Genomic DNA, 45,842 nt, shown 5'->3' with positions numbered 1-45,842 from the left:
CTTATGCCGGCGCACCTGAGATTCGAGGAAACCTCTATCCGCGTCGCTTAGAACGACAAGGTCCGCCTGCCTGCCAGTCATGAATCAAACTCCTGCTCTTGTGACAGAAGCCAAACAAAATGAAGCTTACTTTTGTTCCAGGGGACTAGAATGACGAAGGATAGGGCGGCGTTCTTCGCTACGCTGCAGATAACGCCACCTCCAGCGCCGCCACGCCTCTCACGATCGCCGCCCGTTCCTCCGCACTCAGCCTCGCCAGCAACTCCCTTTCAAACGCCTTTGCCAGCGGCACCATCTCCCGATAGGCCGCGAGACCCGCTTTGGTCAGCGCCAGATGCTCGACACGGCGATCATTCTCGTCCGGCACACGCGTCAACCACCGCCGCCGCTCGAGCTCGGCGACCGCGCGCGACACCTTGGTCTTGTGCATGGCCGACTGCTCGCCGAGCTCCGTGGCCGTCATCGTGCCGCGCTGGCCGATCCCGGAAAGGGTACGCCATTCCGGCCGGGTCAGGCCGTGGCGCTCCTTGTAGATGCGCGAGAATTCGCGGCTGACTGCGTCGGCAAGCCTGTAGAGCCGATAGGGCAGGAAGCTTTCAAGTTCTAGGATTTCGGGTTCCATGATACGCACCGAGGATGCAGCGTTCGCCGTTGATAGTTACATTTTCAATGGTTACAAATGAAACCAATTTGGTCAATCGGGGAGGAAGCGATGGCCTTTTCCTATATGCCGGGTTTCGGCAACGACTTCGAAACCGAGGCGCTGCCCGGCGCGCTGCCGCAGGGGCGGAATTCGCCGCAGCGGCCAGCCTACGGGCTCTATGCCGAGCAACTCTCGGGCTCACCCTTCACCGCGCCGCGCGGCACCAATGAGCGCTCCTGGCTTTATCGCATCAGGCCAAGCGTAAAACACACTGGCCGATTCAAGCCGGCTAACTATCCCTTATGGAAGACAGCCCCCAATGTCGGCGATCATGAACTGGCGCTCGGCCAGTATCGCTGGAACCCGGTGCCGATGCCGAAGGAGCAGACCGATTTCATCCAGGGCATGCGCACCATCACCACGGCCGGCGACGTGCTCGGCCAGACCGGCATGGCAGCCCATGTCTATGTCGCCAACACATCGATGATCGATGATCATTTCTTCAACGCCGACGGTGAGTTGCTGATCGTGCCGCAGGTCGGCGCCTTGCGCCTTGTCACCGAGATGGGCGTCATCGAACTGCGGCCAGGCGAGATCGCCGTATTGCCGCGCGGCCTCGTGTTCAAGGTCGAATTGGTCGACAAGGAAGTACGCGGCTATGTCTGCGAGAACTACGGCGCCAAGCTGACCTTGCCCGACCGTGGCCCGATCGGCGCCAATTGCCTTGCCAATCCGCGCGACTTCAAGACGCCTTGCGCCTGGTTCGAGGAGAAGGAGACACCGTGCCGGCTGACCGTGAAATGGTGCGGCAATTTCCACGTCACCGACCTTGGTCATTCACCGCTCGACGTTGTCGCCTGGCACGGCAACTACGCACCCTACAAATATGATCTGGCGACGTTTTCGCCCGTCGGTGCGATCCTGTTCGACCACCCCGATCCGTCGATCTTCACCGTCCTGACGGCGCCGAGCGGCGAGGAGGGCACCGCCAATATCGACTTCGTCATTTTCCCGCCGCGCTGGCTGGTGGCGGAAGATACGTTCCGGCCGCCCTGGTACCACCGCAACATCATGAGCGAGTTCATGGGCCTGATCCACGGCCAGTATGATGCCAAGGAAGAAGGGTTTGTGCCCGGCGGCATCAGCCTGCACAATCTGATGCTGGCCCATGGCCCGGATGCGCCTGGCTTCGAAAAGGCCTCGCGCGCGGACCTGAAACCGGTCAAGCTCGACAACACCATGGCCTTCATGTTCGAGACGCGTTTTCCGCAGATGCTGACCCGCTACGGCGCCGAACTGGAAACCCGGCAGGACAATTACATCGACTGTTGGGCGGATCTGAAGAAGCGGTTCAATGGCACGCCGGAGGGCGATTGGTCTTGAGGTTCGTCCGATGAGCGACCGGCTGGTGCTGCTGGGCTCCAAGGGCGGTCCGGCGCTGAGGCCTGGCGGACCGTGGCCGAGTTCATCTCTGCTTGAGATCGGCGGGCGAGCTATCGTCGTCGATTGCGGGCTTGGCGTGACGCGCGGTCTGGTCGATGCCGGCATCGGCCTGAAGGCGCTCGACCTGATCTTCATCACCCATCTGCATTCCGACCATGTGCTGGAACTCGGGCCGCTGATCCATACCGCCTGGACGGCCGGACTGGCGACGCTGGTCACCGTGTTCGGTCCGCCCGGCACCGGCCACTACTGGCAGCGCTTCTGCCAGGCGATGGAATTCGACATCGAGATCCGAATTGCCGATGAGGGTCGGCCGGACATCCGCGAACTGGTTTCGATTGAGGAATTCGGCGAAGGCCAGGTGGTCGAGCAGAATGGCCTGAAGGTGACCGCGCTTCGCGTCGATCATCCGCCGGTGACGGACTGCTTTGCCCTGCGCTTCGAGCACGCCCCCAAATGCGTGGTGTTCTCCGCCGACACGGCCTTCTTTCCGCCGCTCGTCGATTTTGCCACAGGTGCCGACATCCTCGTCCATGAAGCCATGCTGGAGCAAGGCATCGAGAGTGTGGTTGCCAGAACCGGCAATGGCGCGCGGTTGAAAGAGCATCTGCTCGCCAGCCACAGTTTTGCCGGGGACGCCGGGCGCATCGCCAGCGATGCCGGTGTGAAGAGGCTGGTGCTCAATCATCTCATTCCCGCCGACGATCCCGGGATCAACGAGGCCGATTGGATCGCCGCTGTCAGGAAAACATGGGCCGGCGACTTGACGATCGCACGCGACGGCCTTGTTGTGGAACTCGCATGATCCCGAAAAGTGGGAACCGGTTTTCGGAAAGGATCATGCGTAAAGCAAAAGACCAAAGCAGCAGCAAAGCTGCACAAGGAGGGGAAATCGCATGAAGCTTGCCACATTGAAGGACGGGACGCGCGACGGAAAACTCGTTGTCGTCTCGCGCGACCTGACGCGCTTCACCGATGCCTCGTTCCTGGCGCGCACGCTGCAGGCCGCCCTCGACGACTGGCGCAGGATTTCCCCGCATCTGGCGACCATCGCGGAATCGCTGGAGAACAATGCGATGCCGTCTGCCCGCTTTCACGAGCACGACGCGCATTCGCCGCTGCCACGCGCCTATCAATGGGCTGATGGATCGGCCTATGTGAACCACGTCGAATTGGTGCGCAAAGCGCGCGGCGTTGAGATGCCGGCGAGCTTCTGGACCGACCCGCTGATCTACCAGGGCGGGTCCGATTCCTTCATTCCACCCCGCGATCCGATCCGCATGGCCGACGAAGCCTTCGGCATCGACATGGAGGCGGAAGTGGCCGTCGTCGTCGACGATGTGCCGATGAGCGCCAGCCTCGATGAGGCGCGCGCCGCCATCCGGTTGGTCATGCTTGTCAATGATGTCACGCTGCGCGCGCTCACCGGGCCGGAGCTGGCCAAGGGCTTCGGCTTCTTCCAGTCGAAACCATCCTCGGCCTTTTCGCCGGTCGCGGTGACGCCGGATGAGCTGGGCGACGCCTGGGACGGCGGCAAGGTCAGCCTGCCGCTGCTTGCCGATCTCAACGGCAAGCCATTCGGCCGCGCCAATGCCGGCGTTGACATGACCTTCGATTTCCCGGCGCTGATCGTGCATGCCGCCAGGACAAGGCCGCTGGTGGCCGGCACCATCATCGGCTCGGGCACGGTCTCCAACAAGCTCGACGGCGGCCCCGGCAAGCCCATCTCGGCTGGTGGCGCCGGCTATTCCTGCATTGCCGAACTGCGCATGATCGAGACAATCGAGACCGGTGAGCCGAAAACGTCGTTCCTGCGCTTTGGCGACACGGTGCGCATCGAGATGAAGGACAAGGCCGGGCATTCGATCTTCGGCGCGATCGAGCAGAAGGTCGAGAAGTACGAGGGGGTAGGGGCTACGAGAGGTTGAGGTTTCATTGATGAACCTTCTGAATCACATGCGCCGCATGGCCGGCAACAATCTCTGGTCGAACGACCGGCTCTATCGTGCCGTACTGTCGCTCCAGCCGGGTGAATTCGAGGCCAAGCGCACCAGCTTCTTTCCGTCGATCAAGGAGACGCTCAACCACATACTGGCGGTGGACCGTCTCTATCTCGATTTTCTGGAAGAGGGCGGCGTCGGGGCAGCAGTCTATGACGATTTCGTGCCGTTCGACGACCCCGTGGACCTAGCGGCGGCGCAGGCCGATTTCGATCGCAGGCTCGTTGCTTTCTGTGATGGGTTGTCGGAGCTCGACCTCGACCGCCGCGTCAACACCGACCGGCGCGAGGATGGCATGATTCCGGAAAAGATTGGGGACATCCTCGCCCATGTCCTCCTGCACGACATCCATCATCGCGGTCAGGTCCATGCGATGCTGTCCGGCACCTCGGTCGCACCGCCGCAGTTGGACGAGTTCCTGCTCGATTATGACGTCAAGGTTAGGCAGGAGGAGGTTGAGAGGCTTCGGCTCTGATACCAACCGCCTGGCTAATCACGCTACAGCGACATCGTAACGGGCCAGATGCGGGTCGGAAGTAAGGATGGTCAAGTTTTCCACTTGCGCCTGCGCGATCAGCAATCTGTCGAACGGATCGCCATGGTGGTGGGGTAGGCCGCTGATGGCATTCGCATGCTGTAACGTCACAACGAGCGGCTGAAATCGCATCTTTGGAAGCAACGTCGGCAGATCATCCGGCGCATTGAGTTTTCCGATCGATCGTTTGATGGCAATTTCCCAGATGCTTGCCGCGCTCGCAAACACCACCGCTTCCGAAGCCAAGATGGCGCGGTGATGCTCGCTGAGACGTCGATCGTCCGAAATCGACCAGAGGATGATATGTGTGTCGGCGAGAAAGGGGCCGACCGTCATTTTACGTACTCGTCCCATTCGGGACCGAGTTCGTCAAAATCGTCCGCAATCCAGATTTTGCCCTTCAATGCGCCGATACGGGGCAGAGGTTCGGCCGCTGCCGGAGGTACAATGCGCGCTGCGACCTTGCCGTGCCGAGTGAGTACGATCTCCTCACCTGCTTCCGCGCGGCTGACGAGTTCGGACAATTTGGCCTTGGCTTCGGCGATAGAAACATTCATGTGCTCGACCCTTCATGACTAGAATTTAGGTCATAATCGGTCGAGCCGCAAGAACTCCCATCTATTCCGCGGCCTGCACTTTGATCACGCCGCGTTTGATCTGGTCCTGCTCGATTGACTCGAACAGGGCGCGGAAATTGCCTTCGCCAAAGCCCTCGTCACCCTTGCGCTGGATGAACTCGAAGAAAATCGGCCCGATCACGGTTTTGGAAAAGATCTGCAGCAGGATCTTGGTCATGCCGCCATCGACCACGCCCTCGCCGTCGATCAGGATGCCGTGCTTCTTCATGCGCTCGATCGGCTCGTCATGGCCGTTAACGCGTTCATGCGACATCTCGTAATAGGTGTCGGGCGGACCTGGCATGAATTTCAGGCCGTTGGTGGCGAGCTTGTCGGTGGCCTCGTAGATTTCGTCGGTGCCGACGGCGATGTGCTGGATGCCTTCGCCATTGTACTTCTTCAGATACTCGGCGATCTGGCTGGTCTCGTCCTTGGATTCGTTGAGGGGAATGCGGATCTTGCCACAGGGCGAGGTAATGGCGCGGCTGACAAGGCCGGTGATCCTGCCGTCGATGTCGAAGAAATGGATCTGCTTGAAGCCGAACAGATTGCGGTAGAAATCCCACCATTTGTCCATCTGGCCGCGATAGACATTGTGGGTGAGGTGGTCGAGGAAATAGAAGCCGACCCCTTGCGGCCGCGGGTCGCGCGCACCGAGCCATTCGAATTCGGCATCATAAGCCGAGCCCTTCTTGCCATAGGCATCGATGAAATAGAGCAGCGAGCCGCCGATGCCGACGATGGCGGGCACGTCGAGCGCCTTGTCGTCGCCTTCGTAGGGCGTCGCACCCTTCGAGACGGCATGCTCGAAAGCATGCCCGGCATCGACCACGCGCCAAGCCATCGAGGCGGCGCAGGGGCCATGCTTGTCGACGAACCTCATCGCATGCGAGCCTGGTTCGGCATTGACGACATAGTTGATGTCGCCCTGGCGCCAGACGGTAATGTCTTTGGTGCGGTGCTTGGCCACCGCCATATAACCCATCCGGGTGAACAGTTCGGCCAGCTTCTGCGGTTCTGGATGCGCGAACTCGACGAACTCGAAACCGTCGGTGCCTGCGGGGTTGTCTTTACTGATTTTTGCGGGCGGGGCGTCGTGCGGGAAGGGACCCATGGCTATCCTCCAAAAATGTGAGGTGGCCGCGTTGGACCACACATAGCGTGAGGATAATGCAAATAGGCTGCACGGTGCTTGCATTCAAACGCTTGAAATGGTCATGTCGTGCGTGAAATATGCACGATAGGAGAAAAAATCGTGGATGAGGCGCGCATCGATCAGTTTGACCGCAAGATAATGGCGCTCTTGCAGGGCGATGCGCGGCTGACCAACAATGATCTATCGGAGCGGGTAAACCTGTCGGCATCGCAATGCTCGCGCCGCCGCCAGCGCCTCGAGGAAGACGGCTATATCAAGGGCTATCGGGCGGTGCTCGACCGCGACAGGCTAGGCTTCTCGCTGGTCAACGTCATTTCGGTGACCTTAGCCACCCACAACCGCGACAATGCCCGGCGCTTCGGCGAATTGGTGGCGCGGTTGCCGGAAGTGCAGGAGGCGCACGCGCTGACCGGCGAGATGGATTACATCTTGAAAGTGGTGACGCCCGACCTGAAGTCGCTGTCGGAATTCGTCAACGGCGTGCTCCTGCCGCACGAATCCGTGCAGCACGTGAAGACGGCGATCGTGCTGGAGACGCTTAAAGAAACCGGCGCGCTGCCGATCTAACCTTTCGATTGCTGGATCAGCCCGTATAGATTGGTGCAGCGGGCGCCGGAGCGGCAATAGGCGAACACCGGGCCTTCCAACTCGTCCAGCGCCTCGGCCTGATCCTCGACATTCTCGGCGGTGATCTGGCCGCTGATCACAGGGATGTAGCGGAAGGCGAGCCCGGCGCCTTCGACCGCCGCCCTGAGCGTGTCCGCCGACGGCTGGCCCGGCTGCTCATCGTCAGGCCGGTTGCAGATGACGCTTCTAAAGCCGGCGGCCTTGATGGCTGCGACGTCTTCGGGCTGGATCTGGCCAGAGACCGAATAATCCTCGCTGATTTCGCGGTATTCCATGGCAGCATCCTCGCAATCTGGTTTGTCGGGGAGTCTTGCCACTCCCCGACGTGGCCGGCAATCCGCGCCGACAGAAATCGTTCAGCGCAGATAGATGTTTCCGGCGAGGAATCCAACTTAAGCCGATCCGGATGGAACGAATCTGTTCGGCATGAGTGGGTGATGGAGATGTTGTTACATCAGTCGACAAGCCACTCGGGTGGAATTGCGGCCTCGAACAGCTTCCTTTCTGGTCCAAGGGGATTTGGCGCCGGCGGCCTTGCCCGAAGCCCATGGCGACTCTAAACAGGCGCGACCCTCAAAACGAAGGAACTTCCCATGAGTATTCGTCGCATCGATGTTGGCCCGCGCATGAGCCAGATCGTCATCCACAGCAACACCGTCTATCTGGCCGGCCAGGTCGGCGAGCCCGGCGGCAACGTCGCCTCGCAGACCCGCGACATCCTGGCGACCGTCGACGAATTGCTTGCCAAGGCCGGCACCGACAAGACCAAGATCGTTCAGGCAATCATCTGGTTGGCCGACATGGGCACTTTCGCCGAGATGAATTCGGAATGGGACAAGTGGGTGCCGCAAGGCCACACGCCCGCCCGCGCTACTGGCGAAGCCAAGCTCGCCGGCCCGGAATATCTGGTTGAGATCATTATCACGGCGGCGATTTAAGCCGACAATGAAGCCGCCAATCTCCCCTTGTGGGGAGATGCCTGGCAAGGCAGAGGGGGGCGCTGTCCCGCCAGCCGTCCCGTCTTCTACATGAGTTCCCGGCAGGCACATTCGAAGTTCGCGCTCTACGGCGTCCTGGCCTGCCGGCCATCTCCCCCCACCAGGGGCAGATCACTCATCCCTGCGAAGGCGTGAACCTTGCCACCAGCGTGTGGCTTTCCGCCGGATAGACGAAGCGTACATGGGTGACCGGGTGCTCCGCGCTCCAGGTGCGGCGCTCGACCACAAGGCAAGGCGCGCCGGGATCGATGTCGAGCGCATCGGCGATAAGCTCATCCGCCGCCATGGCGCGTATCCGATGCTCCGCCTCGCTCCATGGTACACGGCCGATCAGCCAAGGTCCGGCGGCAATTTCCAGAAACTCTTCGTCCCCGGCTTCCGAAACCGCCGAAAGGTTGATCAGGCGCTGCTCGAGCGCGAACGGCCGCTCGCCCGCGAAATGCAGGCCTTCAAGCCATAGCACCGACCCTGCGGCGGACGGTCCGAGCAGCGCCCTGTCTTCAGCGTTGCTGCGCCGCTTCAGGCGCTCCAGCCGCTCGTAGCGGTAGGGCAGGCCGAGCGCTTCGACTTCGATCCTGATGTCGTGGAGTTCCAGCACGGCCGCCTGCGACTGCGGCCGGCGGACAAAACTGCCCGAGCGGCGGCGGCGTTCGATCAGACCGGATTTGGCGAGTTGCGACAGCGCCTTGTTTACCGTCATGCGCGAGCATTTATATTCGGTGGTCAGCTCATGTTCAAACGGGATACGGTGGCCGGGCGCCCAGGTTCCGGACAGGATCTTTTCGCGGATATCGGAAAGAATGCGCTGATGCAGCGAGACTGTCTCGCTGTCCTCCATCTCCGTCGTTTCGGCCATGTTCATCTGGAATCAGCCCTCGGAAAGTGCCGTCATCACCTTGCGGAACCGCTCGCCAACCGCTTCACGGTTCAGGTGCTTGCCGCCGCTCACCTGTTTCTGCCCATGCGCCCAGACGCAGTCGACCTTGCTGCCATTGGCGAAGATCCAGGCGTCGAGGATCGCGTCACCGGTCTTACCGGCCAGCGAGGGGTTGGCGGCGTCGAGCGAGACGAGATCGGCGGTTGCGCCGACGGCGATCTGCGAGGCGCCGGCACCGAGCGCGGTGCTGCCGCCGTCAAGCACGGCGTCGAACAAGGCACGCCCGGTCGAACCGCCGGCCACGGCAAGCACATTGCGGGCGCGATGGGCGAGGCGCTGCGAATATTCGAGCTGGCGCAATTCGTCGGGCAGGCCGATCAGTACGTTGGAATCGGAGCCGATGCCGAAGCGGCCGCCATGCTCCCTGAACAGCGGTGCGGCAAAAGTGCCGTCGCCAAGATTGGCCTCGGTGATCGGGCAGAGGCCGGCGATGGCGCCGCTTTTGGCCATGCCGATGGTTTCGGCGCCGGTCATGTGGGTGGCGTGGATCAGGCACCAGCGCCGGTCGACATCGGCAGCCCCAAGCAGAAATTCGACCGGGCGCGCACCGGCCCAGGCAAGGCAGTCCTCGACTTCCTTCACCTGTTCGGCGACGTGGATGTGGATCGGCCCGTTCGGCGCCAGAGCGGCGACCTCTGTCAGTTCCTCCGGCGTCGCGGCGCGCAGACTGTGCGGGGCGACGCCGACGACAGCGTGATTCAACACGCGAACCGATTCGCGGCTTTTCTCAACAAGCCGCGAGAACCGATTCACATCATTTATGAATCGCCTTTGGCCTTCATTCGGCGCGGCACCGCCGAAGGAGGAATGCGCATAAAACACCGGCAGCAGCGTCAGGCCGATGCCGGTTTCGCTGGCCGCGGCAGCAATCCGTTCCGCCATCTCGGCAAGGTTGGCATAGGGTTGTCCATCGCGGTCGTGATGCAGATAGTGAAATTCGCCGACGCGGCAAAAACCGGCCTCCAGCATCTCGACATAGAGCTGCGCGGCAACCGCCTCGACCTGATCCGGTGTCATCGACAGCGCGAAACGGTACATCACCTCGCGCCAGCTCCAGAAACTGTCGGCGGAGGGGCCGCGAAGTTCGGCGAGCCCGGCCATGCCGCGCTGGAAGGCGTGGCTGTGCAGATTGGGCATGCCGGGCAGCACAATGGCATGACGCTCGTCGTCGGCATGCGCGGCCACGCCGGCATCGATCGCGGAAATCAGCCCTCCGCTCATGGCGATCCGAACATTATTCTGCCAGCCTCCCGGCAGGAGTGCCTGTTCCGCGAAGATTGTCGTCACGCTCGTCTCCGAATCCGGTTCGCCGATAACAATAGCACTTGCAGTGCAAGTTAATATGTATATACATAATCGCCATCCTTTCAAATGGAAAAGATAATGGCTGGAGAGAGCAGGGCAGGAGGACTTCGTCTTTGGCGCAATGCGCGCCTGGCGACCATGGCCGAGAGTGCGGCCGGACTCGGCATCGTCGAGAAGGGCGCGGTCGCGGCGCGAGATGGGCTGATCGTCTATGCGGGCGCCGAGGCCGAAATGCCGATGGCGTTCGCGGGAGGGGAAACCGTCGACTGCGAGGGCCGCTGGATCACGCCCGGGCTGATCGACTGCCACACCCATCTGGTCCATGCCGGCAACCGCGCCAACGAGTTCGAGATGCGGCTGGCCGGCGCCACCTATGAAGAGGTCGCCAGGGCCGGCGGTGGCATCGTGTCATCGGTCAAATCCTTGCGGGCCGCCAGCGAGAACGAACTGGTCGCCCAGTCCCTGCCCCGCCTCGACGCGCTGATCGCCGAGGGCGTAACCACCGTGGAAGTGAAATCGGGCTACGGACTCGACCTCGAAAACGAGCAGAAATCGCTGCGCGCGGCCCGCCAACTTGGCGATCGGCGGCCGGTGACGATCCGCACGACCTTCCTCGGCGCCCATGCGCTGCCGCCGGAAGCCAAGGGCGACAAGGACGCCTTTATCGATCTGGTCGCCAGGCAGATTCTCCCTGCCGTTGCCGCCGAAGGACTGGCCGATGCGGTCGACGGTTTTTGCGAGGGCATAGCGTTTTCGCCGGAACAGATGGCGCGCGTCTTCGACGCCGCCAAGGCCGCAGGCCTGCCGGTCAAGCTCCACGCCGACCAGCTGTCCAACCTGCACGGCGCCGAACTCGCCGCCCGCTATGGCGCGCTGTCGGCGGATCATCTCGAATACACCGATGAAGCAGGCGCCGTGGCCATGGCCAAGGCGGGAACCGTGGCGACGATCCTGCCCGGTGCCTACTACTTCATTCGCGAGACGAAGAAGCCGCCGATCGACCTGTTCCGCCGGCATGGAGTCAAGATGGCGGTCGCCACCGACAACAATCCCGGCACTTCGCCACTGACCTCGCTGCTGCTGACCATGAACATGGCGGCGACATTGTTCGGCATGACGGTCGATGAATGTCTTGCCGGCGTTACCCGCGAGGCCGCCCGCGCGCTGGGGCTGTTGAAGCAGACCGGCACGCTGGGAGCGGGAAAATCCGCCGACCTGGCGATCTGGGACATCGAGCGTCCCGCCGAACTCGTTTATCGCATGGGCTTCAATCCGCTGCATGCCCGTATCTGGAGAGGACAATGAACGAACTGACCTTGAAGCCCGGCAATGCGACGCTGGCCGACTGGCGCGCCATTTACCGTGGTGCCGTGCCGAGACTTGACGATGCTTGCCGTCCAAAGATCAAGGCGAGCGCCGAAGCGGTCGCCAGGATCGTTGCCAAGGGTGAGCCTGTGTATGGCATCAACACCGGCTTCGGCAAATTGGCCAGTGTGCGCATCCCGGCTGGCGATCTCGAAACCTTGCAGCGCAACATCGTGCTGTCGCATGCCGCTGGCGTCGGCGAGCCGATGCCGGTGGCCGTTGCCCGCCTGATGATGGCGCTGAAGCTTGCCAGCCTGGCGCAGGGTGCATCCGGCGTGCGACCCGAGACCATTCAGCTGCTCGAAGCGATGCTCGCCAACGACGTCATCCCGGTGGTGCCGGCGCAAGGCTCGGTCGGCGCGTCGGGCGATCTGGCGCCGTTGTCGCACATGACGGCGGTGATGATTGGTGTCGGCGAATGCTTTACCCCGCATGGCCGTTTCCCGGCCAAGGTTGCCTTCGTCTCGCATGGGCTGGAGCCGGTCACATTGGGCGCAAAGGAGGGTCTGGCGCTGCTCAACGGCACGCAGTTTTCGACGGCCTATGCGCTGGCCGGCCTGTTCGAGGCCGAAGTGCTCTACCAGTCGGCGCTGGTCGCGGGGGCGCTGTCGACCGACGCGGCCAAGGGTTCCGACGCGCCTTTCGATCCGCGCATTCATCTGTTGAGAAAGCACCATGGCCAGATCGAGACGGCGGAGGCGCTGCGCAATCTGATGGCCGGCAGCGCCATCCGTGAATCGCACCGCGTCGGCGACGAGCGCGTGCAGGACCCGTACTGCCTGCGCTGCCAACCGCAGGTGATGGGCGCCGCGCTCGATGTGCTGCGCAAAGCCGCCGATACGTTGGAAACCGAGGCCAATGGCGTCACCGACAATCCGCTGATCTTCGCCGAGGACGACACCGCGCTTTCCGGCGGCAATTTCCACGCCGAGCCGGTCGCTTTTGCCGCCGACATGATCGCGCTGGCCGTCTGCGAGATCGGCTCGCTTTCGGAACGCCGGATCGCCATGCTGGTCGACCCGGCGCTGTCGGGCATGCCGGCCTTCCTGACGCCGAAGCCCGGCCTGAATTCCGGTTTCATGATCCCGCAGGTGACGGCGGCTGCTCTCGTTTCGGAAAACAAGCAGAAAGCCTATCCGGCCAGCGTCGATTCGATCCCGACCTCGGCCAATCAGGAGGACCACGTTTCGATGGCCGCGCACGGCGCGCGCCGGCTGATCGGCATGGTCGAGAACGCCACGGCGGTGATCGGCATCGAACTGCTGGCTGCCGCACAAGGCTGCGATTTCCACCAGCCATTGGCGTCGAGCGATCCGTTGGAGGCCGTGCGCAAGCTGGTCCGGGCCGAAGTTCCCCATCTCGACAACGACCGGCATTTCCATCCCGATATGGAAAAAGCCATCGCCATGGTGCGCAGCGGCGCAGCCGCCAAGGCCGCTGGCGCGGTGGCGCTGCCGTCGATCGCGGGAGCAGCGTGATGGCTGCCGCTCCCTGGCTCACCGTCAGGCAAGGCACGGCGCCGCTGCTGGTGTCGATCCCGCACACCGGTATCGACCTTGCCGACATCGAGAGCCGGCTTGTCTCGACTTGGCTAGGTCGGCGCGACTGCGACTGGTGGATCGACAAGCTCTATGATTTCGCCACCGACCTTGGCGCCACCGTCGTGCACACCGCCATCTCGCGCACCGTCATCGACGTCAACCGCGACCCTTCCGGCGTCTCGCTTTATCCCGGACAGGCGACAACCACGCTTTGCCCGACCGACACGTTCGACGGCGATCCCCTCTATCGCATGGGCGAGGAGCCGACCCCGTCCGAGATCGACCAGCGCCGCGAGACCTATTTCAAGCCCTACCACGCCGCCCTTAAAGCCGAGATCGACCGGCTGCGCGGCATGCATGAAAAGATCGTGCTCTACGATTGCCATTCGATCCGCTCGGTGCTGCCGCGCCTGTTCGAAGGCACGCTGCCGGTATTCAATCTTGGCACCAATGACGGCAAGAGCACGGATCCGGTGTTGCAGGAAAAGGTAGCCGCCATCCTCGCGACGACTGGCGAGACATGGGTGGTCAATGGCCGCTTCAAGGGCGGCTCGATCACGCGCACCTTTGGCCAGCCGCAAAACGGCGTTCACGCGCTGCAGATGGAGCTTTCCAACCGTGGCTACATGCGCGAGCCGGCGGAGAAGGGTTCGCCGGAGAACTGGCCGGTTCCCTACGATCCGACTTATGCCGCTCCAATCCGCGCCACGCTGAAGCAGATTCTCGAAACCGCCATTGACTGGGCCGGGCGCTGACGCGCCGCCATCCGAAAGGGACAATGATGACCAATCCTCGCCATAACATTCGCGAAGTCCGCGCGCCGCGCGGTGACAAGCTCAATGCCCGGTATTGGACGACCGAAGCGCCGCTGCGCATGCTGATGAACAACCTCGATCCCGACGTTGCCGAAAACCCCAACGAGCTGGTCGTCTATGGCGGCATCGGGCGGGCGGCGCGCACCTGGAACGATTTCGACCGCATCGTCGCTTCGCTGAAGACGCTCGGCGAGGACGAGACGCTGCTGGTGCAGTCGGGCAAGCCGGTCGGTGTGTTCCGCACCCATCCGGATGCGCCGCGTGTGCTGATCGCCAACTCCAACCTGGTGCCGCACTGGGCGACCTGGGAAAAATTCAACGAGCTCGATAAGAAGGGCCTGATGATGTACGGCCAGATGACGGCCGGCTCCTGGATCTACATCGGCACGCAGGGCATCGTGCAGGGCACCTACGAGACCTTCGTCGAGGCCGGCCGCCAGCATTATGGCGGCGACCTGAAGGGCAAATGGATCCTGACCGGCGGTCTTGGCGGCATGGGCGGTGCCCAGCCGCTCGCGGCCGTCATGGCCGGTGCCTGCTGCCTGGCGATCGAATGCAACCCGGATTCGATCGATTTCCGCCTGCGTACCCGCTATGTCGACGAGAAGGCCGAGACGCTCGACGAGGCGATGGAAATGATCGAACGCTGGACCAAGGCCGGCGAGGCGAAGTCCGTCGGCCTGCTCGGCAATGCCGCCGAGATCGTGCCCGAGATGTTCAGGCGCGGCATCCGCCCCGATATGGTCACGGACCAGACTTCGGCTCACGACCCCATCAATGGCTATCTGCCGAAGGGCTGGACCATGGCCGAGTGGCGCGAGAAGCGTGTCAGCGATCCGAAGGCGGTCGAGAAGGCGGCGCGCGCCTCGATGCGCGAACATGTCGAGGCGATGGTGGCGTTCTGGAATGCCGGCGTGCCGACGCTCGACTACGGCAACAACATCCGCCAGGTGGCCCTGGAAGAAGGTTTTGAGAACGCCTTCGCCTTTCCGGGTTTTGTGCCGGCCTATATCCGCCCGCTGTTCTGCCGCGGCATTGGCCCGTTTCGCTGGGCAGCCCTTTCCGGCGATCCGGAGGACATCTACAAGACTGACGCCAAGGTGCGCGAGCTGACCCCTGGCAATACCCACCTGCACAACTGGCTGGACATGGCGCGCGAGCGCATCTCCTTCCAGGGCCTGCCGGCGCGTATCTGCTGGGTTGGCCTCGGCGATCGCCACCGGCTCGGTTTGGCCTTCAACGAGATGGTGGCCAGGGGCGAGCTCAAGGCCCCGGTCGTCATCGGCCGCGACCACCTCGATTCCGGCTCCGTCGCCTCGCCGAACCGTGAGACCGAGGCGATGAAAGACGGTTCCGACGCCATCTCCGACTGGCCGCTGCTTAACGCGCTTCTCAACACGGCGTCCGGCGCCACCTGGGTGTCGCTGCACCACGGCGGCGGCGTCGGCATGGGCTTCTCGCAGCATGCCGGCATGGTCATCGTCGCCGATGGCACGCCCGAGGCGGCAAAGCGGCTGGAGCGGGTGCTGTGGAACGACCCGGCGACCGGTGTCATGCGCCATGCCGATGCCGGGTACGAGATCGCCATCGAATGCGCCAAGGAGCACCAGCTCGACCTGCCCGGCATTCTCGGATAACGGGCTGACGTCATGCGCGTCCTGCGGGCAGCCGAATATAAGTCGATGCCATGGAAGAACGGCGGCGGGGTGACGACGGAAATCGCCGTCTCGCCCGCTGGCGCCGGGCTCGACGATTTCGACTGGCGCGTGTCGATGGCCCGCGTCGAAAGCAGCGGGCCATTCTCCCGTTTTGCCGGGATCGACCGCACGCTGTCGGTGCTGGAAGGCGAGGGCATCGTGCTTGATATCACCGGTCAGCCGTCGACACGGCTGGCGCCGGCTACCGCGCCTTTTTCCTTCCCAGCCGACCTGCCCACGAGTGCCGCCCTGATCGCCGGCCCGATCACAGACCTCAACGTCATGACTCGCCGCGGCCGCATGCTGCATTCGGTCGAACGCCTGGCGATTTCGCGGCCTGTGGAAATCGTGACCCGGGCCGGTTCGATCCTCATCCTTTGTCACGACGGCGAAGCCGTTTTTCCCGATGCCGGGCCAATTCGCCTAGGGCCTCTCGACGCGCTGCTGCTCGGGCCGGATCCTTCGGTCCTGCGGGCTGAGCCCGCCCGGAATGCGACGCTGTTCGTGGTCCGGATAGCCGCTGCGGCCTGATGCCTTCGCGCTAACGGTTACCGCCTGTTTCCAAACATGATCGCGATGTCGGCGAAATATAGCGTAAGCTGTCGGCGGCACCACGAAAAAGCCTGAATCCTCGCCGCCGATCAGTGCCGACGGGAGCGAGGGGCGCTCGTCTTAGAATCTTGTCGAGAGATGACGCCCTGTCGTGGTGCGGAAACAAACTTTCGGCAAGTGGGATTATGCAACCAATTGCATTTGAATCGGTTTTAGGGCCATTGCCGTGGCGGTGACGCCGCTGAGTGCTCCGCTTACGGAATTTTCAATGAATATTCAGACGAACCCAGCCCAGATCGAGAAGACAAGCGCGAGCTTCCCGGTCATCACGGAAGAGCCGATAAGATCGACATTCCTGCCGGAGGAACGCCTCCGGCTGCTTGGCGAAAGCCTGGCAAAGGGGGACCTCGCCGACCTGTTCGGCCTCATCCCATTCGATTTCCAGGCCCGCATCCGCGACAGCGCCAAGAAAATCCTCGAAGTCTATCGCTCGACCAATGCGGCGCAGGCCAAGGGCGAGACGATCACTCCGGCCGCGCAATGGCTGCTCGACAACAATTATCTGGTCGAGGAGACCATTTTCCAGGTCAAGCGCGACCTGCCGCGCCGCTTCTATCGTCAGCTGCCGACGCTGAAGCTGCCCGATGGCGGCACCGTGCCGCGCGCGCTGGCGCTGGCCTGGACCTATGTGGCGCATTCGGACAGTTCCGTCTCGGCGACGATGTTCAAGGCGATCGTCCAGGGTTTTCAGTCGGTCGAGCCGCTGAAGATCGGTGAACTCTGGGCGCTGCCGTCGCTTCTGCGCTTCGTGCTGATCGAAAATCTCCGCCGGCTGGCCGTCAGGGTCAATCGCACCCGCCAGATGCGCCAGATCGCCAACGATGTGGCCGACAAGGTGCTGGCGACCGACGACAGCGCCGACCGGCAGGCGATCCTGGCCAATTTCAGCATGCACGCGCAGGACACCACCTTTGCCACCCAGCTTCTCTATCGCTTGCGCGATGGATCGCAGAACGCCGGCAAGGCGCTGGAATGGCTGGAAGGCGAGCTTGAGAAGACCGGCTCCGATGCCGAGGAGATCATCATCTCCGAGCATCACACGCTGTCCAGCGGCAATGTGACGACCGGCAACATCATCCGCGGCCTGCGCCTCATCAACGACGTCGACTGGACGGTGTGGTTCGAAGGCGTCAGCCGCATCGATACCGTGCTGCGCGAGCGCACCGATTTCGCCGCGCTCGACTTCTTCTCGCGCGACCAATACCGGACCGCGATTGAGGAATTGGCGCGCCGCTCGAGCCTGTCGGAATACCGCGTCGCCGAAAAGGCGATAGAATTGGCCGGTCATGCCGTCGGTGAGACCACGTCAGTCGGTAGCGAAGGCAGTGATGCCCCTGTCGCATCCGCCCATACCGATGTCGGATTTTATCTCGTTGGCCCGCGCCGGCTGGAGCTGGAAAGGGCGATCGGCTATCGGCCGACTGTCAGCCAGACGGTCAAGCGGACCTTCGCCAAGACCGGATGGCTTGGCATCGTCCTGCCGGTCTTCGCGCTGACCGTGCTGCTGCTCGTGCTTTCGGGCAATGCGCTGGCCAATCTCGGCCTGTCGGTGCCGTCGATCGTGCTGATGCTGGCGCTGTTCGCCGTGCCGGCCAGCGAGGGCGCACTCGCTTTCTTCAACACCGTGGTCTCGTTGTTCCTCAAGCCGACACGGCTGATTGGCTATGATTACAGGCACGGCGTGCCGCCAGAAGCGCGCACGTTGGTGGTGGTGCCGTCGCTGATCGGATCGCGCGACGATGTCGAGGAAAACATCCGCAACATCGAAGTGCACTACCTTGCCAATCTGGCGGACGAGATCCATTTCGCGCTGCTGTCGGACTGGCCCGACAGTAAGATTGAGATTGATGCGGCGGATACCGAAATCCTCGAATATGCCCGCGCCGAGATCGCCCGTCTCAACGCCCGCTATCCCTCGGAAGGCGCGCCGCGCTTCTACATCCTGCACCGCCGCCGGCTCTTCAATGCGGCTCAAGGGTCCTGGATGGGCTGGGAGCGCAAGCGTGGCAAGCTGCACGAGCTCGACCTGCTGCTGCGCGGCGACAGTGACACCACATTCCTGCCGCTCGATGTGCCGCTGCCGGAAAAAGTCGTCCACGTGATGACGCTGGATGCCGATACGCGCACCACCCGTGATGCCGTATCCAGCCTTGTCGGCAAGCTTTGCCACCCGCTGAACCGCCCGCATTTCGACGCGACCAAGCGTGTCGTCACCGCTGGCTATACGATCCTGCAGCCACGCATCACCGCCTCGCTCACCAGTGGCGACGAGGCTTCGTTCTTCCAGCGCGTCTTCTCGGCCAATCGCGGCCTCGACCCGTATGTCTTCGCCGTCTCGGATCTCTATCAGGATGTGTTCGGCGACGGATCCTTCACCGGCAAGGGCCTCTATCATGTCGACGCTTTCGAGGCGGCCCTGCAGGGCCGCATCGAGGAAAACACCATCCTCAGCCATGATCTGCTCGAAGGCGCGCTGGCGCGCGCCGCGCTGGTCACCGACGTCGAACTGGTCGAGGACTACCCGACCCGCTACTCGGTCGACGCCTCTCGCCACCATCGGTGGGCACGCGGCGACTGGCAGCTGCTGGGCTTCATCCTCGATCCGCGTTCGGGCGTTCCGGCCCTGTCGCGCTGGAAGATGGTCGACAATCTGCGCCGTTCGCTGACACCGATCTTCTGGGTGATGGCGGCGATCGCCGGCTGGACGCTGCTGCCTTTCACACAGGCCGCGCAATGGCAGGCTTTGCTGATCCTCAGCCTGTTCATGGCGCCGACCTTCGACGTGGTCAACGCCATCCTGCCCAAGAGCGGCGACCAGACGCCGCGCGGCCATTTCTCCGCGCTCGCGCGCGACGTCGCCTTCGGCACCGCCATGGTGGCGTTGAAAATCGTGCTGATGGCGCACAATGCCTGGATGATGGGCGACGCCATCGTGCGCACGCTTTACCGGCTGTTCGTCAGCCGCCAGAACCTCCTGGAATGGCGCACCGCCTCGCAGGCGCACAAGGCCGGCGACAACGACGTCGGCTCTTACTATGGCATGATGTACGGCGCCGTGATCATCGGCTTCGTCGGCCTCGCCATTCCGGTACTGGCCGATTCCACCGGTGCCTTCGTCGCCTTCTTCTTCGCCCTGTTCTGGATCGGCTCGCCGGCGATCGCCAGTTGGATCAGCCGCTCGGCCGAAACCGAGGATCGCCTGCGCATATCGCAGGCCGATATCCATGCGCTACGCACGGTGGCGCGGCGCACCTGGCACTATTTCGAGACCTTCGTCACGGCAGAGCATCACAATCTGCCGCCGGACAATTTCCAGGAAAGCCCGGCACCGGTCGTGGCGCCGCGCACCTCACCGACCAATATCGGCGTCTATCTTCTGTCGATCGTCTCGGCGCGCGATTTCGGCTGGATCAGCCTGTCCGATGCCATCACCCGCATCGATGCGACGATGACGACCATAGAGAGCATGCCGCGCAACCGCGGCCATCTCTTCAACTGGTACGACACCACGACGCTGAAGCCGCTCTACCCGCTCTATATTTCGGCCGTCGACAGCGGCAATCTCGCCGGCCATCTCGTGGCGGTGGCGGCTGCCTGTGCCGAGTGGGCGGAAGCGCCTTCCGTCCATCTCCAGGGCGATTTCGAAGGCATTCTCGACACGGTGACCATTCTTAGCGAAAGCCTGGACGAGTTGCCCGACGATCGCCGCCAGCTGCGACCTCTGCGCCAGCGTCTTGTTGACCGCCTGGATGGCATGCGGCGCGCCGTCGACACGATCAAGGCGCAACCGGAAATGGCCTCGATCCGCACCATCAATCTTGCCGTCTTGGCGGGTGAGATCCGCAAGCTGGCCACCGCCATCCACACCGAGGCGGCATCGGCCCAGAGCGACGTCATCGTCGACTGGGCGGCGAGGCTGGAAGCCACGTGCGAGGCGCATGTCCACGACGCCCACAGCGACGACAACGCCGTCGAGGCGCTGCGCGCCAAGCTCTTGACCCTGCGCGAGCGCACGCGCCGCTTCGCCTTCGAGATGGAGTTCGCCTTCCTGATGCGGCCGGAGCGCAAGCTGCTGTCGATCGGCTACCGGGTCGAGGAACACCAGCTCGACGAAAGCTGCTACGACCTTCTTGCCTCCGAGGCGCGGCTGACCAGCCTGTTCGCCATCGCCAAGGGCGACCTGCCGACCGAGCACTGGTTCCGGCTCGGCCGCCCGATCGTCGAGATCGGCTTCCAGGGCGCTTTGATGTCCTGGTCGGGCTCGATGTTCGAGTATCTGATGCCGCCGCTGGTGATGAAGGAGCCGCAAGGCAGTATCCTGAACCAGACCAGCAAGCTGATCATCAAGCGTCAGATCCAGTATGGCCGTCAGAAGAACGTGCCGTGGGGCATTTCGGAGGCGGCTTACAACGCCCGCGACCGGGAACTGACCTACCAGTACACCAATTTCGGCGTGCCCGGCCTCGGCCTGAAGCGCGGCCTTGGCCAGAACACGGTGATCGCGCCTTATGCCACCATCCTGGCGGCGCAGTTCAATCCGCGTGAAGCCGTGCAGAATCTTGCGCGTCTGCGCGAGATTGGGGCGCTTGGTCGCCATGGCTACTATGATGCCGTCGACTTCACGCCGCAGCGCGTGCCGGAAGGCACCAACCATGCCGTGGTGCAGAATTACATGGCCCACCATTCGGGCATGTCGATCGCCGCCGTCGCCGACGCCATCTTCGAAGGCCGCCTGCGCGATCGCTTCCACAGCGATCCGGTGATTGAATCGGCTGAACTGCTGCTGCAGGAGAGGGCGCCGCGCGATATCCCGACGGCGACCGTGCGCACCGAGGCGGACGAGCGCGCCAAGGACGAGACCGAAACCGAGAGCCCCGACACCCGCATCGTGCTCGATCCCTTGCGGGCATTGCGTTCCACCAATGTGATGTCGAACGGCCGCTATTCGGTGATGGTCACCGCGACCGGCTCCGGCTACAGCCATTGGGGCGATCTTTCCGTCACCCGATGGCAACCCGACCCGGTCGAGGATCGGCTTGGCTCCTATATCTTCTTGCGTGATGCAGCCACAGGCGATTGGTGGTCGGCGACGTCAGAGCCCAAGCGTGCGACCGAGGAAAGAACGCAGACCCTGTTTTCCGACGACAAGGCGAGCTTCGTCAAAACGGTCGGCACGCTGCGCTCCGAGGTTGAATGCATCGTCATCTCCGAAGGCAATGGCGAAGGCCGGCGCGTCACAATTTTCAACGAGGGCCCCGCTGACCGTCATATCGAGGTGACCTCCTTTGCCGAGCTGGTGCTGGGTTCGGAGGCCTCCGACAACGCGCATCCGGCCTTCTCGAAGATGTTCGTGGAGACGGAAATCGCCGCCAACAATGGCGCGATCTTCGCCACGCGCCGCAAGCGTGAAACCAGTGAGCCCGATGTCACCCTGGTGCATTTCGTCACCGATCCGTCGGGGCCGGCGCGCGATGCCGAGGCCGAGACCGACAGGCGCGCCTTCATTGGCCGAGGCCGCACCATCGTCGACGCAGCCGCCTTCGATCCAGGCGCCAGGCTCGGCGGCCATTCCGGTTTCACGCTCGATCCCATCGCTTCGCTGCGCCGCCAGGTGCGCGTGCCCGCCAACAAGAAGATCTCGCTGACCTTCTGGACCGTGGTCGGTGCCAACCGCGCCGAACTGGTGGAAGCCATCAACCGGCTCGACCATCAGGAGAGCTTTGCCCGCCAGGCCATGCTCGCCTGGACGCGCAGCCAGGTACAGACCCGCCATATGGGCCTCAGCCTGACCGATGCCGCCAACGTGCAGAAACTGGCGCGTTATCTGATCTATCCGGATTCATTCCTGCGCCTGCCGGCCGAATCCATCGCCTCCGGCCTCGGCAAGCAGTCAAGCCTGTGGCCGACCAGTATTTCGGGCGATTTCCCGATCTTCCTGGTCAGGATCGGCGATGTGGCCGACCTGGAGATCGTTGCCCAGGCGCTGCGCTTCCAGGAATATATGCGCACCCGTGGCATGATGATCGACTTCGTCGTCGTCAACGAGCAGGCCTCGTCTTACGTCCAGGATCTGCAGCGTGCGGTCGAGACGCTGTGCGAAAACAGCCGTTTGCGCGGCAAGGAGCTTGGGCCGAGACAGCACATTTTCGCGGTGCGTCGCGATCTGATGGAAGAAACCACCTACAAGACGCTGCTCGCCGTTGCCCGGGTGGTGCTGCATACGCGCAACGGCACCATCTTCGATCAGATCGAGCGGGCCGAGGCGGCTGCCCTGCAGGCGCGCGACGGACTGGTGCCGGCCGGATTGCTGGCTCCGCGCGAAATTCAAGCGACGGCTCCGATCGCGCATGCACATGCCTCGCAGGCCGTGACGGTTGCCAGCGCCGATGGCTCCGGCCTCAGCCAGTGGAATGGTTTCGGCGGTTTCGACGGCGACGGGCGGCACTATGTGGTGCGGCTGGCTGGCCGGCGCACCACACCGCAGCCCTGGATCAATGTCGTCTCCAACGCTTCTTTCGGCTTCCACACTTCGGCCGAGGGGGCTGCCTTCACCTGGAGCCGCAACAGCCGCGACTACCAGTTGACGCCGTGGTCCAATGATCCGGTTTCCAACCGGCCGGGCGAGGGCATCTACATCTATGATCAGGCAAGCGGCCGGGCGTTCTCGCCGCTAGCCGCGGTGGTGCGCGATCCCTCGGTGACCTACGAAGCCTGGCACGGCCAGGGTTTCTCGACCTTCCGCGCCAAGCGTGGGGCCTTGTCGATGGACCTGACCCATGTCGTCGATCCGGTCGATCCGGTGAAGATCACACGGCTGCGCATCCAGAATTCTGGCTCGGTACCGGCGCGGCTGCGCGTCTATGCCTATGCCGAATGGGTGCTTGGCGGGCATCGGTCCCGCACCGCGGCAACCATCGTCCCGTCCCGCGACGGGGCGACCGGCGCGTTGCTGGCGCAAAACCCCTACGGGCTCGATTTCAGCGAGCGGGTGGCTTTCCTTGCCGCCGATGCCGGCGTCCACTCGGTGACGGCCGACCGCTCGGAGTTCCTCGGCCGGCATGGTTCCAGCGAACTGCCGCAGGCGGTGCTGAGTGGTGCGGCGCTGTCGGGCCGCGTCGAGGCCGGAGACGATCCTTGCGCGGCGATTGCCCGCGACATCGAAATCCCCGCCGGCGGCGACGTCACGCTGCTCTGGCTGCTCGGCGATGCCGAGTCCTCGGCTCATGCGAGTGCTCTGGTGCAGAAGCATCGGGGCAAGGATTTCGATCAGCGCCTGGCCGACAATGAGCGCGAGTGGCGCGGCTTCCTCGACACCATCCAGGTCGAGACGCCGGATAAGGCGCTCGATGCCATGGTCAATCACTGGCTGCCCTATCAAAGCCTTGCCTGCCGCATCCGGGCCCGCTCGGCCTTTTACCAGGCAAGCGGCGCCTTTGGCTTCCGCGACCAGTTGCAGGACACGCTGGCACTGCTGGCGCATGATCCGACGCTGGCACGCGACCAGATCCTCAACGCCGCACGGCGGCAATTCCCGGAAGGCGACGTGCAGCATTGGTGGCTGCCGCGCACCGGAGCCGGCGTGCGCACCATGATCTCCGACGACGTGGTCTGGCTGGCCCACGCCACGGCGCGCTACCTCTCGGTGACCGGCGACGCCGGCATCCTGAAGGAGCAATTGCCTTTCATCGATGGGCAGGCGCTGGGCGAGGGCGAGCACGACGCGTTCTTCACCCCGGAAATATCGAAAAAGACGGTGTCGCTTTACGACCATTGCGCGCGTGCGCTCGACCTGGCCATCAAGCGCAGCAGTCCCGCCGGTCTGCCGCTGATCCTTGGCGGCGACTGGAACGACGGCATGAACCGTGTCGGCGAGCACGGCAAGGGCGAGAGCGTGTGGCTGGGCTGGTTCCTGCTGAAGACGCTGGGCGACTTCGCCGCCGTCGCCAAGAGCGAAGGCGACAGCAAGCGCGCCCAGGCCTGGGCCAAGCATGCCGAGGTCCTGAAGCGGGCTCTTGAAAGCACCGCATGGGACGGCGAATGGTACCGGCGCGGCAGTTTCGATGACGGCACGCCGCTGGGTTCCCGCACGTCGCAGGAGTGCAAGATCGACTCCATCGCCCAGTCCTGGAGCGTGCTTTCGGGCGAGGGCGACCCGGCGCGATCGACAACTGCGATGCAGCAGGCGACGAACCTGCTCGTCGACGACCAGCTCAAGATCGTCAAACTGTTCACGCCGCCTTTTTCGAAGACGGACAAGGACCCCGGCTACATCAAGAGCTATCCGCCCGGCGTGCGCGAGAATGGCGGCCAGTACACCCACGCCGCTACCTGGTTCGTCATCGCCCTCGCGGAGATGGGACTGACCGACGAAGCTTATCGCTGCTTCTCGATGCTGAACCCGGTCAACCACGCATTCGACGAGGTTTCGGCCGAGCACTACCGCGTTGAACCCTATGTGGTCGCGGCCGATATCTATGCCGGAGATGGCAGTGCAGTCGGTAACAAGGGCGGGCGTGGCGGCTGGACTTGGTACACAGGCTCGGCCGGCTGGCTATACCGCGCTGCGGTCGAAGGCATCCTCGGTATCGAGCGGCGCGGAAAGCAGATCACGTTCCGGCCCAAACTGCCCAGCCATTGGGATGGCTATGAAGCCTCGCTCAAGATGCTGGGCGCCGAGATCAAGGTTCACGTCGTTCGCGATAAAAAGACCAAGATGATCTCGCTTGAAGTCGATGGCGCGAAAACAAAGTCGGCGTCTTTCGAGCCCAAAGCCGGTGGTAAAATCGACGTCATCGTCAAGATACCGGCATAAATCAACAGCTTAGATCAAAAGATCGCGCGTCCTCCGGGGCGCGCGAAACCGCTTCCTGTTTACTTGCGTCCGATCTGTGACGGTGTCCGTTAAACACGCCCGATCCGACTGCGCAGGCCTGTTGTGCTCAAAAATGTGGCAGTGCTCGTCTATTGCCATGATTTTGCCGCAAGGCTGACATTTCACCTTTTATCTCAAACTGTTAGGTGATCACGTCAGATTTCGTATCGTCGTCATCTTTTGTTCGCTAAATGGGAACGGAAGCGATAGACGAGCATTGTTTTGCGACGCGTCAACCGTTACGTGTCGGGAAATGGTGCAGTGCACAATATTGGTATTGGGCACAATAGAGAGTTGGCGGAGTAGCTGAAGTGTCACTTCTGCAGATCTATTGGAGAGCGTTGGGGTATCTGGCCGCCGACAAGAAGCGCGTCGCGCTGATTTGTTCGGCCAACGTGGCCCTTGCCGCTGTCGCCATTCTCGAGCCGATCCTGTTTGGCCGGGTGATTGACGCAATCTCCGCGCATGGCTCGGTATTCTCCACGCTTGCCGTGTGGGCCGCCTTGGGCGCCTTCAACGTGGTCGCCTTCGTTCTGGTGGCACGCGGCGCGGACCGCTTCGCCCACGCCCGGCGCAGCCAGGTTCTGTGCGAATCGTTCGAGCGTGTCATCACCATGCCGCTCGCCTGGCATCACCAGCGCGGCACTTCGAACGCCCTGCACACGCTGCTGCGTGCCGTCGAGACGCTGTTCAGCCTTTGGCTCGAATTCATGCGCCAGCATTTGTCCACGGCTGTCGCCCTCGTCCTGCTGGTTCCGACTGCAATCAGCATGGATGTGCGCATGTCAGGGGTACTGCTTGCGCTCGGTGTCCTCTATGTCGGCATAGGCCGCCTGGTCATGAAGCGCACCAAGGAAGGCCAGGCCGCTGTTGAGCGCCACTACCACAAGGTGTTCGCTCACGTGACGGACTCCGTGAGCAACGTCGCCGTTCTCCAGAGCTACAACCGTCTTGGCCATGAGGCCGAGACGCTGCGCCGCTACGTCAAGAACCTGCTCGATGCGCAGAACCCTGTGCTCGACTGGTGGGCCATTGCGAACGCGCTCAATCGCCTGTCATCGACAATCTCGATGATGGTGGTGCTCCTGATCGGCGCCTATCTGGTCACCCATGGCCAGCTGCGCGTCGGCGATGTCATCGCCTTTACCGGTTTCGCCACGTTGCTGATCTCGCGGCTCGACCAGATGTCGGCTTTCGCCAACCAGATCTCGGAGGCTCGCGCCAAGCTCGAGGACTTCTACAAGCTCGAGGACTCGGCAGCCGATGCCGCCGAGCCGGATGGCCTGCGCGACCTCACCAACGTCACCGGCCATGTCCGCTTCGAGGATGTGCGCTTCGAATTCGCCAATTCGGGGCAGGGCGTCAGTGATGTGTCCTTCGAGGTTCAGGCTGGCCAGACGGTTGCCATCGTCGGACCGACGGGTGCGGGCAAGACCACGCTCATCAACCTGCTGCAGCGCGTCTTCTCGCCGTCCGGTGGCCGTATCCTGATAGACGGCATCGATACCCGCACGGTGACCCGCAAGTCGCTGCGCCATTCGATCGCCACCGTGTTCCAGGATGCCGGGCTTCTCAACCGCTCGATCGAGGACAATATCCGCGTCGGCCGTGCCGACGCCACCAATGACGAGATCCATGCGGCCGCCGACGCGGCCGCGGCCCAGGACTTCATCCTGGCCAAGAGCAATGGCTATGACACGGTGGTCGGCGAGCGCGGCGGCCAGCTCTCGGGTGGCGAGCGCCAGCGCATCGCCATTGCCCGTGCCGTGCTGAAGGATGCCCCGATCCTGGTGCTCGACGAGGCGACCAGCGCGCTCGATGTCGAGACCGAGGACCGCGTCAAGGAAGCGATCGACGAGCTGCGGCGAGACCGCACCACCTTCATCATCGCCCATCGCCTGACCACCGTTCGCGACGCCGATCTGGTCGTGTTCATGGACAAGGGCAGGGTGGTCGAAATGGGCGGCTTTGCCGAACTGTCGCTGCGCAACGGCCGCTTCGCCAGCCTGCTGCGTGCCGGCGGCCTGCTCAACGACGAGGAAGTCCGCCGCCTCAGCCGCTCCGTGCAGGGCGAGGCCGCCTGAGCAGATGATGGTTCTTCCTTCTCCCCTTGTTGGGGAGAAGGCGTTGCCGAAGGCGACGGCTGAGGGGGGCTCCAGCTGGCGGAACCCAAGTCCGCATAGAATTTTCCATCGCCTTATTCCTTCCAGCACCCCTCATCCATCTCGGCGCTGCGCGCCGATCCCGGGAAAAGGCAAGGCCTGCGACACCGCCGCTCGATTGCCCCAAACGCGACGGCGGTCTATGTAAGGCGGCATGAGTGACACCACTTCACGCCTGAGCGGCTGGACCGATCTTGCCAATCCGACGCGGTTCGTCGCGTTGGTAGACAGGCTTGTGCCATGGCTGGCGGCGATCGCCGCAGTTATCTTGGCCGTCGGGCTCTATATGAGCTTCACGGCGCCGGAAGACTTCCAGCAAGGCATCACAGTGCGCATCATGTACATCCATGTGCCTTTCGCCTGGCTCGCCATGATGTGCTACACGCTGATGGCGGTCTCGGCGCTGGGCACACTGGTCTGGCGCCATCCGCTGGCCGATGTCGCGCTGAAATCGGCCGCACCCATCGGCGCCGTCTTCACCGCGCTGGCGCTGATCACCGGCTCGATCTGGGGCAAGCCGATGTGGGGCACCTGGTGGGTGTGGGACGCCCGCCTGACGTCGGTCTTCGTGCTGTTTTTGATGTATCTCGGCATTATCGCGCTGACCCGCGCGCTCGACGATGCCGGACGCGCCGCCTGGGCCGCCGCCATTATCACGCTGGTTGGTTTCATCAACATCCCGATCATCAAATTCTCGGTCGACTGGTGGAACACGCTGCATCAGCCAGCCTCGGTGTTCCGCATGGGTGGCTCTACCATCGATTCCTCTATGCTGTGGCCGCTGCTGGCGATGGCACTCGGCTTCACCGTGCTGTTCTTCGCGCTGCACCTGATGGCGATGCGCACCGAAATCCGCCGCCGTCGGATCATCGCCATGCGGCGGGTGGCGGCGCGGCAGCTCAACTGACGCACGCCGAGTCTCTTCCCGGCGCCAGCGTTGTGATGAATTCCGCGACCCGCCAGGTCGCTCGTCATCTCATCCCATCAGTCCGCGCGCCGCCACCGGCAGCGTTTCCAGCACTTTCTCGCCGTCGATCAGGTTGATCTCGTTGAAGAGGTTGGTGACGACGCAGCAATGATCGGGCACCACCCGCACCCGCTCGCCGATGCGCAGCCTGGCCTCGCTCGACAGCGTGACCGTGCCATGCTCCTCGCTGAGGCCCGTCACCCGCGCCCCCGGGACACCCATCAACTCGCCGAAATCGGGCAGCCCCAGCGTGTCGCTGGACAGCGCCTTGCTGCCGGCATCGAGGATGGCGCGGCTCGGCGTCGGATGGCTGACCACGGTCGACAGCACCGTGAGCGCGCAATCGTCCAAGGTGCCGACGCCTTTGGCGACCTGATAGCGGTCGAGATAGATGTAGGTGCCGGGCCGGTATTCGGTGACGACGGATGCGGCAGCGGAGCGCCACATATCCGGCGTGCCACCGCTCGAAACGCGCTCGCAGGCGAGACCCGAAGCGGCCAGCACCCGCTTGGCGTCGGCAAGCCAGGCTTCGGCTTCCGCTGCCCGGCCGGCGGCCGGATAGGTCATCAGCCCGCCGAAGGCGAGGCCGCCGGCCTTGTCGATCAGCCTCGCCAGCGCAACCGCTTCATCGGCCGTCTGCACGCCGCAGCGGCCCATGCCGGTATCGCATTCGACCAGCACCGGCAGCGGGTGGCCGGCATCGGTGAAAGTCGCCGCGAGTCCCTCCAGCGTATCCATGCTGTCCGCCGTCACCGACAGCGTTACGCGACCGTGCAGCGCCTTCAGCCGCTCCAGCTTGGCGCGGCCGAGAATGTTGTAGGGGAGAAAAATGTCGGTGAGACCGGCATCGGCCATCACCTCGGCCTCGCCGATCTTCTGGCAGGTGATGCCGACGGCCCCCGCCGCCACCTGTTTCTTCGCCCAATAGGGCAGCTTGTGGGTCTTGATGTGCGGCCTGAGCTTCAACCCGTTCTTCTCGGCATGGGCTTGCGCGCGGGCAATGTTGGCTTCGGCGCGTGCGGCGTCGATCAGGATCGACGGCGTATCGAGGTCGTGGATCGTCGGCATCGGCTATCCCTGTGAAAATTCACAGGGGTTATGAGCCTGAAAGCACGCTGTGTCACGCGGCCAGCCGACCGGATCGGTAGGCCATCCGTTCACGGTGCAAGGCAGGGCAGGCGGCTGGGTGGATCGACACCGAACCCGCGTTCGGCTATGCGGTTTGCCAGACAGTCGACGCCAAGGGGTCACGATCATGAAACGCTCCGCCATCAACGAAATCATCCGCGAAGCCGACGCTTTCATACGCTCGTTCGGCTACATCATGCCGCCCTTCGCCTACTGGTCGCCGGAGGAAATGAAGGCGCGCCAAGTTGACTCCTCCGCCATCCACACCTCGCGGCTGGGCTGGGACATCACCGACTATGGCCAGGAGAAATTCAAGGAACTCGGCCTGTTCCTGTTCACCGTCCGCAACGGCCGTTACGAGGATATGAAGAAGGGCATGGGTATGCTTTATGCCGAGAAGATCATGATCTCGCGCAAGGACCAGCTGTCGCCCATGCACCGCCACAACATCAAGGCCGAGGACATCATCAATCGTGGCGGCGGCAAGCTGGTGCTGGAACTGTTCATGCACGATCGTGACGGTGGCATCGACCCCAAGGCCGAAGTATCGGTACCCGTCGACGGAACCATCCACCGGCTTCCGGCGGGCGGACTGTTGAAACTCGACCCGGGCCAGAGCGTCACGCTGCTGCCGGGCGTCTGGCACGCCTTCTGGGCCGAAGGCAAGGACGTGCTGATCGGCGAGGTCTCCACCGTCAACGACGATCTCACCGACAATGTCTTCCGCGAGCCGATCGGCCGCTTCTCCAATATCGAAGAGGACGTCGCTCCCCTGCATCTGCTGGTGGCCGACTATGAGAAGTGGCTGAGATAAGGCAGGGCCGGCAGCGGCCGCCTCCCGGCAGCTTTAATGGCAGCAACCTGCGGCAGCCTCATCAAAATGGATGGCGACTCTCGTCCGCGTCTGTGGTGGTATCCGGCCCAGGTGGGGAGCGGGGACCCGGAGCAAAAAGGTGGTCCCATCCCCGTAAGTGGGCCAACACCCTCATTGATCTGGCCTCTCTATGGGCTCTGACCGAGGAGAGTCGAGAATGCTGTATCCTGCCGAGAGGAACAAAAAGCCGCCTTGTAGCCAACCAGCCGACGATGAGCGCCAGGCGCGGCTCGAGAAAACAGCCAGGCTCAAGCGGCTTCGGTCGTACGCTTCCTGGCTCACGCCTGACCCACACGCCCCACTTCATGATGAGATAGACTGCTCTGCGGTAATTGAGGAAAGCAGGTCAGTGAGCCTGGCCTGATCGGCAGAGTGAAGCAGCTGGCCGGCGAGGCGCCTACGGTAGACTCAAAGACAGCAGCTTGCCGCCGATTGCACGCTTGTCCGGCATAGGCATGACGAACTGATCGGCACGTCGGTCATGGCCATCGCCGTGGCGAGCTTTGCCTGCAGTGCCGGCAGCTCGTCGCTCTCGCCGCGCCGTTTCAGGCACTCCACCAGACCGTGCAGCGCCCAGACATTGTTCGGGTGCTGCGCGCAGCGCTGCACCTTGTCGCTCAAGCCCAGATCGTCGCGATAGATCTGTTCGGCCTCCTGCGCGTAGCCCTGGTCGAGAAGCAGCGCCGCCAGCGCATGGCGCGGCGGGTGCATCCACGCCCACGGCTCGGTGTAGGACAGATTGTCGTCGAGCTCGACCGCTTGCCGCAGATGCCTATAGGCCTCCTCATGCCGGCCCTGATGATAGGCAAGCTCGCCATCAAGCAACGCAGCGCCCACGGCGAGCGAGGCGCGGGTCGGGTTGCTGAGGAAACGCCGCTCGACTGGAATGCGCGCCATATGCTGGTGGAATCGGTCGCGCTCACGCTCGGCCTCAGCGAAGTTTTTCAACGTCGCATGCGCGACGCCCTTGGCATAATGCTGCATGGCGGCCGTGAGCACGTGGAGGCCGGGCTCCGCGGTGATCGGCTCGTCCACGATCTCCCGCCAGCGGCCGAAGCGCACCTGCACATGCGATTTCATCGCATGATAGCCTTCCACCGTCTGGGTGAGCTTTGGCCGATCGGGCAGGCTGACCACATCGCGCGTCACCAGGCTGCGCACCTTGTCGGCGGCCCACAGCGCCGGCCGGTACTGGCCGAGGAACATGCAGGTGAACATCATCAGATGCAGATCGTGGCAGCAGCCGAGCAGGTAGTAGGTCGGCTCATCCGCATAGGCGAGATAGAGGTCGTTGGCGCGGACAGCCTTTTCGCTGGCCAACTTCGCCTTTTCGTATTCTCCGCACAGCACATAGATATGCCCCGGCATGTGGTTCATGTGCCCCGCATCGGGGCAAATTTCGCCCAGCAGATCGGCCGAGCGCATGCCGCGTTCCGGCATGGTGGACATTTCCAGGAGATGGATGTGCAGATGCAGGATCGCCGGATGCTGGGTCGTCCGGCCTTCGTCGGCGAGCCGGATTGACCGCTCGCAGACCTCCAGCGCCTCGACGACATCGGAATTCGGCGCCGGCGCGCCGGTCTTGAGGTTCCATAGGCGCCGGACGGTGCGCATCATCAGCGCCTCGACCAGCAGCGCCATCACATCATGGTCGTCGGGAAAATCCTGGTAGACCCGCCGCATCGCGGCGGCATAGGCATCATCCCACTGTTCGAATTCCTGCGGGCTCACCCGCTGCGGCTTCTGGAAGCGACAGGCCAGCGCTTCGATCAACCGCTTTTCGATGTCGCTGGCGCCAGCCGCGTTGGCGCGCGCCAACTGGACATGCTCGAAGCAACGCTTCGTCGCATTGTTCGCCTCGGCCTCGCCATGCTCCTTCCAGGCCAGATTGTAGAAGGGCCCGGCGGCATAGGCGATGCCCCAATGAACAAAAGCGCAGTCCGGATCCGTCTCCAGCCCCTTCTCGAAACACTTGATGCCTTCCTCATGGTTGAAACCGTAGCACCAGTTCAGCCCGATATCGAACCAGCGCTGGGTTTCGGCGGAGCGGGTGGAGATGGGGCGGCGGTAGGTGCCGAGGTCGAAGCGGTCCATGGGGTCTCGTTAGTTCTTGTTGGCAGGCAGCCAAGTTCCGGACAGATTTCGTCACCAACAATGTGTGCCGAAATCTCCAGGCATGGCAAACGCTCAGAGTACAATCGCCACTGTTTGAGAGGTACGGCTGTAGGCGCGGGCGGCTTTTTTAAAAATGGAGGTCTGAGTGGGAATTGAACCCACTACGTCGGTTTTGCAGACCGATGCGTCACCGTCCCGCCCTCAGACCATGTTGCTCTTATGACCACCCCATAAACACTCGTCAACTTTGCTGAAGGGCGCAACAGGCATTTGGCCCAGAATGTCCGCCTTCGTCGGACCTGTCGCTCATCTTGTGCAAGGCGTCCTGCTGCTTGTCCACGGCCATTCTGTGTAGAGGGTGCGGGCCGCGATAGTGAGGCAGAATGAAGATTGAGCCACCCTTTGGAAACAGCCTCAGTATCTAGCTTCCTAGAAGCTTTTCGAACTTTCCTTCTGGCACCTCCAACCGAATTGCGCGGGTATCAGGACATGCGACGGGACAAACTTCATCAAGCACGCGCCGGGGTCTGGTGGCGGTTGCAACTTGACACTTCCGGGCAACGATGTAGCCTGAATTGACTGGTCTAGCGCGCCGATCGTTCGCTGTGTTGGCCTGTTAGCCGCTCGCCGATGGAGGTGAAGCGGCGCCACCTGCCAAGAAAGCGGCGATACGCCGACGCGCCTCACGATGGGGAGGAGCCAATGGCAACCGGTTGGCAATTGTCTGGAAACTATTTCGAGAATTGTAGCTGCGACGTCGTATGTCCCTGCCTGATGTCGCCCAACGCGCAGCTGACATCAAGGCCGACGCGAGGCGTTTGCGATGTCGCCATGGCCTTCCATATCGATACGGGCAACTACGGTGACGCTCGATTGGATGGCCTCAACGTTGCGATGATTGCCCACACTCCGGGTCCGATGGCGGACGGCAATTGGACGGCTGCCGCCTATATCGACGAACGGGCCGATGAAGGGCAGATGGAGGCGCTGGGCGCGATCTTCACCGGCGCCGCCGGCGGTCCGTTGGCTATGCTCGCGCCTCTGATCGGCACGAACCTGGGAGTCAGGAAGGTGCCGATCAAGTACCAGATCGACGGCAAGAAGCGGTCGGTGGAAATCCCGGGTGTCATGCAGATGGCGGTCGAACCACTGCCGACAATGCGCGAGGACGGCGAGATGTGGGCCGCGACCGGCCATCCCGTCAATCCCGACTGGCTTGGTATGGCGATGGGCGTGCCGGGCAGCACGTTCGGCGACCACGGCATGCGCTGGGACAATTCCCGCCGAAACGGGCATTACGCGCCGATCAACTGGTCCGGCCAGCAATAGGCCGCGCTCCCATATCGGAACGGGGCTCGCCCATGGCCAATGCGGGAACTCCATCGCTGACGCTGCAGCGAAACATCATTGTCGCGCTGTTGATCGCTATCGCGGCGGCAGCTTGGGCCATGCTCGTCTGGCAGCAGACTGGCATAGACATGCCAATGGAAATGAAAACGCCCACCATGGGCATGAATGCGCCGTTGTTCCTTGCAGTCTGGATCATTATGATGACCGCCATGATGTTTCCGACAGCCGCCCCCATGATCCTGACGTTTCACCAGGTCCAGGCCGGTCGGCAGGGGCGCGGTGAGACCTTCGTCTCAACCTGGGTATTCATGGGGGGCTACATGCTGGTCTGGGGCGCGGCGGGCGTGCTTGTCTTTGCTGGCGCGGCTGGCGCGGAGAAGATTGCAACGCATACAGGAATGTCCGCGGCGACCGCCTCCCGCATCGGCGGCGTGCTGCTGATCATTGCCGGCGCCTATCAACTTTCGCCGCTCAAGGATCTCTGCCTGGCCAAATGCCGTACTCCGATGAGTTTCATCCTCACCTCATGGCGCGATGGACATTGGGGCGCGGTGCGCATGGGATGGGAGCATGGGCTCTTTTGTCTGGGCTGCTGCTGGCTCTTGTTTCTTGCCCTTTTTCCTCTCGGGATCATGAACATTGCTGCGATGGCTATGCTCACCTTGCTGATCTTTGCGGAAAAGACCTTCCCGGCAGGAGAGAGGATAGCAAAGCTATCGGGCACCGCTTTGCTGCTTTACGGCGCGGCGGTGTTGGTCTTTCCACAACTGTTGCCGACGTTTCCGGCAGTGCACGCCATGTCAATGAATTGACGAACGGCTTGATGCGCCCACCGCGCCGCTTGGCTCGAGCATTCCTAAGCGGAAGAGGCATATTCTACTTAAATTTAAATTGATCTATGCCCTGCTGTAGAGACAGCTTTTCAAGCATGTGCTAACAAAGGCGTTGCAGGGGGATGCCATGCCGTCCTTGAGGTGGGCTGCTATTGCCGCGCTGGCCGCGATGTTCAGCAATGCGACGCCGACCATGGCCGCCGAAGCAGTGGGCCAAGCGGTCGTGATCAAGACTGCCGTTACCGGCGCAACCGGACCGCTGGTGGTCAGTGCACCCGTTTATCGGGACGAACGTATCAGCACATCCAATACCGGGCTTGGCCAATTCGTGTTCCTGGATGGCACCAAGCTGGCGGTAGGGTGGGGTTCTTCCGTTGTCATCGACAAGTATGTCTTCAACAATGAGAATTCGGTCAAGAACCTGACCATCCGCGCTGCCAAGGGAACGTTTCGCTGGATAAGCGGAAGCTCGCCTTCGTCAGCTTACCAGATCGTGACGCCTGCAGGCACGATAGGCGTGCGGGGAACAGCATTGATGTCCACATCGCGCCCAACGGCAAAACCGCCGTCGTGCTTCTGAAGGGGGTGGCCAGATTCTGCAGCGGCGGCAGATGCAGGGAACTGAAGCGGCGCTGCGATTGTGTGGTCGCGACGCCATCAGGCGCAATGACCGATGTTACCAAGGTCAATCGGTCTGTGCTCAGCACACTCGGCACCTCGCGGGCATTGCCGTTTCTGACAGGCAATCAGCAGCTTTCGGGAGGCTTTGCCGCACTCGGAAATTGCGGGCTTATGGCAGCCAGTCAGCAAGAGGATAGGGCGCGGCCGCAGCAGCGCAACTCACCGGCGCCCACTCCGCCCAGTCCGCCTAGCCCACCTAGCCCACCCGGTCCGCCGGACCCACCGCATGGCGACACCGATGACGGCAACAACGGCCATGGAAATGATCCAGGCAAGCATGATGGCAGCAATCCCGGAAAATCCAACGGCCACGGCAAGGGCAATGGGAACGGCACGGGCGACGGATAGCCGCTCTTTTTCTTGGCGCGCGTCTGGTGTTCGACTTCGCTGGCCAGCGAGTCCTGCGGTCAACGGCCCTGTTTGAATGCAGGTCAGGAACCGGAGCCGAATTGTTGCTCCGCATAGCCGGCATTCGCCTCCACCGCTGCTCCCGCCCGTTTGGCAAGAAAATCATCCGGTCTGCGCGATATCCGGCCATAGAAGTCCTGCAAGTCTGCCGGCAGCCCCGCGGCCTTGGCTTTGGCCGCCGCTATGATCTTTCGGCTGCCTGGCGAGCGCGAATGCAACGCCTCGATGAGTTTGCCGTGGAGAAGCCGCAATTCCGCGAAATCCGGCGACGACGCAACATTTTCATCGCCGACAACGGCATTGATTCTCGTCCTAGCGCTCTTTCCCTTGAGCTCCAGCGATCCCGCTTCGAGCAACGCCCAGCCGGGCAGCGATCTTACTGTGTCGTAGGACGCGAGGATGTCGAAACTCACCGTCTTGCACGCTGTCTCGATACGCGCTGCGATGTTCACCGCGTCGCCAACGGCCGAATAGTTGAATCGCGACTCCGCTCCCATGTTTCCGACGCAGGCGATGCCGGTATGGATTCCGATACCGATGCGAACCGTCTGCCCGGCCCCGAATCCGAATGCATCGCTTTCGTTGAGGCGGGCCATCGTCTCGCGCATGGCCAATGCCGCGCGAACGGCCTTGGCAGAATGATCGGCGACGTCGACCGGGGCATTCCAGAAGGCCATGATCGAGTCGCCGATGAACTTGTCGAGTGTGCCTTCATTGGCGGTGACGTGACGGCTGAGCGCGTCGAGAAGCGTGTTCAGAAACCGCACGAGGGCGGTGGGCGGCAGTCTTTCGCTGATCTCGGTGAAGTTTCGCACATCGACGAACATCACGGTCAGTTCGCGGTCGTCTCCGCCAAGACGAAGTGCGTTGCGCGTGTGCTCGATGCGGTAGAGAAGCGATGGCGATAGATATTGGCCGAAGGCCCGCCGGATCGCGCGCCGCTCCCGGTCGGTCACCAGGAAGCGGAAAGAGGTTGTCGCAAAATGCGTGATCGTGCCCATGACGATCGGCGCAAATGGGTCGAACAGCAGTCCGGCCAGCGAAAAGGCAAGCCACGATGCGACGAGCGCAAGGCCCGTGATCGCCAGGCCGCAGGCGAGCGCAATCGCCGGGCTCACGAAAATCGTGAGAAACACCAGAAGGGTGCCCAGGATCGCGATGGACGCGATTTCCAGCCCGTTTGCCCAGTCGGGCCGCGACAGATAATGCCCGGACAGGATCTGTTCAACCATCTGCGCGTGGAGCGATACACCGGGCACGTTCTCACCGAGTGCAGTGACACGAATATCCTGCAGCCCCGCGGCGGAAGTGCCGACAAACACGATGTTGCCCTCGATGGCGGCCCTTGTTTTGGGTGAGACGCCGGCGGGTGCGAGCAGGTCCTTCGCAGAAACATATCGTTCCGGCCTGTCGGGACTGACATAGAGCCAGAGTTCGCCGGCCGAGGTCACCGGGATAACGAAGTCGCCGATCTTGACGGATATCATTATGCCCTGCCGATCCGGCACGCCGGCAATCAGATAGGTGGATGCGCCCTGCGCTACCCTCATGGCTTCGAGGGCAAGATTCGGATAAAGCTGCTCGCCATCGGTCAGAAAGAGTGGAGCTGCCCTGACCACCGCGGTCGATCTGCCCGGATTGAGGCTGATATGTCCGAGACCGGCGGCATTGGCCTCGAGGTGCGGCCGCAGCGGTGTGGCTGCCCTGATATGAGGGGGAGCCTCCATCGGGCTCTCGCCCGTAAAGGCGATGCCAGCCTTCATGTGCGGCCGATAGGTCCCTTCGTTGGAGATGCCGTAACCCAGGATAACCGGCTTGCCGGCGATCGATCGGGCGAAGATTTCATCATTATCGGGCAGGCGATCGAGCAGGGCAGGATCGATGCCCGGCACCTCGCGGACAACACTGCGAGGCGACAAACGATCGGGTTCGGCGAAAAGGATGTCGAACGCGATGGCTGCCGCACCAAGCTCCGTCAGTTTCTCGACCAGAGCAGCCATGCGATTCCTGGGCCACGGCCACTGCCCGAACTGCTGCAATGAGGCCTCGTCGATGTCGACCACGCGGACAGGCATCGGTTCGAAGCTGCGAGGTGCCAACCTCTGATATTGGTCGAATGTGGCTTCGCGGGCGAGTCTCAACGGCTGCGGATCGATCGCCCGGACAACGGTAAGTGCTGCCACCAGGGACAAGCCCAGGATGACGCCGGCCAACTGGGAGCGGGTCATGACTGCTGCATCAATTGTTGTGCCGCGTATCCTTGCTGCATGGTCCCGCTCCGGGAATAGCTTTTCGAGCCTTGAGGCTAGGCTGCATTGTTCCCGGCGAATGCGCAATCGCCAACCTTACCGCCCAGCGGAGTAGCGCAGTTCTTCAGCCTGGCGCATCCGTCGTCGGTCTGGCACGCATGGCTGACCATGGAGGGCGCCGCCCCGATCAAACGTGGCCGGAACCCGTGTCGATGGAGTCACTCTACTTGGGGTTGAATTCTCTGCGGCCACGCTCGCGGACACCTCGTCAAGCATCAAGGGGAGGGCGTTTTCAGCAACCAAATGCCCTGTGGAACATCCATTTAGCTGTACACTTAGCATTTGCTAATGTTCACTAAATTGAAAGGCAACGATAAAAGACGTGTGGCTGGGGAACCTGGATTCAGTCACTGGGATCAAATAAGCTTAGCTATGTCAATTGCTTAGCCGAATTCGCGCGAGTAACGTGGGCCCCATGTGGGGCTGTCAACCGCCGACAGCGGGTCAGTTTGAAATTGCTCATGTCGAGGCCTTCCAGCACCCATAATCCCATTATGGATAGATTGTCCTTAAATGTTTATTAGAGTATGCTAAAATTAGGCACAGAAGGCCCTGCCTCCAAAGATGCGGCGCACAAAGCGTCTTAGGGAGGAACCATGAGAACGCTTCTTATCGTCACGACGGCACTTGCATTCGCAGCCTCCGCTCCCGCGCTTGCGGACCCTAAAGGCAGCACTACGACAACTACCTCTGAACAGGGACATAGCGGAAATCCGCCAAACAATGACAACGGGACGACCACGACCACCACAACGACCGGACCAAGCGGTCAGGTGAATAATGGCAAGCTCGACTGTAACAATTGCGATACGACCACCACGACGACTGGGCCGGGCAACAGCAACAAATAAGACCGCGGAACTCCGCTTATTGGGGCGCATTCGGGAACGCGCCCCGCTTTTTTGCCCCATCCCGAGCGCCCCAGGGCTTACAAAGCGGCTTCCTTTTTATAAGGGCCGCGCAGCATAGATTTCTCGGCTTCGGTCTTCGGATCCCATCCGTCCTGATGCTTCTGGATCACGAAGCAGGCGCTACCGTTTATGACTTGGATGTCGTCTACCGGGTGTAGTCCACATATTTCCTCCAATCGCATTCCGCTATGGAGCGGGATCAACGGCAACAACGGCCGGTCGTATCGGGTGGATTGCTCAGGTAATCGGTCGATCGGAAGATGTGCTCAAGCTGCTCAGCTGTCCGTGTTTCTCGGTCTTTGCTGCTGGACCGCCCGCCGGGAAACTTGTGATTCGAGAGGGGCTAGGTGAACGCGGGATAAGCTACTTGAAGGTCAGCCATTCCCAATGTCGGTTTATGGCGCTTCGAAATCGACTCAGGTAGGTGGCTCACCGCCTGAGCTATCGCGCGGATGCTTTTGCGCGAATAAATGGTAAAGTTGCCCGGCGAGGCTGAACCGCCCGTCACCACGGCGGGCTTTTGTATGTGGGTATGAGGGTAACGGTGTAGTGGCCTTCCTCCAGCGGGAAATCGTTCCCGTACTCCCGGCAGAGCTCTTTGGTGATGACGCGGCGCTTTGAGTTGCGCCGTGTCACCTCATACTCCGTCTCACACCGCATGCACTTGATTATTTCTGGCATGGCCCGGGCCCCGCCCCATCAGGCTGCTTTACGGATGACCGCCTTGAACGGATGATCCATCGAAGGCATCTGGCCGGACGCCCCGCTCGACTTGACCCCAGGTCACTGGATCGGCGATTGGAAACCGGCACCGGGGGAGAGAACGCGCCCACGCCCGTGTTGCCTCTCCCCAAAGCCGCCCCTGGTGCCTGTGGCGTTCGCTAAACTCCGAGCCATTCGGAGCCGCTTTTGACCAGCCGGATTCAAGCTAAGACACCAGCCAATTACGGCATTTCTTCCCGGCCCCCAGAGCCATGCGAGAAGGACTGGATTTCATCCATGTCGATCTTCCCGTCACCGTTCTGGTCGATTGCAGAGAAGATTCGGCCGACAGCCTCCTGGACCTCGTTCTCGGACAGCGATCCGTCACCATCCGTGTCCAGAAGCGCGAGTACAAGTCGCATCCCGGTGCCGCGCATCATGCGAGGACCATGATTTCCGACCATTCCATGCTCACCGGCTGGGCCGCCATTGCGGTGCCACCGCCATCCGTCTCCATGACGGGAAGCTTCCTGTTGACGATTGTCACCCTCCTCTTGCCGATTGTTACCTTCGTTGGAGCTCCGATCCTGTTGCATTCTCTCCTGGACGGCTTGCTCAATCATCTGGCGAATCATTTCATGCGTCGGCCCACCCGCCTGTCCGTTCACATCCGGCAGTTGCCCGGCACCGGGCTGTTGGGTGGTCGCCGGGGTTGGTGCAGGTGTTCCGTTCGTCTGGGCGAGCGCAGGGAAGGTCGCGAACATAAAAGCGGCGGCCGCAGTGGTCGTGCAGCGTGGAAATCTCATGACATGCTCCATTGGTTGGTCGTGGTCTGCCTCAAGCTGATTGGCTGGCCCCCAACTTGGAGTTCATTCCGATTGTTCCTCCCTGGAGATCGGGTCACGATGAAGTTACACGAACCATGGGGGGATAGGCTTCAACATACTGTGCCGACAGCAGCCGCACGTCACGGCCACGTGCAGTGAATTCTCTCGCCCAACAAAGCAACGTGGCAAGCTCTCGAAGAATGGCAGCACGCGCCCACGCGTCAGCTTCCTGCGAACGACAACCTCACTCGCCGCGTCCACCTCGTGGACTTGCAGAATCGGCAGCTGCGGCGGCCTCATGCGAGCCGGACGGGGCGAAATCATTCGTGGGACATCCAGTTTGGCTGGGGAACCTGGATTCGAACCAGGACTAACGGAGTCAGAGTCCGTTGCTTTTCGCGCCCGTGCAGCAAATATTACACAATAAATTCAAGCAGATGACATTATCCATAAGCACCATCATCCTAAGCCACTTGACATGTGCAAGGACGGCACTCAAGGAAAGAAGAAGGGTCAAAGCTGCACAAGTGACAGCCAGTGCTGCGGCGGAATGATTTGCATCGGCAAAATCTGTGAAGGCGAAGAATGACCTTTTTTTGAGAGGGGCGTTTAGTAGTGGGCAAGGAGATGCGGCCCGCCACCGTGAGGAAGCGGGCCTCTATTCCTACATGATCGGTTGAAGTCCGCTGGCGCCGACCCCACAGGCGAACAAAAGCTCGGAGCGAAGCCGCCGGCCAAATCAGCGGAGGTGATGGGGATCATTTTAATGAATCGTTGACCGCGCTGTCCTATTTTGGAACAGCGCGGTCAAACCCCAACCTGACTGCGTAGGCGGCTCCGGCACCCAGCCCCCGCCAGCAATGCCGGAGCCGCCGCTACCACACTTCGCATAATACCAGCAATGGTTGAATTAACCGTTACTCGGTGTCCTTTCCAGTTCGCTTTCCCGGTCGTTAGACTTTGATAAAACCGGGGATTCAGATCCCCTGCCCGCCTTCGATAAAGCCGGGAAAATCCATCTCGGCATCATCCCGCTCCCGGTCGGTGCATACCTCCCGCTCATGGTCGCCACGCGCGCCGTCTGCCCAGTGGGTTTGATTGTGGTGACGGTTCGGTGCGCCTAGCGTCGGTTCCTCGGTGCCGTCGTCTTCCAAGTCGCAATGATCGGCCTCCCGGTCGTCGTTGTCGCCAGACCAGCCCGCCATGTATGGCTCATGGTCCGCGCCGTCTTCAAGATCGCAATCGGCTTCCATAAGGTCGAGTGCGGTGATGAGGCTCATGGCGCGGTCTAAGAGATCGTCAAGGCGCTTCTGGACTTCGCTGGGCCATGTGCGGGGATCTATCCCAGCGGGCATTCCATAGGGCTTTAGAAGGCTGACAGGCGCGTTCATATGGTCGCCCCCGACAACTTCGCTTTGAATTGCGCGAAGACTCCATCGTTATCCTTCAGGCCGCGAATGTATGCCAGGATTTCAGCACGGGGAGCGCCGCCCTCGTTCATCCATACTATATGGTCAATCCATCTGCGCAGCTGCGCACAATAGGCGGCGGCCAGTTCTGGCGGCAGCGTGTCCAATAAGGCTTCGATGCGGCGTATTTTGGCCTCGGTGCTTTCTCTGCTGGGCGCGACCAGGGTAAGCGGCGCCGGCAGGGCCAAGGCCGTTGTAGCTGCTCCCATGGCTGCAACAGAGGTGAGACCGACAAGGAGCCGGCGGCGAGAAAATCGCCCGGTGATGATGTGCATTCCCTCGACAGCGGCCATAGTTTCGCCGGCCGCCGGAACATGGGTGTTCGGCATGGTGACTTCCAGGTTGATGTTTTCGTATTACAGTGATACGAATAGATCACATTGGCACAAACGTCAACACTTTTAGATAAAGTTGATCCGAATGGATAAGCCGACAGGCCGACAAATCGCCGCTGCTCGAACGCTCGTCGGCATGACACAACCGGAATTGGCAGAGCTGTCAAAGGTTTCTGTGCCGACCGTCAAGCGCATGGAGGGCAGCGACGGCCAGGCTGTCGGTATGGCGAATAATGTCGAAGCAGTGTGCCGCGCCCTTGAGGCGGCTGGCGTCGAGTTCATCCCAGAGAACGGCGGCGGGGCTGGCGTGCGGCTCCGCAAGGCCTGAAGGCAGCTTGCGTGCAATCCTAGATTGCGCAATGCTTGCTGGGGGAAAAGGGAGGGGTGTATCTTGAGTAGATTCCCACTCGTTGTTGCGCTTGGTCTTTGTGCGAGCGTGACGGCCCATTCAGTCTCGGCAATGACCACAGATGAAGCATGTGCGCAGGTCGCTGGAGCCGCACAAGGGGTTATGACTGCTCGGCAGAACGGCACCCCGATGCAATCAGTTCTTGAAGTCGCCAACGATCCCAAATTTGCATCAGGCAAGGCAGGCTTCCGGGCTATTATTATGATGGCTTACGACCAGCCTCGTTTCAACACTGACGAAAACAAACAACGGGCAATAGATGATTTCCGCGGCCATGTTCAACCCGAAGGAAAACCGGCGGGCAGGGCAAGGATATCAAGACGGTGCAGGCGCGCATGGGGCATTCCAGCATCGTCATGACCGCCGACACCTACGGACACCTGTTCCCCGGCACCAATGACCAGGAAGAACTGGCAGCGGCGGAAAAGTCCCTGCTTGGCGCTTGACGCGACACAAACGCGACATGGCGGCTTGTTCGGCGTGTCTAGATTTGGCTAAGTGCTTGATTTGTTTGGCTGGGGAACCTGGATTCGAACCAGGACTAACGGAGTCAGAGTCCGTGGGTCTACCGTTAACCTATTCCCCAGCAGGTGCGGTCATGAACCGCGCGGCCGAGCGGCTGAGCCGCTTGAGCGCTGCCTTGTAGCCGCCAGCGGAAAATAGTCAAGCCTGCTCTGCGGTACAAATCGGGCAATCGCACAAGTTTGCGCTGCCCTTCATCAGCCTGCCGGCAGCTTCTGCCCGTGAACAGGAGAAGCCCGCTGGCCGCGCCTCAGCTCTCTGTCCGGCTGAATTGCGAGCGTTCGAAGAACAGCACGATGCCCAGCCCGAGAATCAGCGGGATGATGAGATAAAGCAGCCGGAACACCAGCAGTGCGGCCAGCACGCCCACCGGGTCCATGTCGGAAAGCCCGGCGAGAAATACCACTTCGAACACGCCGAGCCCGCCCGGCGCGTGCGAGAGCTGGGCGACCGAAAAGGAGACGAGGAAGACGCCGAGCACGACGAAATAGCCGGGATTCTGGGCTTCGGGCAGGGCAAAGAAGATGATCGCGGCGGCGGCGAGCAATTCGATCGGGCCGATAAGCAACTGCCTGGCGACGATCGGCAGCGCCGGATAGTGCAGTTGGAAGCTGGCGATCTTCAGCGGGCGCAGATGCAGCCAGCTGCCGAATATATAGGCGGCGACGATCAGCAGCATCGCAATGCCGGCCGCTTCCGACAGGCCATGATGGGCAATGCCGGAAAACCGGTCGAGGATCTCGGGCTCGAACACCAGCACCAGGCCGGCCATCAGGATGGTCGACAGCACGAAGGTGATCCAGCAGATTGCCACAAGCACGCCGACATCCTGTCCGGTCAGCCCTCTGGTGCCATAGGCGCGGTAGCGGATGACGGCGCCGGAGAACACCGAACCGCCGATATTGTGCGAAAGTGCGTAGGTGGTGAAGGAGCAGAGCGTCACGAACAGCCACGACACCTTCTTGCCGATATGCAGGAGCGCGATGTGGTCGTAGCCGGCGAGCGCGGCATAGGCGATGACGGAACTGAGCGCCGCCAGCACCCAGCCACGGGTTGGAATGGCGGCAAGCCCGTCCCAGACATCGTCGATCGAGATGCCGCGCAGCTCGTGCCAGAGCAACAGCAGCGAGAAGATCACCGCGGCACCGCCGACGACCGGCCAGAAATAGCGTCTCCAGTTCATTGCCTGACTGCCATGCGTTGCGTGTCCGCTTCCTTTTCTCTTGAAGATGGGAGGCCGGTTGCCCGGCTTCTTCCGTTCATTTCAGAAATGCCTCATTGAAGCCGGCTATTCAACCGCGAACGCTTACCGGTGCTACCCACCTGCAAGATCCGCCTGCACCGAAGGCGGTGCAAAGGCGCCAGCAAGCGGTGAGGCGTCGGCTCTTCCGGGAGATCGTCTCCGACAGTCTCACACTATCAATCCAGCCTTGCGGCTAGATTACGCACGAAGGCGGCTTGGGAGCCCAGCCGGCAAAATTCGGCGCATGGCTCTTGGTGATCGGGCGCACCGCTGTTAGTCTGGCGGCAACTTGAAACATGCCAAAGCGCCTGCAGCGTCCGTCATCGGTTCGCGCGGCGCCGGAAGGAACGACAGTGGAAGACCGCGACACCGGCGCAGGCGCGCCGGAGGTGGGCGCGTCCAGCGCTTCCCCAGGGCCATCTGGCTCGGGGACAGCCGGTTGGCAGCAACGCCGCCCGACGGAGCTTGGCTCCGCCGACGGGCCGGCGGGCGACGCGACCCGCAACCAGAAGGGCAAGCCCAAGAAGCGGCGCAAGCGAAGGCGAGGGCGCAAGGTTTTTGCGCGCGACGAAGCGCGCCCCCAAGACAATCGATCGCCGATGCCAGGCAAAGCCGCTGTCTCGGCCATGGAACCGAAGCAGGCGGCTCCGGTGATCTCGCCCGTCGCTTCAACGCCGCGCCCGGAGCAGGGCGTCCGCCGCCCGCCGGTGCACGAGCTTCCCGTCTTCGCGGCCCTCGACCTCGGCACCAACAATTGCCGGCTGCTGGTCGCCGTTCCCTCACGGCATGGCCAGTTTCGCGTCATCGATGCCTTCTCGCGCATCGTCAGGCTGGGCGAAGGGCTCACTGCCAATGGCCGGCTCAGCCAGCCGGCGATGGACCGCGCCGTCGAGGCGCTGAAGATCTGCGGCGACAAATTGCGCAGCCGCAAGATCAGGAAGGCAAGGCTGATCGCCACGGAAGCCTGCCGCTCGGCGGCAAACGGCGTCGAGTTCCTGGAACGCGTCGAGCGCGAGGCCGGCGTGAAGCTCGAGATCATCGACCGCCAGACCGAGGCGCGGCTGGCGGTGTCCGGCTGCGGCTCGCTGGTCGAGCGCGACACGCAGGGCGTCGTCCTGTTCGATATTGGCGGCGGCTCTTCCGAAATCGCACTGATCGATCTCACCGGTCGCCGGTCGCCGCGCCTCGCCAACCATATCGTCTCCTGGACGTCGCTGCCGGTCGGCGTCGTCTCGCTGGCCGAACGTTTCGGTGGCCGCACGGTGACACGCGAGATTTTCACGGCCATGGTCGATGACGTTGCCGGCCGGTTGGCCGCCTTCGATGGCCGCGACCGGCTAAGCCACCTCAAGGCCAACCCGAACTTCCATCTGCTGGGCACCTCCGGCACGGTAACGACGCTCGCCGGCGTCCACCTCGATCTCGAACGCTATG

Annotated in this window: 33 protein-coding genes, 2 tRNA genes and 1 pseudogene (1 of these 36 running past the window's edge); 20 read left to right on the top strand and 16 right to left on the bottom strand. The window is 62.3% G+C overall.

The genetic code is table 11. The annotated features are described in order from the left end of the window. Positions 1–178 precede the first annotated feature (178 nt). A complete protein-coding gene (locus FJ938_RS08525) occupies positions 179–622 on the bottom strand; it encodes a MarR family transcriptional regulator (RefSeq protein WP_140609921.1) in 444 nt (147 codons plus the stop codon). Positions 623–712: 90 nt separating this feature from the next. On the opposite strand from FJ938_RS08525, the gene hmgA reads away from it, so the two are divergent. The 4 genes from hmgA (at position 713) to FJ938_RS08505 (ending at position 4,561) form a co-directional block, all read left to right on the top strand. After that, positions 713–2,026, top strand: coding sequence for a homogentisate 1,2-dioxygenase (gene hmgA / locus FJ938_RS08520; protein ID WP_140609922.1), 1,314 nt, complete (start codon positions 713–715; stop codon positions 2,024–2,026). 10 nt (positions 2,027–2,036) lie between these two features. Then, complete coding sequence (locus FJ938_RS08515; protein ID WP_140692779.1) at positions 2,037–2,891, top strand: MBL fold metallo-hydrolase; 855 nt, start codon at positions 2,037–2,039, stop codon at positions 2,889–2,891. Positions 2,892–2,982: 91 nt separating this feature from the next. Next, positions 2,983–4,014 carry a fumarylacetoacetate hydrolase family protein gene (locus tag FJ938_RS08510; protein WP_140609924.1) on the top strand — a complete coding sequence of 344 codons (1,032 nt, stop codon included), beginning with the start codon at positions 2,983–2,985 and terminating at the stop codon, positions 4,012–4,014. 10 nt (positions 4,015–4,024) lie between these two features. Continuing rightward, positions 4,025–4,561, top strand: coding sequence for a DinB family protein (locus tag FJ938_RS08505; RefSeq protein ID WP_140609925.1), 537 nt, complete (start codon positions 4,025–4,027; stop codon positions 4,559–4,561). An 18-nt stretch (positions 4,562–4,579) separates the two neighbouring features. On the opposite strand, the gene FJ938_RS08500 is transcribed toward FJ938_RS08505, so the two are convergent. The 3 genes from FJ938_RS08500 to hppD form a co-directional block, all read right to left on the bottom strand. Beyond that, positions 4,580–4,957, bottom strand: coding sequence for a type II toxin-antitoxin system VapC family toxin (locus FJ938_RS08500; RefSeq protein ID WP_140609926.1), 378 nt, complete (start codon positions 4,955–4,957; stop codon positions 4,580–4,582). Continuing rightward, entirely contained in the window at positions 4,954–5,178 is a 225-nt protein-coding gene (locus FJ938_RS08495; protein ID WP_023813589.1) for a type II toxin-antitoxin system prevent-host-death family antitoxin, read from the bottom strand. Before FJ938_RS08495 ends, FJ938_RS08500 begins: the two co-directional genes overlap by 4 nt. Before the next feature lie 61 nt (positions 5,179–5,239). Beyond that, a complete protein-coding gene (hppD, locus tag FJ938_RS08490) occupies positions 5,240–6,352 on the bottom strand; it encodes a 4-hydroxyphenylpyruvate dioxygenase (RefSeq protein WP_140692776.1) in 1,113 nt (370 codons plus the stop codon). A 141-nt stretch (positions 6,353–6,493) separates the two neighbouring features. On the opposite strand from hppD, the gene FJ938_RS08485 reads away from it, so the two are divergent. Next, entirely contained in the window at positions 6,494–6,961 is a 468-nt protein-coding gene (locus FJ938_RS08485) for an Lrp/AsnC family transcriptional regulator (RefSeq protein WP_140609928.1), read from the top strand. On the opposite strand, the gene FJ938_RS08480 is transcribed toward FJ938_RS08485, so the two are convergent. Next, entirely contained in the window at positions 6,958–7,296 is a 339-nt protein-coding gene (locus tag FJ938_RS08480; protein ID WP_140609929.1) for a TIGR01244 family sulfur transferase, read from the bottom strand. The genes FJ938_RS08485 and FJ938_RS08480 overlap by 4 nt on opposite strands. A 318-nt stretch (positions 7,297–7,614) precedes the next feature. Between FJ938_RS08480 and FJ938_RS08475 the strand changes: the two genes are divergently transcribed. Beyond that, positions 7,615–7,959: a RidA family protein gene (locus tag FJ938_RS08475; RefSeq protein WP_140609930.1), complete on the top strand. Its 345-nt coding sequence runs from the start codon at positions 7,615–7,617 to the stop codon at positions 7,957–7,959. Positions 7,960–8,134: 175 nt separating this feature from the next. Here the strand turns inward: FJ938_RS08475 and hutC are convergent, their stop codons facing one another. Both hutC and FJ938_RS08465 read right to left on the bottom strand, forming a co-directional pair. Beyond that, a complete protein-coding gene (hutC, locus tag FJ938_RS08470) occupies positions 8,135–8,881 on the bottom strand; it encodes a histidine utilization repressor (protein ID WP_181165592.1) in 747 nt (248 codons plus the stop codon). 6 nt (positions 8,882–8,887) lie between these two features. Further along, a complete protein-coding gene (locus FJ938_RS08465) occupies positions 8,888–10,243 on the bottom strand; it encodes a formimidoylglutamate deiminase (protein WP_140609931.1) in 1,356 nt (451 codons plus the stop codon). 96 nt (positions 10,244–10,339) lie between these two features. Between FJ938_RS08465 and hutI the strand changes: the two genes are divergently transcribed. From hutI to FJ938_RS08425, 8 genes are all read left to right on the top strand, one after another. Continuing rightward, the gene (gene hutI / locus FJ938_RS08460) at positions 10,340–11,566 is read left to right on the top strand and encodes an imidazolonepropionase (RefSeq protein WP_140609932.1); all 1,227 of its coding nucleotides are present in this window, start codon (positions 10,340–10,342) and stop codon (positions 11,564–11,566) included. Continuing rightward, on the top strand, positions 11,563–13,104 hold the full coding sequence (gene hutH, locus FJ938_RS08455; protein WP_140609933.1) for a histidine ammonia-lyase: 1,542 nt from the start codon (positions 11,563–11,565) through the stop codon (positions 13,102–13,104). Before hutI ends, hutH begins: the two co-directional genes overlap by 4 nt. Continuing rightward, complete coding sequence (gene hutG, locus FJ938_RS08450; protein WP_140609934.1) at positions 13,104–13,922, top strand: N-formylglutamate deformylase; 819 nt, start codon at positions 13,104–13,106, stop codon at positions 13,920–13,922. Before hutH ends, hutG begins: the two co-directional genes overlap by 1 nt. Before the next feature lie 23 nt (positions 13,923–13,945). Further along, positions 13,946–15,619: a urocanate hydratase gene (gene hutU / locus FJ938_RS08445; protein ID WP_181169034.1), complete on the top strand. Its 1,674-nt coding sequence runs from the start codon at positions 13,946–13,948 to the stop codon at positions 15,617–15,619. A gap of 12 nt (positions 15,620–15,631) precedes the next feature. Next, on the top strand, positions 15,632–16,210 hold the full coding sequence (locus tag FJ938_RS08440; protein ID WP_140692773.1) for a HutD family protein: 579 nt from the start codon (positions 15,632–15,634) through the stop codon (positions 16,208–16,210). A gap of 289 nt (positions 16,211–16,499) precedes the next feature. Next, on the top strand, positions 16,500–25,103 hold the full coding sequence (locus FJ938_RS08435) for a glucoamylase family protein (protein ID WP_140692770.1): 8,604 nt from the start codon (positions 16,500–16,502) through the stop codon (positions 25,101–25,103). Positions 25,104–25,474: 371 nt separating this feature from the next. Then, positions 25,475–27,247, top strand: coding sequence for a glucan ABC transporter ATP-binding protein/ permease (locus tag FJ938_RS08430; RefSeq protein ID WP_140692768.1), 1,773 nt, complete (start codon positions 25,475–25,477; stop codon positions 27,245–27,247). Positions 27,248–27,479: 232 nt separating this feature from the next. Further along, complete coding sequence (locus FJ938_RS08425; RefSeq protein WP_140692765.1) at positions 27,480–28,232, top strand: heme ABC transporter permease; 753 nt, start codon at positions 27,480–27,482, stop codon at positions 28,230–28,232. Positions 28,233–28,301: 69 nt separating this feature from the next. Here the strand turns inward: FJ938_RS08425 and FJ938_RS08420 are convergent, their stop codons facing one another. Further along, positions 28,302–29,360, bottom strand: coding sequence for a D-TA family PLP-dependent enzyme (locus FJ938_RS08420; protein WP_140692762.1), 1,059 nt, complete (start codon positions 29,358–29,360; stop codon positions 28,302–28,304). A gap of 187 nt (positions 29,361–29,547) precedes the next feature. Here FJ938_RS08420 and FJ938_RS08415 point away from each other — a divergent pair, with 187 nt between their 5' ends. Beyond that, entirely contained in the window at positions 29,548–30,234 is a 687-nt protein-coding gene (locus FJ938_RS08415) for a D-lyxose/D-mannose family sugar isomerase (protein ID WP_140609940.1), read from the top strand. Between the two features lie 468 nt (positions 30,235–30,702). Here the strand turns inward: FJ938_RS08415 and FJ938_RS08405 are convergent, their stop codons facing one another. Next, positions 30,703–32,388 carry a hypothetical protein gene (locus tag FJ938_RS08405; protein ID WP_140692760.1) on the bottom strand — a complete coding sequence of 562 codons (1,686 nt, stop codon included), beginning with the start codon at positions 32,386–32,388 and terminating at the stop codon, positions 30,703–30,705. A 155-nt stretch (positions 32,389–32,543) separates the two neighbouring features. Then, positions 32,544–32,617: transfer RNA gene (locus tag FJ938_RS08400), tRNA-Cys, on the bottom strand. A 422-nt stretch (positions 32,618–33,039) separates the two neighbouring features. On the opposite strand from FJ938_RS08400, the gene FJ938_RS08395 reads away from it, so the two are divergent. From FJ938_RS08395 to FJ938_RS08385, 3 genes and pseudogenes are all read left to right on the top strand, one after another. After that, positions 33,040–33,738 carry a DUF1326 domain-containing protein gene (locus FJ938_RS08395; RefSeq protein WP_348642277.1) on the top strand — a complete coding sequence of 233 codons (699 nt, stop codon included), beginning with the start codon at positions 33,040–33,042 and terminating at the stop codon, positions 33,736–33,738. 32 nt (positions 33,739–33,770) lie between these two features. Continuing rightward, positions 33,771–34,571, top strand: coding sequence for a DUF2182 domain-containing protein (locus FJ938_RS08390; protein WP_140692757.1), 801 nt, complete (start codon positions 33,771–33,773; stop codon positions 34,569–34,571). Positions 34,572–34,719: 148 nt separating this feature from the next. Next, a pseudogene (locus tag FJ938_RS08385) lies at positions 34,720–35,621 on the top strand (FecR domain-containing protein). An 83-nt stretch (positions 35,622–35,704) separates the two neighbouring features. On the opposite strand, the gene FJ938_RS08380 reads toward FJ938_RS08385, so the two are convergent. The 4 genes from FJ938_RS08380 to FJ938_RS08365 form a co-directional block, all read right to left on the bottom strand. Next, positions 35,705–37,909: an adenylate/guanylate cyclase domain-containing protein gene (locus FJ938_RS08380; protein ID WP_140692754.1), complete on the bottom strand. Its 2,205-nt coding sequence runs from the start codon at positions 37,907–37,909 to the stop codon at positions 35,705–35,707. A gap of 1,936 nt (positions 37,910–39,845) precedes the next feature. Next, positions 39,846–40,409: an EF-hand domain-containing protein gene (locus FJ938_RS08375; protein WP_140692751.1), complete on the bottom strand. Its 564-nt coding sequence runs from the start codon at positions 40,407–40,409 to the stop codon at positions 39,846–39,848. Between the two features lie 998 nt (positions 40,410–41,407). Further along, a complete protein-coding gene (locus tag FJ938_RS08370) occupies positions 41,408–41,710 on the bottom strand; it encodes a hypothetical protein (RefSeq protein ID WP_140692748.1) in 303 nt (100 codons plus the stop codon). 107 nt (positions 41,711–41,817) lie between these two features. After that, a complete protein-coding gene (locus tag FJ938_RS08365) occupies positions 41,818–42,228 on the bottom strand; it encodes a hypothetical protein (RefSeq protein WP_140692745.1) in 411 nt (136 codons plus the stop codon). Between the two features lie 82 nt (positions 42,229–42,310). Here FJ938_RS08365 and FJ938_RS08360 point away from each other — a divergent pair, with 82 nt between their 5' ends. Further along, positions 42,311–42,562 carry a helix-turn-helix transcriptional regulator gene (locus FJ938_RS08360; protein ID WP_140609950.1) on the top strand — a complete coding sequence of 84 codons (252 nt, stop codon included), beginning with the start codon at positions 42,311–42,313 and terminating at the stop codon, positions 42,560–42,562. A gap of 593 nt (positions 42,563–43,155) precedes the next feature. Here FJ938_RS08360 and FJ938_RS08350 read toward each other — a convergent pair. Next, a tRNA-Gln gene (locus FJ938_RS08350) sits at positions 43,156–43,229 on the bottom strand. Positions 43,230–43,415: 186 nt separating this feature from the next. Next, the gene (locus tag FJ938_RS08345; RefSeq protein ID WP_140609951.1) at positions 43,416–44,348 is read right to left on the bottom strand and encodes a lysylphosphatidylglycerol synthase domain-containing protein; all 933 of its coding nucleotides are present in this window, start codon (positions 44,346–44,348) and stop codon (positions 43,416–43,418) included. Between the two features lie 413 nt (positions 44,349–44,761). Between FJ938_RS08345 and FJ938_RS08340 the strand changes: the two genes are divergently transcribed. Then, positions 44,762–45,842 carry the 5' portion of a Ppx/GppA phosphatase family protein gene (locus tag FJ938_RS08340; RefSeq protein WP_140610005.1) on the top strand. It continues 281 nt past the right edge of the window, so 1,081 of the gene's 1,362 nt are visible here — the first part of the coding sequence; it begins with the start codon at positions 44,762–44,764; its stop codon lies off the right edge, out of view.

Origin of the sequence: Mesorhizobium sp. B2-4-14, assembly GCF_006442155.1 — a bacterium.
In the GTDB taxonomy this organism is placed as follows: Bacteria; Pseudomonadota; Alphaproteobacteria; order Rhizobiales; family Rhizobiaceae; genus Mesorhizobium.
The sequence above is the reverse complement of the archived record's forward strand: the minus strand, read 5'-3'. Positions and strand labels throughout refer to the sequence as shown.

What these genes read in the sequence shown, in the direction of transcription:
- FJ938_RS08525 (WP_140609921.1), bottom strand. Translation starts at nt 622, where the DNA reads ATGGAACCCGAAATCCTAGAACTTGAAAGCTTCCTGCCCTATCGGCTC.
- hmgA (WP_140609922.1), top strand. Translation starts at nt 713, where the DNA reads ATGGCCTTTTCCTATATGCCGGGTTTCGGCAACGACTTCGAAACCGAG.
- FJ938_RS08515 (WP_140692779.1), top strand. Translation starts at nt 2,037, where the DNA reads ATGAGCGACCGGCTGGTGCTGCTGGGCTCCAAGGGCGGTCCGGCGCTG.
- FJ938_RS08510 (WP_140609924.1), top strand. Translation starts at nt 2,983, where the DNA reads ATGAAGCTTGCCACATTGAAGGACGGGACGCGCGACGGAAAACTCGTT.
- FJ938_RS08505 (WP_140609925.1), top strand. Translation starts at nt 4,025, where the DNA reads ATGAACCTTCTGAATCACATGCGCCGCATGGCCGGCAACAATCTCTGG.
- FJ938_RS08500 (WP_140609926.1), bottom strand. Translation starts at nt 4,957, where the DNA reads ATGACGGTCGGCCCCTTTCTCGCCGACACACATATCATCCTCTGGTCG.
- FJ938_RS08495 (WP_023813589.1), bottom strand. Translation starts at nt 5,178, where the DNA reads ATGAATGTTTCTATCGCCGAAGCCAAGGCCAAATTGTCCGAACTCGTC.
- hppD (WP_140692776.1), bottom strand. Translation starts at nt 6,352, where the DNA reads ATGGGTCCCTTCCCGCACGACGCCCCGCCCGCAAAAATCAGTAAAGAC.
- FJ938_RS08480 (WP_140609929.1), bottom strand. Translation starts at nt 7,296, where the DNA reads ATGGAATACCGCGAAATCAGCGAGGATTATTCGGTCTCTGGCCAGATC.
- FJ938_RS08475 (WP_140609930.1), top strand. Translation starts at nt 7,615, where the DNA reads ATGAGTATTCGTCGCATCGATGTTGGCCCGCGCATGAGCCAGATCGTC.
- hutC (WP_181165592.1), bottom strand. Translation starts at nt 8,881, where the DNA reads ATGAACATGGCCGAAACGACGGAGATGGAGGACAGCGAGACAGTCTCG.
- hutI (WP_140609932.1), top strand. Translation starts at nt 10,340, where the DNA reads ATGGCTGGAGAGAGCAGGGCAGGAGGACTTCGTCTTTGGCGCAATGCG.
- hutH (WP_140609933.1), top strand. Translation starts at nt 11,563, where the DNA reads ATGAACGAACTGACCTTGAAGCCCGGCAATGCGACGCTGGCCGACTGG.
- hutG (WP_140609934.1), top strand. Translation starts at nt 13,104, where the DNA reads ATGGCTGCCGCTCCCTGGCTCACCGTCAGGCAAGGCACGGCGCCGCTG.
- hutU (WP_181169034.1), top strand. Translation starts at nt 13,946, where the DNA reads ATGATGACCAATCCTCGCCATAACATTCGCGAAGTCCGCGCGCCGCGC.
- FJ938_RS08440 (WP_140692773.1), top strand. Translation starts at nt 15,632, where the DNA reads ATGCGCGTCCTGCGGGCAGCCGAATATAAGTCGATGCCATGGAAGAAC.
- FJ938_RS08435 (WP_140692770.1), top strand. Translation starts at nt 16,500, where the DNA reads ATGAATATTCAGACGAACCCAGCCCAGATCGAGAAGACAAGCGCGAGC.
- FJ938_RS08425 (WP_140692765.1), top strand. Translation starts at nt 27,480, where the DNA reads ATGAGTGACACCACTTCACGCCTGAGCGGCTGGACCGATCTTGCCAAT.
- FJ938_RS08420 (WP_140692762.1), bottom strand. Translation starts at nt 29,360, where the DNA reads ATGCCGACGATCCACGACCTCGATACGCCGTCGATCCTGATCGACGCC.
- FJ938_RS08415 (WP_140609940.1), top strand. Translation starts at nt 29,548, where the DNA reads ATGAAACGCTCCGCCATCAACGAAATCATCCGCGAAGCCGACGCTTTC.
- FJ938_RS08405 (WP_140692760.1), bottom strand. Translation starts at nt 32,388, where the DNA reads ATGGACCGCTTCGACCTCGGCACCTACCGCCGCCCCATCTCCACCCGC.
- FJ938_RS08395 (WP_348642277.1), top strand. Translation starts at nt 33,040, where the DNA reads ATGGAGGTGAAGCGGCGCCACCTGCCAAGAAAGCGGCGATACGCCGAC.
- FJ938_RS08390 (WP_140692757.1), top strand. Translation starts at nt 33,771, where the DNA reads ATGGCCAATGCGGGAACTCCATCGCTGACGCTGCAGCGAAACATCATT.
- FJ938_RS08380 (WP_140692754.1), bottom strand. Translation starts at nt 37,909, where the DNA reads ATGACCCGCTCCCAGTTGGCCGGCGTCATCCTGGGCTTGTCCCTGGTG.
- FJ938_RS08375 (WP_140692751.1), bottom strand. Translation starts at nt 40,409, where the DNA reads ATGAGATTTCCACGCTGCACGACCACTGCGGCCGCCGCTTTTATGTTC.
- FJ938_RS08370 (WP_140692748.1), bottom strand. Translation starts at nt 41,710, where the DNA reads ATGAGCCTCATCACCGCACTCGACCTTATGGAAGCCGATTGCGATCTT.
- FJ938_RS08365 (WP_140692745.1), bottom strand. Translation starts at nt 42,228, where the DNA reads ATGCCGAACACCCATGTTCCGGCGGCCGGCGAAACTATGGCCGCTGTC.
- FJ938_RS08345 (WP_140609951.1), bottom strand. Translation starts at nt 44,348, where the DNA reads ATGAACTGGAGACGCTATTTCTGGCCGGTCGTCGGCGGTGCCGCGGTG.